54 protein-coding genes, 1 tRNA gene and 1 pseudogene (1 of these 56 only partly in view) are annotated in these 57671 nt (G+C 43.9%); 28 read left to right on the forward strand and 28 right to left on the reverse strand.

Going from position 1 to position 57671, the window contains the following annotated elements; all coding sequences use genetic code 11:
• The first annotated feature begins 236 nt into the window (after positions 1 to 236).
• Both AC3IT7_RS05125 and AC3IT7_RS05130 read left to right on the forward strand, forming a co-directional pair.
• Positions 237 to 362, forward strand: a complete 126-nt coding sequence (locus AC3IT7_RS05125) for a hypothetical protein (RefSeq protein ID WP_489249620.1) — start codon at positions 237 to 239, stop codon at positions 360 to 362.
• A 144-nt stretch (positions 363 to 506) separates the two neighbouring features.
• Complete coding sequence (locus AC3IT7_RS05130; protein WP_489249621.1) at positions 507 to 1064, forward strand: M23 family metallopeptidase; 558 nt, start codon at positions 507 to 509, stop codon at positions 1062 to 1064.
• Positions 1065 to 1196: 132 nt separating this feature from the next.
• Here the strand turns inward: AC3IT7_RS05130 and AC3IT7_RS05135 are convergent, their stop codons facing one another.
• Together AC3IT7_RS05135 and AC3IT7_RS05140 are read right to left on the reverse strand one after the other, a co-directional pair.
• Positions 1197 to 2375, reverse strand: a complete 1179-nt coding sequence (locus AC3IT7_RS05135; protein WP_489249622.1) for a YbfB/YjiJ family MFS transporter — start codon at positions 2373 to 2375, stop codon at positions 1197 to 1199.
• A gap of 210 nt (positions 2376 to 2585) precedes the next feature.
• Positions 2586 to 4016, reverse strand: a complete 1431-nt coding sequence (locus AC3IT7_RS05140) for a pyridoxal phosphate-dependent aminotransferase (RefSeq protein ID WP_489249623.1) — start codon at positions 4014 to 4016, stop codon at positions 2586 to 2588.
• 227 nt (positions 4017 to 4243) lie between these two features.
• Here AC3IT7_RS05140 and msrB point away from each other — a divergent pair, with 227 nt between their 5' ends.
• A complete protein-coding gene (gene msrB / locus AC3IT7_RS05145) occupies positions 4244 to 4663 on the forward strand; it encodes a peptide-methionine (R)-S-oxide reductase MsrB (protein WP_475654755.1) in 420 nt (139 codons plus the stop codon).
• Positions 4660 to 5136, forward strand: a complete 477-nt coding sequence (locus AC3IT7_RS05150) for a glutathione peroxidase (RefSeq protein WP_489249624.1) — start codon at positions 4660 to 4662, stop codon at positions 5134 to 5136. Before msrB ends, AC3IT7_RS05150 begins: the two co-directional genes overlap by 4 nt.
• A 103-nt stretch (positions 5137 to 5239) precedes the next feature.
• Here AC3IT7_RS05150 and dapC read toward each other — a convergent pair whose 3' ends face one another.
• The 5 genes from dapC to AC3IT7_RS05175 all read right to left on the reverse strand — a co-directional run bounded on the left by dapC (position 5240) and on the right by AC3IT7_RS05175 (position 11840).
• Entirely contained in the window at positions 5240 to 6409 is a 1170-nt protein-coding gene (dapC, locus tag AC3IT7_RS05155; protein WP_489249625.1) for a succinyldiaminopimelate transaminase, read from the reverse strand.
• A 22-nt stretch (positions 6410 to 6431) separates the two neighbouring features.
• A complete protein-coding gene (gene glnD, locus AC3IT7_RS05160) occupies positions 6432 to 9098 on the reverse strand; it encodes a [protein-PII] uridylyltransferase (RefSeq protein WP_489249626.1) in 2667 nt (888 codons plus the stop codon).
• Between the two features lie 26 nt (positions 9099 to 9124).
• Entirely contained in the window at positions 9125 to 10339 is a 1215-nt protein-coding gene (purT, locus tag AC3IT7_RS05165; RefSeq protein ID WP_475654759.1) for a formate-dependent phosphoribosylglycinamide formyltransferase, read from the reverse strand.
• A gap of 404 nt (positions 10340 to 10743) precedes the next feature.
• Positions 10744 to 11091, reverse strand: a complete 348-nt coding sequence (ygaH, locus tag AC3IT7_RS05170; protein WP_475654760.1) for an L-valine transporter subunit YgaH — start codon at positions 11089 to 11091, stop codon at positions 10744 to 10746.
• Positions 11088 to 11840 carry an AzlC family ABC transporter permease gene (locus tag AC3IT7_RS05175; protein ID WP_475654761.1) on the reverse strand — a complete coding sequence of 251 codons (753 nt, stop codon included), beginning with the start codon at positions 11838 to 11840 and terminating at the stop codon, positions 11088 to 11090. The genes ygaH and AC3IT7_RS05175 overlap by 4 nt, the downstream gene beginning before the upstream one ends.
• A gap of 103 nt (positions 11841 to 11943) precedes the next feature.
• Here AC3IT7_RS05175 and AC3IT7_RS05180 point away from each other — a divergent pair, with 103 nt between their 5' ends.
• Positions 11944 to 12441 carry a hypothetical protein gene (locus AC3IT7_RS05180; RefSeq protein ID WP_475654762.1) on the forward strand — a complete coding sequence of 166 codons (498 nt, stop codon included), beginning with the start codon at positions 11944 to 11946 and terminating at the stop codon, positions 12439 to 12441.
• 237 nt (positions 12442 to 12678) lie between these two features.
• Here the strand turns inward: AC3IT7_RS05180 and AC3IT7_RS05185 are convergent, their stop codons facing one another.
• The 3 genes from AC3IT7_RS05185 to AC3IT7_RS05195 form a co-directional block, all read right to left on the reverse strand.
• Complete coding sequence (locus AC3IT7_RS05185; RefSeq protein WP_489249627.1) at positions 12679 to 13296, reverse strand: superoxide dismutase; 618 nt, start codon at positions 13294 to 13296, stop codon at positions 12679 to 12681.
• 209 nt (positions 13297 to 13505) lie between these two features.
• Positions 13506 to 14597, reverse strand: a complete 1092-nt coding sequence (gene ychF, locus AC3IT7_RS05190) for a redox-regulated ATPase YchF (protein WP_489249628.1) — start codon at positions 14595 to 14597, stop codon at positions 13506 to 13508.
• Positions 14598 to 14660: 63 nt separating this feature from the next.
• Positions 14661 to 14813 carry a hypothetical protein gene (locus tag AC3IT7_RS05195; protein WP_475654764.1) on the reverse strand — a complete coding sequence of 51 codons (153 nt, stop codon included), beginning with the start codon at positions 14811 to 14813 and terminating at the stop codon, positions 14661 to 14663.
• 215 nt (positions 14814 to 15028) lie between these two features.
• Between AC3IT7_RS05195 and AC3IT7_RS05200 the strand changes: the two genes are divergently transcribed.
• On the forward strand, positions 15029 to 15793 hold the full coding sequence (locus AC3IT7_RS05200) for a glutathione S-transferase family protein (RefSeq protein WP_489249629.1): 765 nt from the start codon (positions 15029 to 15031) through the stop codon (positions 15791 to 15793).
• Between the two features lie 61 nt (positions 15794 to 15854).
• On the opposite strand, the gene AC3IT7_RS05205 is transcribed toward AC3IT7_RS05200, so the two are convergent.
• Positions 15855 to 17750 carry a beta strand repeat-containing protein gene (locus tag AC3IT7_RS05205; RefSeq protein WP_489249630.1) on the reverse strand — a complete coding sequence of 632 codons (1896 nt, stop codon included), beginning with the start codon at positions 17748 to 17750 and terminating at the stop codon, positions 15855 to 15857.
• 380 nt (positions 17751 to 18130) lie between these two features.
• On the opposite strand from AC3IT7_RS05205, the gene AC3IT7_RS05210 reads away from it, so the two are divergent.
• On the forward strand, positions 18131 to 18601 hold the full coding sequence (locus AC3IT7_RS05210) for an Lrp/AsnC family transcriptional regulator (RefSeq protein WP_180072993.1): 471 nt from the start codon (positions 18131 to 18133) through the stop codon (positions 18599 to 18601).
• Positions 18602 to 18671: 70 nt separating this feature from the next.
• Here the strand turns inward: AC3IT7_RS05210 and AC3IT7_RS05215 are convergent, their stop codons facing one another.
• Both AC3IT7_RS05215 and AC3IT7_RS05220 read right to left on the reverse strand, forming a co-directional pair.
• Positions 18672 to 19421 carry a YebC/PmpR family DNA-binding transcriptional regulator gene (locus AC3IT7_RS05215; RefSeq protein ID WP_180072995.1) on the reverse strand — a complete coding sequence of 250 codons (750 nt, stop codon included), beginning with the start codon at positions 19419 to 19421 and terminating at the stop codon, positions 18672 to 18674.
• A 241-nt stretch (positions 19422 to 19662) separates the two neighbouring features.
• Positions 19663 to 20217, reverse strand: a complete 555-nt coding sequence (locus AC3IT7_RS05220; protein WP_489249631.1) for a 1-acyl-sn-glycerol-3-phosphate acyltransferase — start codon at positions 20215 to 20217, stop codon at positions 19663 to 19665.
• A gap of 768 nt (positions 20218 to 20985) precedes the next feature.
• On the opposite strand from AC3IT7_RS05220, the gene AC3IT7_RS05225 reads away from it, so the two are divergent.
• The 4 genes and pseudogenes from AC3IT7_RS05225 (at position 20986) to AC3IT7_RS05240 (ending at position 24248) form a co-directional block, all read left to right on the forward strand.
• Positions 20986 to 21062 (forward strand) — tRNA-Ile (locus tag AC3IT7_RS05225).
• Positions 21063 to 21321: 259 nt separating this feature from the next.
• Positions 21322 to 22423: pseudogene (locus tag AC3IT7_RS05230) on the forward strand (amino acid permease); the annotation flags it as partial.
• A gap of 713 nt (positions 22424 to 23136) precedes the next feature.
• On the forward strand, positions 23137 to 23517 hold the full coding sequence (locus AC3IT7_RS05235) for a hypothetical protein (RefSeq protein WP_489249632.1): 381 nt from the start codon (positions 23137 to 23139) through the stop codon (positions 23515 to 23517).
• 503 nt (positions 23518 to 24020) lie between these two features.
• The gene (locus tag AC3IT7_RS05240) at positions 24021 to 24248 is read left to right on the forward strand and encodes a hypothetical protein (RefSeq protein WP_475654247.1); all 228 of its coding nucleotides are present in this window, start codon (positions 24021 to 24023) and stop codon (positions 24246 to 24248) included.
• A 1-nt stretch (position 24249) separates the two neighbouring features.
• Here AC3IT7_RS05240 and bioB read toward each other — a convergent pair whose 3' ends face one another.
• The 3 genes from bioB to queG all read right to left on the reverse strand — a co-directional run bounded on the left by bioB (position 24250) and on the right by queG (position 26799).
• Complete coding sequence (bioB, locus tag AC3IT7_RS05245; RefSeq protein WP_489249633.1) at positions 24250 to 25251, reverse strand: biotin synthase BioB; 1002 nt, start codon at positions 25249 to 25251, stop codon at positions 24250 to 24252.
• Positions 25252 to 25394: 143 nt separating this feature from the next.
• Positions 25395 to 25595 (reverse strand): hypothetical protein, encoded by a 201-nt coding sequence (locus AC3IT7_RS05250; protein WP_489249634.1) that lies wholly within the window; start codon positions 25593 to 25595, stop codon positions 25395 to 25397.
• Between the two features lie 109 nt (positions 25596 to 25704).
• Entirely contained in the window at positions 25705 to 26799 is a 1095-nt protein-coding gene (gene queG, locus AC3IT7_RS05255; protein ID WP_489249975.1) for a tRNA epoxyqueuosine(34) reductase QueG, read from the reverse strand.
• A 23-nt stretch (positions 26800 to 26822) separates the two neighbouring features.
• On the opposite strand from queG, the gene AC3IT7_RS05260 reads away from it, so the two are divergent.
• Together AC3IT7_RS05260 and AC3IT7_RS05265 are read left to right on the forward strand one after the other, a co-directional pair.
• A complete protein-coding gene (locus AC3IT7_RS05260; RefSeq protein WP_489249635.1) occupies positions 26823 to 28289 on the forward strand; it encodes an NAD(P)H-hydrate dehydratase in 1467 nt (488 codons plus the stop codon).
• Position 28290: 1 nt separating this feature from the next.
• Positions 28291 to 28563, forward strand: a complete 273-nt coding sequence (locus tag AC3IT7_RS05265) for an acylphosphatase (protein WP_489249636.1) — start codon at positions 28291 to 28293, stop codon at positions 28561 to 28563.
• 3 nt (positions 28564 to 28566) lie between these two features.
• Here AC3IT7_RS05265 and ruvC read toward each other — a convergent pair whose 3' ends face one another.
• Entirely contained in the window at positions 28567 to 29112 is a 546-nt protein-coding gene (gene ruvC / locus AC3IT7_RS05270; protein WP_004278925.1) for a crossover junction endodeoxyribonuclease RuvC, read from the reverse strand.
• Positions 29113 to 29237: 125 nt separating this feature from the next.
• On the opposite strand from ruvC, the gene AC3IT7_RS05275 reads away from it, so the two are divergent.
• Both AC3IT7_RS05275 and AC3IT7_RS05280 read left to right on the forward strand, forming a co-directional pair.
• Entirely contained in the window at positions 29238 to 29804 is a 567-nt protein-coding gene (locus tag AC3IT7_RS05275; RefSeq protein WP_489249637.1) for an FxsA family protein, read from the forward strand.
• Positions 29805 to 29930: 126 nt separating this feature from the next.
• Positions 29931 to 30569, forward strand: coding sequence for a LysE family transporter (locus AC3IT7_RS05280; RefSeq protein ID WP_489249638.1), 639 nt, complete (start codon positions 29931 to 29933; stop codon positions 30567 to 30569).
• Here AC3IT7_RS05280 and AC3IT7_RS05285 read toward each other — a convergent pair.
• The 3 genes from AC3IT7_RS05285 to ahpF all read right to left on the reverse strand — a co-directional run bounded on the left by AC3IT7_RS05285 (position 30553) and on the right by ahpF (position 32995).
• Entirely contained in the window at positions 30553 to 30756 is a 204-nt protein-coding gene (locus tag AC3IT7_RS05285) for a hypothetical protein (protein ID WP_489249639.1), read from the reverse strand. The genes AC3IT7_RS05280 and AC3IT7_RS05285 overlap by 17 nt on opposite strands.
• A gap of 145 nt (positions 30757 to 30901) precedes the next feature.
• Entirely contained in the window at positions 30902 to 31150 is a 249-nt protein-coding gene (locus AC3IT7_RS05290) for a hypothetical protein (RefSeq protein WP_475654238.1), read from the reverse strand.
• Positions 31151 to 31429: 279 nt separating this feature from the next.
• The gene (gene ahpF / locus AC3IT7_RS05295; RefSeq protein ID WP_489249640.1) at positions 31430 to 32995 is read right to left on the reverse strand and encodes an alkyl hydroperoxide reductase subunit F; all 1566 of its coding nucleotides are present in this window, start codon (positions 32993 to 32995) and stop codon (positions 31430 to 31432) included.
• Positions 32996 to 33227: 232 nt separating this feature from the next.
• On the opposite strand from ahpF, the gene AC3IT7_RS05300 reads away from it, so the two are divergent.
• Both AC3IT7_RS05300 and AC3IT7_RS05305 read left to right on the forward strand, forming a co-directional pair.
• Positions 33228 to 33446: a DUF1653 domain-containing protein gene (locus AC3IT7_RS05300; protein ID WP_489249641.1), complete on the forward strand. Its 219-nt coding sequence runs from the start codon at positions 33228 to 33230 to the stop codon at positions 33444 to 33446.
• A 47-nt stretch (positions 33447 to 33493) separates the two neighbouring features.
• Positions 33494 to 34084 (forward strand): O-methyltransferase, encoded by a 591-nt coding sequence (locus tag AC3IT7_RS05305; RefSeq protein ID WP_489249642.1) that lies wholly within the window; start codon positions 33494 to 33496, stop codon positions 34082 to 34084.
• Between the two features lie 18 nt (positions 34085 to 34102).
• Here AC3IT7_RS05305 and AC3IT7_RS05310 read toward each other — a convergent pair whose 3' ends face one another.
• Together AC3IT7_RS05310 and ahpC are read right to left on the reverse strand one after the other, a co-directional pair.
• Positions 34103 to 34309: a KTSC domain-containing protein gene (locus AC3IT7_RS05310; protein WP_489249643.1), complete on the reverse strand. Its 207-nt coding sequence runs from the start codon at positions 34307 to 34309 to the stop codon at positions 34103 to 34105.
• 293 nt (positions 34310 to 34602) lie between these two features.
• On the reverse strand, positions 34603 to 35166 hold the full coding sequence (gene ahpC, locus AC3IT7_RS05315; protein WP_004278916.1) for an alkyl hydroperoxide reductase subunit C: 564 nt from the start codon (positions 35164 to 35166) through the stop codon (positions 34603 to 34605).
• 488 nt (positions 35167 to 35654) lie between these two features.
• Between ahpC and hrpA the strand changes: the two genes are divergently transcribed.
• From hrpA to AC3IT7_RS05340, 5 genes are all read left to right on the forward strand, one after another.
• A complete protein-coding gene (gene hrpA, locus AC3IT7_RS05320; protein ID WP_489249644.1) occupies positions 35655 to 39602 on the forward strand; it encodes an ATP-dependent RNA helicase HrpA in 3948 nt (1315 codons plus the stop codon).
• Between the two features lie 30 nt (positions 39603 to 39632).
• The gene (locus AC3IT7_RS05325) at positions 39633 to 40742 is read left to right on the forward strand and encodes a beta-ketoacyl-ACP synthase III (protein ID WP_489249645.1); all 1110 of its coding nucleotides are present in this window, start codon (positions 39633 to 39635) and stop codon (positions 40740 to 40742) included.
• Positions 40743 to 40768: 26 nt separating this feature from the next.
• Positions 40769 to 41506 carry a 1-acyl-sn-glycerol-3-phosphate acyltransferase gene (locus tag AC3IT7_RS05330; protein WP_489249646.1) on the forward strand — a complete coding sequence of 246 codons (738 nt, stop codon included), beginning with the start codon at positions 40769 to 40771 and terminating at the stop codon, positions 41504 to 41506.
• Between the two features lie 200 nt (positions 41507 to 41706).
• Positions 41707 to 43713, forward strand: coding sequence for a hypothetical protein (locus AC3IT7_RS05335; RefSeq protein WP_489249647.1), 2007 nt, complete (start codon positions 41707 to 41709; stop codon positions 43711 to 43713).
• An 89-nt stretch (positions 43714 to 43802) separates the two neighbouring features.
• On the forward strand, positions 43803 to 45518 hold the full coding sequence (locus AC3IT7_RS05340) for an AAA family ATPase (protein ID WP_489249648.1): 1716 nt from the start codon (positions 43803 to 43805) through the stop codon (positions 45516 to 45518).
• A gap of 199 nt (positions 45519 to 45717) precedes the next feature.
• Here AC3IT7_RS05340 and AC3IT7_RS05345 read toward each other — a convergent pair whose 3' ends face one another.
• The gene (locus AC3IT7_RS05345) at positions 45718 to 46170 is read right to left on the reverse strand and encodes a DUF441 domain-containing protein (protein WP_489249649.1); all 453 of its coding nucleotides are present in this window, start codon (positions 46168 to 46170) and stop codon (positions 45718 to 45720) included.
• 139 nt (positions 46171 to 46309) lie between these two features.
• Here AC3IT7_RS05345 and AC3IT7_RS05350 point away from each other — a divergent pair, with 139 nt between their 5' ends.
• Positions 46310 to 47020, forward strand: coding sequence for a pseudouridine synthase (locus AC3IT7_RS05350; RefSeq protein ID WP_489249650.1), 711 nt, complete (start codon positions 46310 to 46312; stop codon positions 47018 to 47020).
• 39 nt (positions 47021 to 47059) lie between these two features.
• Here the strand turns inward: AC3IT7_RS05350 and AC3IT7_RS05355 are convergent, their stop codons facing one another.
• The 3 genes from AC3IT7_RS05355 to AC3IT7_RS05365 form a co-directional block, all read right to left on the reverse strand.
• Entirely contained in the window at positions 47060 to 47503 is a 444-nt protein-coding gene (locus AC3IT7_RS05355) for a GNAT family N-acetyltransferase (protein WP_475654528.1), read from the reverse strand.
• A gap of 97 nt (positions 47504 to 47600) precedes the next feature.
• Positions 47601 to 47948, reverse strand: a complete 348-nt coding sequence (locus AC3IT7_RS05360) for a type II toxin-antitoxin system RelB/DinJ family antitoxin (protein ID WP_475654527.1) — start codon at positions 47946 to 47948, stop codon at positions 47601 to 47603.
• A 114-nt stretch (positions 47949 to 48062) separates the two neighbouring features.
• Complete coding sequence (locus tag AC3IT7_RS05365; RefSeq protein WP_489249651.1) at positions 48063 to 48971, reverse strand: pseudouridine synthase; 909 nt, start codon at positions 48969 to 48971, stop codon at positions 48063 to 48065.
• Between the two features lie 125 nt (positions 48972 to 49096).
• Between AC3IT7_RS05365 and tsaE the strand changes: the two genes are divergently transcribed.
• The 4 genes from tsaE to hfq all read left to right on the forward strand — a co-directional run bounded on the left by tsaE (position 49097) and on the right by hfq (position 53116).
• Positions 49097 to 49576 (forward strand): tRNA (adenosine(37)-N6)-threonylcarbamoyltransferase complex ATPase subunit type 1 TsaE, encoded by a 480-nt coding sequence (gene tsaE, locus AC3IT7_RS05370; RefSeq protein ID WP_489249976.1) that lies wholly within the window; start codon positions 49097 to 49099, stop codon positions 49574 to 49576.
• Entirely contained in the window at positions 49566 to 51542 is a 1977-nt protein-coding gene (gene mutL, locus AC3IT7_RS05375; protein ID WP_489249652.1) for a DNA mismatch repair endonuclease MutL, read from the forward strand. Before tsaE ends, mutL begins: the two co-directional genes overlap by 11 nt.
• Positions 51543 to 51548: 6 nt before the next feature.
• The gene (gene miaA / locus AC3IT7_RS05380; protein WP_489249653.1) at positions 51549 to 52493 is read left to right on the forward strand and encodes a tRNA (adenosine(37)-N6)-dimethylallyltransferase MiaA; all 945 of its coding nucleotides are present in this window, start codon (positions 51549 to 51551) and stop codon (positions 52491 to 52493) included.
• Between the two features lie 92 nt (positions 52494 to 52585).
• Positions 52586 to 53116: an RNA chaperone Hfq gene (hfq, locus tag AC3IT7_RS05385; RefSeq protein ID WP_489249654.1), complete on the forward strand. Its 531-nt coding sequence runs from the start codon at positions 52586 to 52588 to the stop codon at positions 53114 to 53116.
• Positions 53117 to 53234: 118 nt separating this feature from the next.
• Here hfq and AC3IT7_RS05390 read toward each other — a convergent pair whose 3' ends face one another.
• Positions 53235 to 54542: a peptidylprolyl isomerase gene (locus tag AC3IT7_RS05390; RefSeq protein WP_489249655.1), complete on the reverse strand. Its 1308-nt coding sequence runs from the start codon at positions 54540 to 54542 to the stop codon at positions 53235 to 53237.
• The gene (locus tag AC3IT7_RS05395) at positions 54542 to 56995 is read right to left on the reverse strand and encodes an LPS-assembly protein LptD (protein ID WP_489249656.1); all 2454 of its coding nucleotides are present in this window, start codon (positions 56993 to 56995) and stop codon (positions 54542 to 54544) included. Before AC3IT7_RS05395 ends, AC3IT7_RS05390 begins: the two co-directional genes overlap by 1 nt.
• Positions 56996 to 57116: 121 nt before the next feature.
• Here AC3IT7_RS05395 and AC3IT7_RS05400 point away from each other — a divergent pair, with 121 nt between their 5' ends.
• Positions 57117 to 57671 carry the 5' portion of an aminoglycoside phosphotransferase family protein gene (locus AC3IT7_RS05400; RefSeq protein WP_489249657.1) on the forward strand. Its footprint extends 459 nt past the window's final position, so 555 of the gene's 1014 nt are visible here — the first part of the coding sequence; its start codon is at positions 57117 to 57119; its stop codon lies beyond the right edge, outside the window.

Here is a 57671-nt window from a genome sequence, read left to right on the forward strand (position 1 = left end):
TTCAGGCTAAAATATTTTTTAGAAAAAACTAAAAAGTTAAAATAAGTATCACGCTGAAATTTTTTGTAAAAAATGTAATGAGCCGAAGTTGATCTTTTATTGGACTGAATGGCTTAGAAAAAGCTTGATTACATTGACGTATTTGGATACAGCTCACCCATTGGCTTATTTTACAAAAACGTTAGAGTGATGAGTGGAACTTCCAGTGTAGAGACGTTTCTCCGAAGGAGCACACAATGGCTAAAGCTAAAGCGAAACATAAGCAGGTCCAACAGAAGGAGAAGAAGGACAGTGCTCAGAATGAAGAGCAGCAACAACAGCAACAACCAGCGAAACCCTCCCGAGCAAAAAGACGTAAATAATCCTGATCTACTTTACATAACAATGCCCTCAATTGAGGGCATTGTTATGTAATTGATTCGATAAAAATATCACTAAAAAAATACAGGATTACGACTTTAACTGGCCCTGTTCTGATTAAGATAAAAACCATCTATCTAGCATTAGTGCGAATATTGGTGAAATTTCTGCGAATTTTAATTTTGATATTATCCGCAAGTTTTGTATTGACTGCCTGCCAGCCACCGCCTTCAGGTGAAGCTGCGGGATGGAAAAGTCCCTATCTTTACTGGCAATTGCAAAGGACCGAGCTTGAAGTACCACTTCATATTCCAGTTGAAGGTGTAACAGTCCGTCAAATCAATGATACTTGGGGAGCCGCGCGCAGTGCTGGACGTAAACACGAAGGAACAGATATTTTTGCCCAGCGTGGTACACCTGTGCTCAGTGCTACCCCAGGTATTGTACGCAAGATTGGCACCAATAATTTGGGTGGCAAAATCATCTGGGTGACCGGCCCAAATATGAGTCAGCATTATTATGCACATCTGGATGATTATGCTGAGCATATTCAGGAAGGTGATTGGGTTGAAGCCGGAGAAGTGATTGCCTATGTCGGCAATACTGGAAATGCCAAAAATACTCCACCACATTTGCATTATGGGATTTATCTCAGCGGGCAGGGTGCGACCAATCCTTATCCTTATTTAAAAGTAGAAGAATAAAACTGAAAGCACTCAGATCAATCAAATGTACCACTCTAAAGTACCTGATTTCCCGCTGTTATTCTCTTTGCTATTTTCTTTATGCTGGCTGCTGAGTTGTTAATGAGCGGCATCTTTTTCAGCAGCAATTCGTTAAGCCTGTGCAACAGGTTTGCATCTATCTGAACGTGTATACCAGAACAATTGTAATGTACCTAATAACAAGATGAATGCGGCCAGTACAAACTGCTGATGATAGCTCAGGGCAAAATATTGTAGGGTACTAAAACTGAGTCCACCGATCAGCTGAACAGCGGCGAAACACAGTGTTGCAATGCTCCAGAGCTTTTTATAAGCCAGTCCATAAAGCTGCAAAATGGTATAAGATGTCAGAAATACCACTGCCGGATTCAGCATGCCTGTCAAAAAGGAAGAACTAAAAGTCAGCAGTGGACTGCTGTTTAAGGTAGCCAAAAAAATGGCCATGATGTAGAGCGTATAAAGAATTTTCAGCGCAGTAAAATTACCGAATTTTCTTGCCAATGTATAAGCACTCAAGGCACCTAAAGCACTGCCTAGACCATAAAGAATCCAGTTAAAGTTAATCCAGAACAGGCTTAATTGCAGTTGATGGCTTAAATAGTCAATCCAGAAAAGTGAATGCGGTATGTAGGCAAAGGCGCTACAGGCATAAACGGTCAGTAAACTGTAAAAGACGCTGTTCAGGGAGATTTTCGCAAGTTCTGTTGGCGCTTGTGCAGACAAATAAGGCGTGAATGTCTGAATCAGTAAACTTAAAACGATACAAATCAGCAGGGCAAAACCGCATAAGATCAGCCAGGCAGTCTGTATGGAAATTTGATCCAGATAAGGCAGAAACAGGGTTGCCATTAATACGCCTAAGCCGATCCCGCTAAACCCGATGAAATTGATTTTAAGCCGGTCTTGCAGCTCACAGCACTGTGCGACCACACTAGGCGACAAGATCATCAACAGTCCGCCACTGATCCCGGAAATCACCCGCCAGCCGATATACCAGATTTCCGAGAAACCTGAGAATGCACAGCACAGCAGGCTAAACATGCCGGCAATTGCCGCGATTTGGATATAGGTACTCATACTGCGGTCTTGGGGCAAGCGCATGGCAGTAAAGGCACCCATTAAATAACCCAGTAAATTGGCACTGCCTAAAAGACTGGCAAACTCTGTACTCCAGCCAAAGGCTTCGCGGGTACCCGGTAACAGCGCAGTATAAGAGAAACGAAAAATGCCAATACCCAGGCACATGCTAAGGCAGAGAAACAGACTGAGTTTAATTGTGTTTGAGGACATCCGTGTACTCATGGAATTTTATATTTGGTCAAAAAATAACATGAATTCTCATGATTGAGGAAAAATTGCCTGATAAGAAACCATAGCGTGCAGAAATTTGCTCAAGAAAGCCTGTATGCTTTTTAAAATATCATCAGTCCAACCGCTGAATTTTCAGAGTAAGAAAAAACCGCGTCAAAACGCGGTTCTTTATTTTATCTATTTTAACAATTAACGCATCTTGGCCAGGAAGCGGCCAACCCGGGTAATGGCTTCACGCAGTTCATTTTCGGCTGGCAGGAACACCACCCGGAAGTGATCTGGTGTCGGCCAGTTGAAGCCGGTACCTTGTACCAGAAGCACTTTCTCGGCACGTAACAAGTCCAGCATCAGCTTTTCATCGTCCTGAACCGGATAGACATTCGGATCCAGTTTCGGGAAGCAGTACATGGCACCTTCAGGCTTGACACAAGACACACCTGGAATCTCGTTCAGCATTTCCCAGGCAATGTTGCGCTGTTCATATAAACGGCCACCCGGACGAATCAGGTCATTGATAGACTGATAGCCGCCAAGTGCTGTCTGAATTGCATATTGTGCCTGATGATTGGCACACAGGCGCATAGAGGCCAGCATGTCCAGACCTTCGATATAATCTGCTGCACGTGCTTTGTCGCCGGTAATGGCCATCCAGCCGGAACGGAATCCAGCAATACGGTAAGCCTTTGATAAACCATTAAATGATACACAAAGCTGATCACCTGCAAAGGCCGCTACAGCAACATGCTCGATCCCATCATAGATAATCTTGTCATAGATTTCGTCAGCAAATAAAATCAGGTCATATTTCTTGGCTAAGTCAACAATCTGTTGCAAGACATGACGCGGATAAACCGAACCGGTCGGGTTGTTGGGATTGATAATCACAATACCACGGGTATTTGGCGTGATTTTGCTTTCCATGTCGGCAATGTCCGGATACCAGTGATTTTCCTCATCACATTTATAATGGATCGCAGTACCACCCGACAGATTCACTGCCGCAGTCCAAAGCGGATAGTCCGGCATCGGAATCAGCATTTCATCGCCATCATCCAGCAGGCCTTGCATGGCCATGACAATCAGTTCAGACACACCATTACCGATATAGACGTCATTGACGTGCATATCCAGAATGCCTTTTTGCTGGTAATACTGACAGATGGCCTTACGCGCCGGAAAAATCCCTTTAGAATCGGTATAGCCAATTGCGTTCGGCAGGTTTAAAGCCACATCATTGATAATTTCTTGTGGGGCTTCAAAACCGAAGGGAGCGGGATTGCCAATATTGAGTTTAATAATTTTATGACCAGCTTCTTCCATCTCGATGGCCGCTCGTAACACAGGCCCGCGAATGTCGTAGCATACATGCTCGAGCTTGGACGATTTCTTGATTTCGCGTGGGGATTGGAAAGTGTTCGGCATTTTGATGTTCTCGGAAGGAGTGGAGGTCACTTTTGCATAACGATATAAATAACTTTTAAATGTCTCAGTTGTGACTAGATCGAGATGATATTCATCTCTGAGTAAGGCAACAATTTTTTCATGCGTAAATCCTGCCTGTTGATACTGCCTAATGACAGGAAGCAGATTTTTAAAAATAACGCTCTTTTTTTGCGACATTTTTTAAGCCTGTGCAAGAATATCACTAAGCCTAACATTAAATTTGCTCACAAAAAAGCACTGAATGAAGAAAATGCTTACTATGTTTTTATTTTTGCTTACCTTTTGCTTTTTTAGGCATTATAGGTCTTTTGTAAAATGTTAAATAAACACTAGAAATTTTAAGAAGAATCACGTAGATATAGGATTATCCTATTTTAAATGGCAAGATTGAAAGGTGCGTAATCATGGGAAAACTCAATAAAACAGAGCGAGAATGGCAAAGAGAGTTATCACCTGAAGAGTTCCGTATTACACGTCAAAAAGGGACTGAACCCGCATTTACCGGTAAATACTGGAATACCAAGCAAGATGGTACTTATGTATGCCGCTGTTGTGGTGAGCCTTTGTTCACCTCGGAAACCAAATTTGACAGTGGTTGTGGTTGGCCAAGCTTCTACAAGGCGATCAATAGCGCTGCGATTGAAGAGCATGTAGACACATCTCATGGTATGGTCAGAACAGAAATTGTTTGTCACCACTGTGATGCACATTTAGGGCATGTGTTCCCTGATGGTCCACAGCCTACAGGTTTACGTTATTGTGTAAACTCGGCTTCTCTAGAATTAGAAACACAAGAAAAAAATGATGAGGAAACCTATCCATGACCAACATTTATCAGTTTGAAGCTGAATTGCTAGATGGTAAAAACAAGCCGCTTGCCGATTATGAAGGCAAGGTGCTTTTGATCGTCAATACAGCAAGTAAATGTGGTTTTACCCCACAATTTTCAGGATTAGAAAAATTATACGAAAAATACAAAGAACAGGGTCTGGAGATTCTAGGATTTCCATGCAACCAGTTTGGCGGTCAGGATCCGGGCTCGAATGAGCAGATTGGTGAGTTTTGCCAGAAAAATTACGGGGTATCTTTCCCGATGTTTTCCAAAGTGGATGTCAAAGGTCCTGAGGCACATGCCATCTTCCGTTACTTGACCAATAATTCCAAAGGGATTCTAGGTAATGGCATCAAGTGGAACTTTACCAAATTCCTGATTGGTCGTGATGGTAAGGTACTCAATCGTTTTGCACCTACCACCAAGCCTGAAGATCTTGAAGATGAAATTGCCAAAGTATTGTAATCATTAGCATCATTTTCTCAGTATGAGATAAAAATAGAGCTCATCTGATTTCAATTAAAAAACCCACTTTAAACCAGTGGGTTTTTTTAATTTTGATCAAAATTTAGAGGATGGCTTTCAGGCGTCGAATAACCTCTTCACATTGTGCCAGATCGGCCACCAGCGCCAGACGAACATGATTCTCGCCCGGATTGCCGTGTTCAGTATCACGGGATAGATAGCGACCTGGAAGAACCTTGATATGTGCTTCTTGCATCAGGCGTTTGGCAAAGGCTTCATCATTGTCCACTTTAAGCCAGTAGTAGAAACCGGCATCCGGTTTTTTCAATGCTAACAAGTGACCGAGTTCTTGCTGGAACAAATCGAACTTGGCACGGTATTGCACCCGGTTTTCTTCCACATGGGCTTCATCGTTCCAGGCAGCAATAGAAGCCAGTTGGTGCTGTACCGGCATGGCTGCGCCGTGGTAAGTCCGGTACTGCAAATAGGGTTTGAGCAAAGTCGCGTCACCGGCAACAAAACCTGAACGCATGCCCGGCAGATTTGAACGTTTAGACAGCGAGTGGAATACCACACAGTTTTTATAATCATCACGGCCGATTTCAGCACAGACTTCCAGTAAACCCACGGGTGCCTGATCAAACCATAATTCTGAATAGCATTCATCTGAAGCAATCACAAAGTTGTATTGATCCGACAGGGCAATCAGTTTTTTAAACTGTTCTTTAGACAGTACCGCACCAGTTGGATTGCCCGGAGTGCAGACAAATAATAATGCGGTTTTTTCCCAGACCTCTGCCGGAACGGCATCAAAGTCACCCAGGTAATTATTTTCTTCAGTACAATTGATGAAATAAGGTTTGGCACCTGCAAGCAGCGTTGCACCTTCATAAATCTGGTAAAACGGATTTGGCATCACCACATAAGGTGCCTCTTCACGATTTACCAGAGCCTGTACAAACGAGAAAATCGCTTCACGCGTACCGGAAACAGGCAGGATATTGCTGTCTGCACTGATGCTATTCAGCTTGAAGCGGCGGCTTAACCAGTTCGCAATACTTTCACGTAGCTCCGGCAGGCCCTTACTGTTGGGATAAGTCGATAAATGCTTGAAGTTGTCAATAATCGCCTGTTTCACAAACTCTGGCGCAGGATGCTTTGGTTCGCCAATTGACAGGGGAATTAACGGCATATTTGCAGGCTGGATATCCGCGAAAAGCTGGTTTAACTTTTCAAACGGATAAGGGTGCAATAAAGACAAGCTAGAGTTCATGAATATGTTACCGAGCAGAGTGTTAGTGTTGACCGCTGACCTGATGTGAAGCCTCATCCAGCGCAGCTTTGAGTGCGGCTGCAAATTCTTGAGACTCAGTTCGGGTCATTGGTATGCCATTTTTTTTGGTGACAAAGAATATATCTTCGGCACGTTCGCCAAGGGTGGCAATTTTGGCAGAGTGGATATCCAGGCCTTGCATCATAAATAAACCACCGATTTTGGCAAGTAAACCGGGATGATCTAGGGTCGCAATTTCAACCATATTTTGATTCAAGGCCGCATTCATGGTGATATCGACCGTATTTTCAATATCAAAATGACGGAGTTGACGCGGAATCCGGCGCTGCATCAGCCCCGGATATTCGTCTGAATGGCTCAAGGCATCTTTCAGGGCTTCAATCACGGTAGATTCGCGTTCAGGATCGGTGAGTAGCGTCCCGAATCGATCCAGCACCACATAGGTATCCAGACTGAATGCTTTGGTCGCGGTAATAATACGCGCATCCTGAACATCCAGATTCATGCGATCCAGAATGGCCACCGTAGTCGCAAACAGGTTGGGCTTGTCTTGAGTATAGATAAAGATCTGTACTGCATCCTGGGCATAGCTACGATGCGCGCGCATCAGGACCAGCGGGGCAGGATTGTCGCCGTGCTGTAAAATGGCGCGGGTGTGCCAGGCAATTTCATCTGCTGTTTCTTTGAGGAAATAGTCATCCCCAAGTTCTTGCCAGACTTTCTCTACTTCATCCAGAGAGAAATCCTGAACCAGCAGTTCGCTGGCTGAAAACTTGGTATCTTCGATCAGCATTTGATAATCGACCGGGCGGCCCAGACCAGAACGGATTACATCACGCGCCTGTGTATACAGTTGACGCATCAGCGATGCGCGCCAGGTATTCCACAGCTTGGGATTGGTGGCATTGATATCGGCAACTGTCAGGGTATACAGGTAGTCCAGATGTTCCATGTCGCCCATTTTTTCGGCGAATTCCTTGACCACATCCGGATCGGAAATATCTTTTTTCTGTGCAGTGACCGACATCACCAGATGATTCTGGATCAGCCAGGCCACCAGATTGCTTTCACGTTCGGTAAAGCCGTGGCTACGACAGAATTTAATCGCATCACTGGCGCCGAGTTCACTGTGATCACCGCCACGACCTTTGGCAATATCATGGAAAAGTGCCGCCAGATACACAATGTCCCGACGGGTCAGACGCTGGAATACCGAACTGACTACCGGAAATTCCTTGGCAAATTCAGGTTCTTTAAAGCGGTTCAGGTTACGCAGTAACAATAAGGTATGTGCATCGACCGTATAGATATGGAACAGGTCATATTGCATCAGACCCAGAATCTGTCCAAAGGCCGGAATATAATTGCCCAGTACGCCATAACGTTTCATCGCCACTAGCGTATCGTAAAGACGATGTGGTGAGCGGATAATCGCCATAAACAGCGCCTGATGCACCGGATTGTTACGAAAATCCTGATCAATGCGTTTTCCTGCCAGAGTCAGCAGCCGCAAGGTACGCGCACGAATCCCCTGAATTTCCGGGCGATTGGCCAGCAAATAGAAAATTTCCAGAATCGCGCTTGGATTTTCCGAGAAAATCTTATGATGCTGCACAGCCAGCTTGCCATCGACCAGTTTGAAATTTTCATTAATTTCTTCGATCTGGCGTTCATATTGTGGCAAACGTGGTGTGATCACTGACTCATTGAAATAGGCCAGCAGCATTTCGTTCAATGTAGACACTTGCTGGGCGCTACGGTAATAGCGCTTCATGAACTGTTCGATCGGATAGTTTTGATGATGGGCCTCATCACGCACATAGCCGAACTTGGCAGCAATATCACGCTGATAATCGAACAGTAAACGGTTTTCATCACGCTTGGTCAGGCGGTGCAGATGGTGACGGATTTCCCAGAGAAAACTCTCGGCTTCTTCGAGCACACCCAATTCAAATTCCGAAATAAAGCCCAGATGCACCAGATCATAAATCCGGTTGACACGGAAATGCCGTTTCGCAATCCAGCCGATCTGGTTGATGTCACGGATACCGCCCGGTGCATTTTTAATATCCGGTTCCAGATTGCTTTCGGTATTGTTGTGCTGGGCATAACGCTTCTGTTGCTCATCCATTTTGGCATCAAAAAAGGTTTTGTCAGTCCAGGTGCGGGATACGATACGACGTGGCCATTTGCACAGGTTTTCATTGCCAATGATCAGACGTGCTTCAATCAGCGTAGTCGCAACAGTGAGATCACTGCTGGCCTGACTGACACATTCATTGATGGTACGGACACTGATACCCGGTTTGAAATTGCCCACATCCCAAAGCGATGAAATGAATGTAGAAATCAGCTGTTCCTGTTCCTGGCTAATTTCATCTTCCGACAAGATCATGATGTCAACATCAGAATAGGGCAGCATTTCGCGGCGGCCATAACCCCCGACTGCAAACAGGGCCAGATCGGTTTGATCCAGTCCGGCATGCTGCCACAGAAATTGCAATGCTTCATCGATCAGGTTGGAGCGCGCCAGAATAATATCCCGGATCGACTGGCCATTTTCAAAACTTTCCTGAAACTGACATTCGACATCACTGCGCCATTGATTGATGGCTTTGATGTCATGGTTGCTCTTAGCATAATTCAGCAGTGGATGGGTGTTGATCATGTACAGTCGTCCGTTGGTATTTCAGCTTAGTTTTGGTTGACGCTAACTTGGTTTGCGACCTGCAGGGCCAGTTCACGTGCCTGTTCAATACTTTCTGCACGTGCAGTGGCAACGCCCATACGACGACGTTGGAAACCTTCAGGTTTGCCAAACAGGCGCAAATCGGTATTGCCATCTGCTAAAGCGAGATTCAGGCCAGAAAATGAAAGATTGCGATCATCTATCCCGGCATAAATCACCGCACTGGCAGCTACACTATGTCGTGCAGTATTGACTGGCAAGCCCAAAATGGCACGTGCATGCAGCTCGAATTCACTTTGAAATTGAGAAGCCAGCGTGACCAGTCCAGTATCATGTGGACGCGGCGAAACCTCACTAAACCACACCTGGTCGCCTTTGATAAACAGTTCTACACCAAAAATTCCGCAACCGCCGAGTGCCGTGGTGACCTTGTGGGCAATACGCTTGGATTCTTCCAGAGCGGCCGCAGTCATCGGCTGAGGTTGCCAGCTTTCTACATAGTCACCTGAATCCTGACGATGTCCGATCGGATCGCAATAAGAAGTTTCAATTTCGCCGGTGGCCGGATTTTTTGCACGAACCGTCAGTAAGGTAATTTCAAAATCAAAGTCAATTTGTGATTCGACAATCACTGTACCCTGATTGACCCGGCCACCGGTTTGCGCATATTCCCAGGCTGCATCCACTTCTGCAAAGCTTTTTACCCGAGACTGGCCTTTGCCAGAGGAGGACATTACCGGTTTGACAAAGTTTGGATAGCCGACATCATCACAGGCAGCACGGAAGGACTCTAAACTGTCGGCAAATCGGTACGCTGAGGTAGGCAGCCCCAGTTCTTCTGCGGCCAGACGGCGAATGCCTTCACGGTTCATGGTCAGATTAACCGCTTTGGCTGAGGGAATGACGGTGGCAATGTTCTGTTCTTCAACTTCAACCAGAACCTGTGTGGCAATCGCTTCAATTTCAGGAATGATTAAATGTGGCTGGATATCTAAAATGAGTTTTTTTAATGCTTCGGCATCGGCCATGTTTAAGGTATATGAATGATGGGCGACTTGCATGGCGGGTGCATGCTCATAACGATCAGCGGCATGAACTTCGACTCCAAGACGTTGTAATGAAATCACCACTTCCTTGCCCAGCTCACCAGAACCCAATAATAGAACTTTATAGGCAGAAGATTGAAGGGGAGTACCAATAGTCACGCTCATGTGTGTCATCCATGCTTGATTTTATGGATATTTAGCATAGCAGAACTGGAGGGGGAGTTAAGCCAAGATTCATACAAAATTATGATATTGTCCAACAATTTTATTTATAAAGTTTTTTAATATAATCGCTGCTTAAAATTGAAATACTGGTGAGTGACTGAACTGGTCTTGCCAGCAATAATTTTATTGTCGTCTTGCTGTCTGTAAAAATGAGAGAAACAAGATCGGTCAGCTTATGATGCTTCGGAAAAATGGCCAATAAAATATATCATATTTCTGATAAATAAAGATTTTTTATATAACCACCTGGTTTGGTTCAAACTTGCCTATATTACTGCTTAGTCTGATATAAAAAAGACCTAGGCGGTGAATTTAGCCTAAGTCTTCGTCTTGATGGATGAAAAATTTAAAGCTTATAAGGGCATGGGAAAATAAGTATAAACCAGACCATAAGTCAGTGCCGCGGTCAGGGTCGCCATCACGATCCGTTTAAACTTAAAATAAAGTGCTGTCAGTACGATAAATCCGACCAGCATCGCAACACTTTTATTTGGTGTTTCCAGTAGTGGCGGCAAGGTAGCCACCACCAGCATGGAACTGATCGCGGCAATACCAATTGAGCCCAAGGCAATTTTTAGCCACAATGCGCCACGTTTTTGCGAGCCTTGCTGGAGTTTCTGAATCACAAAAAATGGGCCAAAACGTGAGGCAAAATTGGCAATTCCGACTACAATGCCGACCAGAATAATTTCCAGATTCATGCCTGATCTCCTGCATGTTCAGGATCTGGCTGTTTCATAATATAGTGCTTGAACAGGCCGGCAAATATACCGGAACTGATGCCGATAAAAATCGCAGCAGACAGATCGATAAAATAACAGGCCACTGCAGAAACCAGAATGGTCACAGCCACCACAAAAGTATGTTTCTTCTCAAAAGCAGCCAGCAGGAAACTCAGGAACAGTGCTGGTAACAAGAAATCCAGCGCGGCTTGCAAAAACTGCGGCAGGTTGCTGACCTGATCGGCAAACAGACCACCGAGGAAAGATCCGAGTGCCCAGGACATCCAGCTAAACAGGCTCAAACCGAGCATCCAGGATTCCGACCATTCCTGACGCCGTTGCGAGAGCTTGATCATGCCGGAGGCAAAGACTTCATCGGTGAGACCCCAAGACCAGATCGCAGTTTTCTTTAAATTGAGCCGCTCTTGAATCAGGTTTTGCAACGCCGGACCATACAGTAAATGACGAATGTCCAAGGCAATCACCGTCAATGCCGTCATCCAGATCGAGGTTCCGCTGCCTAAGAGCGCAACCACCAGAAACTGACTGGCACCCGCATACATCGAGCAGGAGAGGAATAATGCTTCCCAGGCGGTAAAGCCAAATTGAGTGGCCGAAACACCAAAAGCAAACGACACTGGTAGGTAAGTGAAGATAATCGCTTGGCTATCTTTTGCACCTTGCCAGAAGCCAGCAGGTTGCGTAGCGAGTTGATTCTGTTCAGACACGACACACCTTGAAGGAGAGTTGAACGATGGGTCAAATGAAGATTGTGTATTCTACGTGAATTTAATAGCATAGTGCCGAAATGTTTAAATTGGCGAGCCTGATATGTGGATGTTCAAGACACGTACGATGCTGACAGCTGCTTTAATGAGCACTGCATTGTTGTTACAAGCGTGTGGGAATGATAGTCAATCGACTGATAAGCCAGAAATTAAACCGGCACCTAAGCTGACGAATGATGCGACCACCTATGCCAATGCGGCGTGGCAACTGATCAATGAAGTCGATCCCCTGGTTTATAATAAAGAAGTGGATCAGCTGGAAACCCAGGTACGTCAACCAGCACGTAAACTGAGCACAGACTGGCGGATTAATGTCAAAATGACTGATTCGGTGACTGAAGGTAAATATGCTCTTTGTCGTAAGGCCTTGACCAGTCTGGAAATCTGGGCGCGTACCGTGATCGAAAATGGCAGCAGTCTGGCACAAAAACAGGCAGATTATGAGCGGGATAAACTGCAATGTCAGAATGCGATTGCTAATCCTGAACTGGGTAATACCGATCCGAAGCAAAAAGGCACGGCGATTGCCAATATGCAATAAACCTTTATTTGATTGGATCACTTTCATAAATCAAAAAGTGCTTTATGCAGCAACCCTATTCAAACCTCGCAATACAAAGCCAGTCATTCAGACTGGCTTTTTTAGCAAAATAAGTTCTAAAAAGAAGGTATCCACACATGTTGCAATAAAATTACCAATACCCCAAAGATCAGCAGCGCACTGCCAATCATGCGTTTAATCAGGATACCTGTAGACATGGCCGATCTCCTTCACGATTTAAAGCGTATTTAACGCTTCCAGATAACGACGATTCACTTCTTTCCAGTTCACAACATTAAAAAAAGCCGAGATATATTCCGGACGACGGTTTTGATATTGTAAATAATAAGCATGTTCCCAAACGTCCAATCCTAAAATGGGAATATTGCCATGCATCAGTGGAGAATCCTGATTGGCGCTGCTTTCTACAATCAGGGTTTGATCTGGCGCAACACTCAGCCAGGCCCAGCCACTCCCAAAACGGCTCAGTGCTGCCTTGCTAAAAGCCTCTTTAAAGGCCTCAAATCCGCCCAATTCATGTTCAATGGCCTTTGCAATTTCAGTTTCTGGATGGCCGCCACCGTCTGGACTCATCACTGTCCAGAACAGGGAGTGATTGGCATGTCCACCGGCATTATTGATTACATTCTGTTTTAATTGTTCGGGTACTTCATTAAATTTGCTGATCAAGGCTTCGACCGATAAATCTTCCCATTCGGTTCCTGCGATCCCTGCATTAATATTATTAATATAGGCTTGATGATGCTTGCTATGATGGATTTCCATAGTTTTGCTATCGATATGAGGTTCTAGGGCATCATAGGCATACGGTAGTGCAGGCAGGGTATAACTCATGGTCAGGATTCCTTTACTAGAATGAGGTCATGTTATTTTTCATTAAATTCAAGATACGCTCTAAATAAACATTTTTATATGATAATGGTTATCATTATTGTTAATATGTGTTGATTTTATGCGCTACCCCTAGGTTTGCTAAGCAGGGTTGATTTATTTTCTAGACAATAAAAAAAGCCCCAAAAGGGGCTTTTTCACACAACCAAGATTTAAACGTTAAAACGGAAGTGTAGAACGTCACCATCCTGAACGATGTAGGTTTTACCTTCTAGACGCCATTTACCAGCTTCTTTGGCACCGGCTTCGCCGTTGTACTGTACGAAATCATCATAAGCAATACATTCTGCGCGGATAAAGCCTTTTTCGAAGTCGGTATGAATCACGCCAGCGGCTTGTGGGGCAGTTACACCTACTTTTACAGTCCAGGCGCGAACTTCTTGTACACCCGCAGTGAAGTAAGTCTGTAAACCAAGTAATGAATAACCTGCGCGAATTACCACGTTTAAGCCAGGTTCTTCCATGCCCATTGCTTCCAGGAATTCAGCACGGTCTTCATCTTCAAGCAATGAAATTTCAGCTTCAATCTGGTTGCAAAGTGGTACTACAATCGCATTTTCTTCAGCAGCTAATTTTCTCACTGCATCCAGATGCGGGTTATTTTCAAAACCATCTTCAGCAACGTTGGCAATATACATGGTCGGTTTCAGCGTCATTAAGCCAAAGCCACGTACCAGTTTACGCTCGTCATCATCAAGATCGGCTGCGCGTGCCGGTTTGCCTTCATCGAGTAAGGGCTGGATTTTTTCAAGAACGGCTTTGGTCGCTAAAGCTTCTTTGTCGCCACCTTTGGCAGATTTGGCCAAACGGGTAATCGCTTTTGCTACTGCATCGAGGTCAGCAAGCGCAAGTTCGGTATTAATCGTGGCAATATCATCTAATGGGTCAATACGACCATTCACATGAATAACGTTTTCATCTTCAAAACAACGTACCACATGAGCGATTGCATCTGTTTCACGGATGTTGGCAAGGAACTGGTTACCGAGGCCTTCACCTTTAGATGCACCTGCGACTAAGCCTGCAATATCCACAAATTCCATAGAGGTCGGAATAACACGTTGTGGTTTAACAATTGCAGTTAATTTGTCTAAACGTGGATCAGGAACAGGCACAATACCGGTGTTTGGTTCAATGGTACAGAACGGGAAGTTTTCTGCAGCAATAGCAGCTTTGGTTAAGGCATTGAAAAGTGTAGATTTACCAACGTTCGGCAAGCCGACAATACCGCAATTAAAACCCATAAAAGGACTCACAAGGTGTTATTTAAAAATTGCCGATGATTTTACATGAAAGCCATGACAAAGTCAGGTCATGCTCCGGTGCTTTGATGAAAACTCCTCAAATGCAAGCAGTTTAAGTTTCAGGTTTATCTGGCCAATTGCAGAGGTCATGCCGGCGGCCTGTAGCAGCATCACCAGAATGACCAGCACAATAATGAGGGCAGACATGATTTGCATGTCGGGTCGGAACGCCCCCTGTTAAAAATAGTCGCCATCTTGGAGGATTAAAATCGGGGCAAGGGTTTGGGTAGCTGTAGCAAAGGCAACTTGATTTGGAAATCTAAGTTTTTAAATAAAAATCACATTGTTTTTCTAAAAGTGAGTGTCTAAAGTATCTCAAGAGAACCATGGCTTGAAAACCATCATCCAATAACCATAAACATGGAGCATGCATGCGAACTTTATACCAGTTTCCTTTATCTCACTTTTGTGAAAAAGCACGTTGGATGCTGGACCATAAAGAGCTCTACTATGTTGCTCATAATCTGATCCCCGGAGTACATCGGGCCTTTGCCCGACTGAAAACAGGACAGAATCGTCTGCCTATTTTGCGCGATCAGGATAAATGGATTGCAGATTCAACCCAGATTGCACTTTATCTGGATGAGACTTATCCGGAACATCGTTTACTCTATACCGAAGAATATTTAAGAAAAAAAGCACTTGAAATTAATGAAATCACATTGGAACTGGGTCGCCATGTACGGCGCTGGATGTTATCTCAGGCGTTGACTTCCGATCATGAATCCCTGGATATTTTAATTGGTGAGCAAGGTTATCTGCGCCAGTTTGAAAAGTTTTCCAAGCCTTTGTTGAAAGCGATGGTGGCCAAGGGTTATGCCTTAAATGAGGAAACTGTGGCTGAATCAAAACAGCATATCGATGTCGTGGTACAGCAACTCAATCAGATCCTGGTCAGCCAAGGCGGGCACTATTTTGTCGGCAACCGTTTAGGTCTGGCGGATATTGCGGTCTGCTCCATGCTTGCACCATTATTGGCGATTCCGGGTACGCCGTGGGAAAAAGAAAATTTTGAAACCTTGTCCGAAGAATATCGCGACTATCAGCAGTATTTGAATGAATTACCATTAGGTGAATATATTTGCCGCATTTACCAGACTGAGCGTAATGCACGGGTAGACTGGCGGGGTGTATAAGCTTCAATACGATTCTCAGAATTAAAAATGCGCTTTAAGCGCGTTTTTAATGAGATTGTGATTAGCCCCAAGGATTATTGAGGTCGATATCAATATTTTTAGTGAAGTTATTGAAGAGTGACCCAAAATCAAAGCCCGTTGCAGAACCAGCACTGCCGATATTCTGAATCGTATCTTGAATACCAGGCAGAATTGCAGACAGGTCAATATTGGAATCAGGGGTGCCAACACCTTGAACCAGATCACCTAGATCAGGCAATTTAATCAAAGAGCTATCGCCAATCAATTGACCAATGCCTTCGGCAATGCTTCCGGGGTCAAAACCATTGGAGCCAGATGAAATACCTGGGATCATAGCGCCCAGATCTAAATCACTAGCTAGATTGAGATTACCCAACAACCCACCCAAGTCTAGGCCATTTGAGCCATTCGCGATCAGGCCGCTGAGTAAGTCGGTGAAGCCGCCGAGATCAAAATTACCCGTTGCCTCTTCAGCTATAAAGCCGCTAATTAAATCGCTAATAGCACCAAGATCAAAATCATTGCCCGCATTGCCACCGATTAATCCACCGACCAATTCAGCAATCGCACCAATATCGATATCGCCTAATGCATTAGAACCTCCGATCAGGCCGTCAACCAGTTGCGCAATTTGAGCGATATCAATATCACCATTACCGCCGATTAAATTACCCACCAGACCTGCAATCGCGCCAATATCAATATCGCCTAATGCATTAGAACCACCCATCAGGCCGCCAACCAGTTGTGCAATTTGAGCGATGTCGATATCACCATTACCGCCAATTAAATTACTCACCAAACCTGAGATCGCGCCAATGTCGATATCGCCTAATCCATTAGAGCCACCAATCAATCCTCCAACTAGTTGCGCAATTTGAGCGATATCAATGTAGCCATTACCGCCAATTAGATTACTTACCAGACCTGAGATCGCTCCAATGTCGATATCGCCTAATGTATTAGAACCACCAATCAGGCCGCCAACCAGCTGTGCAATTTGTGTGATATCAATATCACCATTACCACCAATTAAATTACTCACTAGACCTGCGATTGCGCCAATATCGATATCGCCTAATGCGTTAGAACCACCAATCAGGCCGCCAACTAGTTGCGCAATTTGAGCGATATCAATGTCACCATTACCGCCAATTAAATTACTCACCAGACCTGAGATCGCGCCAATATCGATATCGCCTAATGCATTAGAACCACCAATCAATCCGCCAACCAGTTGCGCAATTTGAGCAATATCAATATCACCATTACTGCCAATTAAATTACCCACCAGACCTGCAATCGCGCCAATGTCGATATTACCTAATCCATTAGAACCACCAATCAGGCCACCAACCAGCTGCGCAATTTGAGCGATATCAATGTCGCCATTACCGCCAATTAAATTACCTACCAGACCTGCGATCGCGCCAATATCGATATCGACTAATGCGTTAGAACCACCAATCAATCCGCCAACCAGTTGTGCAATTTGAACGATATCAATATCGCCATTGCCACCGATAAGACCGCCGACCAGTTGGGAAATAGCTCCAATATCCAGATTGCTGCTATCGTTGCTCATCAGGCCATTTAACAGCTTAGTAATCTGGCTAATATTAAAACTGCCGCCATTGGATTGGGTTAAGCTGCTAATCAGACTCTGAATATCTAAGTTCGAAGCATTTGAACCAGAGAGCTGGGTTAATAAATTGCTGAGGTTGGTGCTGCTCAGACTGTTGCCAGAGAGAAGACTGTTTAATAATGAGCTTACGGAAGGCTGTGAATTAGAGCCAGCGAGATTGCCAATCAGATTGCTAAGATTAGCGCTAGGGGTTCCACCGAACAAACCATCTAATAAGCTTTTGCTTTGGGTTTCAGCTGTTAGAACAGGACTCACCTTGGTTTTAATCAAACTTAAAATTTTAGAAGCCATGAGCATTCCTTTTATAATACTTTTTGAAATATGCTTTTTTATTTTTAATGCGGCTTTGTTTTAATCTATTTCTATACACTTGTAAAAGATAAGTGGTTGAGCTGTTCAAGGACTTAAGGCGGGAGGGTATATTTTCCTGTATGAGTTAAACTTAAATAATTAAAAAATAAATAGTTAACCGAAATTGCCATTGGTCATTTTTTAAAATTAAATGATAAACGGCGGGCTGGCTCAGAATTAAAATTTTCTTTAGAAAATATTAGAGAGCTTGGAAAATATTTTCAAGTTATGAAAATTTTGTGAAAAATAAATAAATATTGTATAACTGGGAGAGAGCAATATTTTGCGACTTCTATTGATTGTTGAGAAAGAGTATAAAAATGGAACTGGATCGTTTCGATAAACATATTCTAGAAATATTGACCCATGAAGATGTCAATCTGAATGAACTGTCAGAGCGGGTGAATTTATCTGTAAGTTCGGTTCATCGCAGGATCAAACACTTAATCGATCAGAATATTATCAGTGGTTTAAAACGTGAAATTAATTACCAAAAATTGGGCTTTAGTCTGCATGTGCTATTACAGGTGTCGCTGAGTAAGCATGATAGTGATACTTTTGCCAAATTTCTGGAAGAACTGGAAAGTATTCCCGAAGTGATTAATGCTTTTTTGGTCACCGGTCAGTCTGCAGACTTCATTGTCGAAGTGGTGGCGCGGGATATGGAAAATTATAGTGAAATTCTGCTCAAGCGTATCGGGAAAATTGAGCATGTAGTTGCACTGCATTCGAGTTTTGTCATTAAAGAATATAATGTCTTTAACTGTAGCGGATTACTCAATAAAGTTTAATCCAGTGCGAGAGTAGCAGACCGTCATAAAAAAACGCACCCTCAGGTGCGTTTTTTGTCTAGAGCCAAGATTAAGCGTCTAATTGCGCCATCACTTCATCGGTGAACTCTACGTTGGTATACACGTTTTGAACATCATCTAAATCTTCAAACATATCGATCATTTTCAGAATCATTTTGGCTTGATCAACATCTGTAATTTCAGCTTTGGTTGAAGGGCTCATGACTACTTCAGCATTATCAGACTTCAGACCTGCTGCAGTGAGTGCATCCTGTACATCACCAAAGCTTTCAGGTGTAGTAATGACCAGAATTTCATCTTCAGCAACTTCAATATCTTCAGCACCTGCTTCCAAAGCCACTTCCATGATTTGATCTTCTAAAGAAACATCTTCAAAAGTGATCTCGCCACGTTTGGTAAACAGATAGGCCACCGAACCAGCAGTACCTAAATTACCATTGGTTTTCGAGAAGCAATGACGCACATCAGGCACAGTACGGTTCAAGTTATCTGTCATGGTTTCAACCAGTACAGCAACACCGCCTACGCCATAACCTTCATAGGTTACTTCTTTCAGGTCATCATTATCTTCGCCGCCAGCACCACGTTGAATGGCGCGGTTGATCACATCACGTGTCATATTTACAGACAATGCTTTTTCAACAACCGCACGCAAACGAGGATTGCTGCCTGCATCTGCACCACCGAGTTTTGCAGCAGTGGTTAATTCACGAATATATTTGGTAAAAAGCTTACCACGACTCGCATCTTGTTTTGCTTTGCGATGCTTAATATTGGCCCACTTGGAATGACCCGCCATGCGAACTTTGCTCCTTGTAGATTGGCTGTATGCCTATCAGAATGCCGAAATTCTACCATAAGCTTTTTTTTAAAAAAAAGTGCCTGGATTTGAGATTTCAGGATAAAACAAAAAAATTGCCTTAAATTGATAAAAAAACAAAGTGCGATAGGGCAGTTTGGATTTTATTTTCTAAGTTTAGATATAGTTTTTAAGACATGAACAGCGATGGATCTGTTCATGTCGAATACCTATGCCCAGCTTATTCTGGAATGACAATATCCAGATCTACTTTATCTTTATAAAGCTGTTTGATTAAGGCCAGGTCTTGAGCAAGGTCGGTTGGATAAATTTTGCCTAAAATGCCACCTTGTTTGGTCCTGGAATTGGCATATAACAATACAATCGGCACATTGGCAGCTTTGGCAATATGCCAGAAACCGGTACGGATCGGTTTACGGGCTTCACCTTGCTTGGCACGTGTCGCTTCTGGTGCAATTACCAGATTAAACTTTTCATTCTGCTGAAAATGCTCAACCATTTGGGTCACGATATCTTTATTGGCCTTGCGGTCAACCGGAATACCGCCGACAGCTTTTAACAGCGGTTTGAAAGGACCTTTAAATAATTCTTTTTTGATTAGGGTATGAACCTTGAGGTCATAAATCTGGAACAGGGCAATTGACAGCACTGCATCCATCATTGAAGTATGTTCAAATCCGATAATGACCTGTTTATCTTCGAGTACATCTGGTTCGACATGATATTGCCAACCCGCAAGTTTGAATGCAGATTTGCCAATGAATTTATTTAGCATAAGCACAGATTAAATAAAAGCGATAGGTGGAGAACTGCATAATTTCTTCCTGTTCAGCGATACAGTCAATAGGCTTGCCAATAAAACGTGGTAAATAATGTAAAAAATCTATGCTCTATTGTGTTTTTCAGGCTGACCTATTAAGAGGAAAAATATATAACTAAAAAATTAATAATATTTTATAAATATCAGTAGATACAAAAAAAGTCTTAAAATGATGAAAAAATGACTATCCAGAGCAAACTTTAGTTATTAGACTTTTGTCGAAGAAGAGAGCCGATGCGGATCTTTTCTATTTTGTTATTCTTCCTAGTCTGAGATAGAAAACTATGACATACATTACAGCCTTTATGGTCTCTTTACTGATTCTAGCGCTTATAATTGTATGGTCTTTAATCGAAATCAAGCAGGATTTACGTAAAGAAAAAGAAATGGAGTCTCAATTCTAATTTCTGTTTATTACACGACTCATATATTTTTTGATACTTTATAAATATATTGAGACGTGAAATCTATTAAATTTCTATTTTATTCTATGCCCGTGAATCAAATTTTTCAGTCTAAGTCATCTTGAATTATTCAGTATGTCGTCGATTTCTTGTATATCTTTAGACTGAAGTCTTAAAGAATGATAATTTCTGTCGAATGAAGCCATGATGATTGCTGTCTAAGTGTTCAAGTGGGTGCGAAAGTACTTGTCTTTCAAAAAAATCTTAGCTAGTATTCATGACGCTTGAACTTATTGATAAATAAAGTTTTCAGCATATAGGGCCTATAGCTCAGTTGGTTAGAGCAGCGGACTCATAATCCGTTGGTCGACAGTTCAAGTCTGTCTGGGCCCACCATATAAAACAACCACTTAGGTGTACTAATCCTAAGTGGTTTTTTTGTTTTTAGAATCCATGTAAGCATTATGTAAGCAATAAAAATAAATAGTTAGTATTTAAAAGAGGGATTAAAAGTGGGAGAAGTGTTCAAGATTTCGTGGTTGGGCATAAGCGGAATATCTATTCTTACTTTTTTAATTGGGCTGATTGCAGGTCATCGTTTGAATATTTATCGCGATAAAAGAAACAGGCTTTTCGAACTATCAAAAGAATTAAGATTGTTGATGTGATTGTCATCGGGGGGGTATACTCAATTTTGGTACCCTGACATACCGGTCTGGATTCCGGCTTTTGACTCCTTGGTCATCTTAACCTTACTGAATTTTGTTGCAGTAAGAATCTTTGGTGAAATGGAGTTCTGGTTTGCCTTAATTAAGATTATTGCGATTGTTTTATTCTTATGCGTTGGTTTATACCTGATTTTGATTAGCTTTGTATCACCAAGTGGTGTTCAGGCATCATTAAGCCATGCAATTGAAAAGGGTTCGATGTTTCCTTATGGCATCATGGGATTTTTAGCCGGTTTCCAAATCGCAGTCTTTGCCTTTGTCGGGATTGAGTTGGTGGGAACCACAGCAGCAGAGACCAAAGATCCCCATAAATCTTTACCACGTGCGATTAATTCTATTCCTGTCCGAATTTTATTGTTCTATATTGGTGCCTTACTATGCATTATTGCAGTTACTTCATGGTCACAGGTTTCACCGGATAAAAGTCCATTTGTTGAAATGTTTACGTTAGTGGGTTTGCCAGTTGCCGCAGGTGTAGTGAATTTTGTGGTAGCAACCTCAGCATTGTCTTCTGCTAATAGTGGTATTTTTGCAACCAGCCGTATGCTGTATGGTTTGTCAGTCGACAAGGATGCGCCAAAAAGTTTCAGTAAATTGTTTAAAAGCAAAGTACCACTGAATAGTTTGTTCTTTTCAATGTTTTGCGTTGTGATTGGGACATCTATTTTATTTATTGTTCCAGATGTGATGACGGCATTTACCATTGTTTCCGCACTCACGTCCATTTTATATATTTTCACTTTTGCACTCATTATATTGTCTTATATCGCTTACCGTAAACAAGCACCTGAAGTACATGCTGTGTCTGCCTATAAAATGCCAGGTGGTGTACCGATGGCCTGGATTACATTTGCTTTCTTGTTATTTACTGTGGTGATTCTCGCATTGGATCATGACACCTTGATTGCACTTCTGGTTTCTCCAATCTGGTTTGGAGGATTATTTATAGCGTATCGTTATAAGCGTCGTAAAATTTTAATTCATACAGCGTTGGTGCAGAGTCAGATCGAAGCTAAAAAAATAAGCTAAATATTTTTTGAGTTAAGCTTGATTGATATTTACTGTTCAAAACTGAATGGTAAATATCAATGAAAATTATTATAAAAAAGATTGTAAGTTCTTATTCTCACAGATGGTGATTAATTCTAAAAACAATAGGATTCAAAAGTGGAATTTTCTGTTAAAGATATAAACCCTTAATTCTAATAAATTTAATATTCTTATTTAAATCAAAAAGGATTTATCTAGAATCCAGTTGCTTCAATTTGATAATTTTCTATTGGTTGCTTATAAAAATAATATGTCAGTCTGCCTTCGCTTCATATACGAATAAATTTGAAAAGAAAATAAACGATACTCCGGTTGAGTTTTATCCTGTGTCTTTTACTCTTAAATAAGAGGTTCAGATAAGGAGAAAGGAAAAAGATGAATTTATCCTTCCACAGATTTTATTTCTGATTTAACTCACTGCGAGAACATCTAGTTTTGCACTTATAGTTAATCGGAATTACTGGGTAAGTATAGTAATTAAAGATCAACTAAAACCAGACTAAAAATTTAGCTTCCTTTTTACGCAAGGAGAAGTCTTGTAAATATTAAATAACCAATAAACGATTTACCTATTCCTTGGTATCGGCCAGATCCAAGCAGATCAGTTCTAAAACTCCTATTGCACTGAGCTCCAGACGCCCTAAAGGTCATTGAATTCGAATATGAGTTTCTATCTCTTGTTGGAGTAAGCTATGTTGAACTATTTTGTTTCTATAATTATTGCATCGCTGCTTTTTTCTAATGCATGGGCAGCGGAAAAATTTGTTTGTAAGACCTCAACGCATACTGTGCTGATTAATCCACTTTCATCCGGCCAGTACAAGTATACCGCCTGGAACAAACCTAAAAATATGACGGATAAACCCGACCTGGTGATCATGCGAGGAAAACAGCTCATTGAAGGGACGGGAGCATGCCGCTATACCCGCTGGGAGTTTAATCATGGCAATACCCAATACGTCCTAAGTACACCAGTGACCTGCACTGAAAGCATACCTCCAGCCAACGCAATTGGTGAACTTTCTATCTTTATCAATGATGCGCTTAGAAAATCGTCGTGGTGTCTTAAATAACGATCAGCTCATATCTAGCCCCTCATTAACAAAAACTGGCTGAGCTGCTTGTGGAGATTTTTTATCAACAAGCGTCTTCATTTACAAAAAAAGTTTATATTTATGAATGAACTGTGATGGACTCCGATAAATTTCAGCAAATAAGATGAAAAGTAGATGAAATGCATTTTACAACTGAGAAAATTATGCTAATAAATAGGAGGTGATTTTTTAATCAAGAATCATGATGTTTCAGGAAGGAATGTCTTAAGAAGCCTATTAAAAAAAATGATTAAACAGGAGTTTCAATGATGCTTCAGCTATTAAGAAAATTATTTTGTCTGCATATCTATGAGTACGAGCAAATGCAGGAAATCGGGGAACACAGGGAGTGTCGTAAGTGTGGTACCAATAAAGACTGAGGTTTTGCAAAAAAAAGTGAGCGAGGGCTCACTTTTTTTATGCTTGTATATTGCGAATTTCCGTTAAAATTAGCATGAAATTCCAACCTGATGATCGGGCATATGAGCAAAAATTTTCAAGCAGATACCTATATCGTAGATGGCAGTCTGGCAGATACTTTGCATTGGCTTAGTCTGCATCAGGACAGCTATGATTCCTTTCGCTATGATGCAATCACCCAAGAACTGGTGGTGCATCATGCCAATGGAATGGATCAAATCCGGGTTGGAGATTATTTGAATGCCCGCTACGGGATCTTAATTACTGCCCATAACTTTTCAGCGAATTAAACTAACTTGTCATTGCATCGGTCGCCAATGCACGTACATTCGGCTTAGCTTGCTCTGCAACCAGACCTAATTTCTCAAACAGCTGCTGGTCACGACCTTGGGCTGTATTGGGGGTAGTCAAAAGTTTCTCACCCGAAAAAATGGAGTTGGCACCAGCCATAAATGCCAGTGCCTGATCTGAATCGCTTAAAGATTCACGACCTGCGGAAAGGCGGATATAGCTTTTTGGCATGAGCAGACGTGCGACCGCAATGGTACGAATCCATTCAATTACATCCAGTTTTTCTACATCTGCCATTGGGGTACCTTCAATCGGAACCAGCATATTGATCGGTACAGATTCTGGATGAATGGCCAAGGTCGCAAGTTCATACAATAAACCAATCCGGTCATTACGGCTTTCGCCCAGCCCCACGATACCACCACTACATACTTTTAGCCCGGCTTGACGCACGTGATCCAACGTATCCAGTCGGTCATCAAAGCTTCGGGTGCTGATGATATGTGAATAGTATTCACGAGAAGTATCCAGATTATGGTTGTAATAATCCAGACCAGCATCTTTCAGGCGCTGTGCCTGAGATTCATTTAACATGCCGAGCGTCATACAGGTTTCCAGACCAAGTGCTTTAACTTCCTGCACCATTTCCAGAACATAAGGCATATCGCGCTCATGCGGATTACGCCATGCCGCACCCATACAGAAACGCGAGCTGCCTGAAGCCAGTGCCTGTTTGGCTTCCTGAATGACCTTATCGACAGCGATACGTTTTTCAGCTTCCAGCTTGGAATCATAATGGGCAGATTGGGAACAGTATTTGCAGTCTTCCGGGCATTTGCCTGTTTTGATCGAGAGCAGGGTGCTGACCTGAATCGTATTTGCAGTGAAATGTTCACGATGAACCTGTTGTGCCTGAAATAGTAAATCCATTAAAGGCTGTTGATACAGCTCTTGTATTTCTGTACGTGACCAATCATTTCGTACTGCATTGTTCGTATTCATCTGTCTGTCCCTGTGTGTGCTGATTTAGCATTCGCATCATCTTAATAAAAATGAGTGCCTGCTTCACTAGCAAAATATGACCTTCTATACACAACAAAGTCCACACCAGGTGGACTTTGTCTTTGTATTAATTCTGCAAAAATTTACTCACGATGACCACCGTGAATATTCTGGTTTTGCATATCGTCACGATGCTGCTTGTTCAGCACACGATCATCCTGTTCATGCTGGTTGTTTTTCGGTGAGTCAATTGGCCCATGTTGCGGTTGCTGCTGTTGTTGCTTCTGCTGTTTAAGCTGATCCAGTTCTTCGTGCTGTTGCTGCTTTTTATCTTGCTCTTGCATTTTTAATCCCTCTCGTCATTTGCTTTTCTCTTTCTTTATGCCACAAAGCCAGCAAATGCTGTGTAAGGCTTTGAAGAGATATAGTGAACCGAGGTAATAAATTGAAAATTTATGCTGTTTTGCTTAACTGTTCCTGAATAGCCCAATCAATATGCACCTGCACAATCTGGTCATGTAATGCCCGTTGTTGCTGTAAAGCAGCAACAATCTGGGTATCAAAAGGGGCATTTCCCAGCCCAATGGCGATATTACGCATAAAGCTCTGGTAACCGGTACGGCGCATTGGGCTGCCTTCAGTCGCACTTAAGAAGGTGGTTTCATCCCATTGCCATAAATCCAGCAAGCTGACCTGATCCAGACCATGCCGTGGATGAAAATCCTCTACCGAGGTGACTTGGGCAAAACTGTTCCACGGACAAATTAGCTGGCAATCGTCACAACCAAAAACCCGGTTACCAATTCCGCGACGCAAATCTTCTGGAATAATACCTTTATATTCAATGGTCAAATAAGCAATACAACGCCGTGCATCCAGCATATAAGGCTCGACAATGGCCTGCGTTGGACAAATGTCGATACAGGCGCTACAGGAGCCGCAATGCTTGCTGGCAGGTGCATCAAAAGCTAAGTCCAGAGATGTAAATAGTTCGCCCAGTACAAAGAAAGACCCGGAATTTTTATGAATCAGCAGGGTGTGTTTACCCGTCCAGCCCATGCCAGCACTTTCCGCCAGTGATTTTTCAAAAATCGGTGCAGAATCGGCAAAAGGACGTGATTCAAAATCACCAACTTTTTCCCGGATTTTTGTCGCCAATGTTTTTAGGCGACCGCGCATAGTTTTATGATAATCCCGACCACGGGCATAGCGCGCAATAATCGCGGAATTAGGCGCATAAGGGACATAACGCGGTTTTGGAGCCTCGACCAGATAATCCATACGTACACAGATAATGCTACGCGTGCCGGGAACGAGCAAGGCCGGATTGGCGCGTTTCTCCAGATTCTCTTCCAGAAATTTCATCTCACCATGATAACCACGATCCAGATATTCTTGTAAGCGCGCTAATTCTGCTTGAGCATCCGGTTTGGCAATGACACAATCGGAAAAACCCAATTCTAAGGCCTGTGCTTTAATCCAGGCTTTTAGCTCGACTGGATCTGGTTGATAAATCTGAATTTGTGCTGGAGAATCGGGAGTTGTCATAAACCAAAGACAGGGAATAATAAATGCAGCAACAAGTTTACCATAGCCAAAGTATTCAGGCATGGGAGCAGCGCTGGTTTCAGCAGCAAAATAGTTCTTATGGTTTGATGCAGCAGGTGGCATGGTCCATCACACAGCATTTGGGCAGGTTATTTAAAGATAAAAATATACAAAAAATAGCCGTGTGTTGTGGTCAGGGCAATAATGCCGGTGATGGTTATCTGATTGCAAAATATTTAAAACATGCAGGTTTCGATGTAGGTATTTATGCTGCTGAAAAAGGCCAATCAGCTGATCTGGCCAAAGCTCAGCAAGAAGCGCTGGATGCCGGATTGCAAATAGAGCCGCATTTTCAGTTTAAGCATACATACGATGCTTATATTGATGCCTTATTTGGTATTGGTTTAAATCGTGCGCTGGATGCAAACTGGCAATCTATCATCCATTGGATCAATGAGCAGAAAGGTCTGAAAATAGCGGTTGATATACCGAGTGGACTGCATGCCAATACCGGCCAGCCTTTACCTATTGCGATTACAGCAGATTTTACCTATACGGTTTTAGGCTTAAAGGCAGGCCTGTTTAGCGGCCAAGGCAAGGAATATGTCGGAAAACTGGAGCTGATATCTGCCATACCTACCGATGCCGAACTGAGACCAACTGCACAACTTTCATCCCATGAAATTAGCTTGCCCAAACGTGAAGCATTTGGTCATAAAGGCAGTTATGGTCATGTTCTGGTGATTGGCGGGCATGCCGATATGGGGGGTGCAGTAATTATGGCAGCAGAAGCAGCATTTGCTGCCGGGGCAGGAAAAGTCACCATTGTCTGTGATGCAAAACACCATACTGCCATTTTATCCCGTGCGCCGAATATTATGCTGTGTGATATCAACCTTTTGACTCAGGCGCAACGTCAGACCTTAATTCAACAGGTCGATGCCCTCTGTTTCGGGATGGGTCTGGGACGTGATCAATGGGCACAAGAACAATATCGAGCATGGTTTGATCTGATTCAAAACTCAGACTTGGAAACTGTTTTGGATGCAGATGCGCTGTGGTTTTTAGCCAAACAGCCGCAGCAGTTAAACTCTAAAACTTACTCAACTCCACATCCGGGTGAAGCAGCAACTTTGCTTGATTGTAAAACTTCAGACATTGAAGCAGATCGGATTCAAGCGATTCATGCTTTAGGGCAGAAGTATGGCGGGCAATGGATATTGAAAGGTTCAGGTAGCCTGATTCTGGAAGATCAGTTGTATATTTGCACAGCCGGAAATGCGGGCATGGGGACAGGAGGCATGGGAGATGTGCTGGCCGGCATGATTGCCAGTCTAAAAGCCCAGTTCCATGAATCTGTTCATTTACATGAAATCGTGACGCTACATGCATTGGCGGGGGATGAACTGGCCAAAAACGGCGAACGCGGTTTGCAGGCGCAAGACATGAAGCAGGCAATTTATCAGGTGGTTAATCGTGAAGGGCGCTAATATGTCTACAATCAAACTGAACATTTCAGGTCAAGTACAAGGTGTGGGTTACCGCTACTGGTTTGCCGAACAGGCTCAAGCACTGGAACTGAAAGGCTATGTGAAAAATTTAAGCAGTGGTGACGTTGAGGCAGTTATTGTTGGTACAGATTCACAGCTTCAGGAAATGATTGCAAGAAGCTGGCAAGGATCTGCTGCTGCAAGCGTACAGTCAATTATTCAAGAGCATCTGCAATCCATTGTAGATGCTCAAGATTTTAAAATACTGCGTTGATCTTTAACGGCGACGGCTGCTGACCCGGCTACGGCCACGTGCCATGCCACCCAGCGCATTCAAGACTGCCATTTTACTCATACTGCCGGAGGCATGTGCATGACAAATGGCAGCTGCCAAGGCATCGGCAGCATCCTGTTGCGGTTTGATGCTGAGTTTTAAAATATTCATCACCATCATCTGTACCTGCTCTTTGTCGGCAGCGCCATAACCGACAACAGATTGCTTGATCTGGCGCGCGGTATATTCAGCAACCTTTAAATCCAGATTGACCAGCGCGGCAACTGCAGCACCACGGGCCTGACCCAGTTTTAAGGCAGAGTCCGGGTTTTGTGCCATAAAGACCTGTTCTACCGCGGCTTCGGTCGGGCCATAAAATTTTACAATCCGCTCTACGCCGGCAAAGATCCGTTTTAAACGTTCAGGCATTTCCGTGGTTTCGGTGCGGATCGTCCCGGCATCGACAAAAGTCAGTTTGGAGCCGTCTTTTTCGATAATCCCGTAACCGGTTAAACGAGAACCGGGGTCAATCCCAATAATTAATGACATGCCTGCACTTTAAAAATAGAATAATGCCCATATTGTTACATAAGCGTATCAAAAAAGCTTGATCCTGATGAAGCAGTTGATTACATCATCCTATTATTTATTTTACTGAGATTAGATTAATTTTCATGAAATTATTTCTTATTATCCTTGCAGGCGTAATCCTGGAAGTACTGGTCTGGATTGGCGTGGGTGACCTCGTCGGGAGCATGTGGTACGTATTTTTCTGGTTTGTGGCTGCATTTTTTATTGGTATGAACCTGATCCGTAAATATTCGGCCGGGGTGATGCCACAGATGCAGCAAATGCAGATGGGGCAGATGAGTGCAGACCCGGCATTAACAGGTAATTTACCTAAAATTCTGGCAGGCTTCTTCCTTTTGATTCCCGGATTGATTACCGATGTACTTGCGGTATTGATGTTGATTCCAGCCGTGCAGCGGGTCTTCAAGGCAGCAATGATGAAGGCTATGATGAAACGCCAGCAGGCCATGATGGAAAAAATGATGGGTGGCATGATGGGCGATATGGGCGGCGCACAAGGCCAGAACCCTTTTGCCGAGATGATGCGCCAAATGCAGGATATGCAAAATCAGCAATCCGGCCGCGGTGACTCGACCATTATTGATGGCGAAGCACGTGAAGTGAAGCCTGAAGCGAAAAAAATTGAAATGAAAGATATCAATTCAAAATAAGATATCGATCTTAAATGTTCAAAAGTTTTCTATAAGCCGGATCTGATGATTCGGTTTTTTTATTGGAATGTTCTCATCACTTTGCACAAGCGCTATAATAAGTTTTTATAATTTAACCTTATTTTAATGTCTCTGCTTTTTACCATTTGTCTTTTGCATTTTGTTGCTCAACTGAGCCCGGGTCCCGATATCTTACTCATCGCCAAAAGTGCTGCATCTACCACACGCCAAAATGCCCTGAAGGTTATTGCTGGTATTTCGGCCGGGATTGTGCTGTGGGTCGTACTGACACTGGCCGGATTTACCGTTTTAATTGACCAGTTTCCGTGGATCCAGCAAGTGTTGATGCTTTTGGGGGGAATGTTCCTGGCAAAAATGGGCTGGGCGATGTTCAAGGGCGGGATGCACAGTTTCAAGAATAGACATCAGCCTGAAGAAGACACAAATGGACTCGCTCAGCCTGAAAATTACTTTATGTTGGGTCTGTGGACCAATCTCTCTAATCCTAAAACGCTGATCTATTTTAGCAGCGTTTTTTCGCTGGCCTTGAGTTCATCCGCCTCGGAATATCTGAAAGCCCAGCTTGCGGTGATAATTCCCTTGCAGACTTTCATTACCTTTACCTTGCTCATGCTACTGATTTCACAGCCGAAAATTAAACTCTTATACCAGCGCTCAGGAAGCTATATTGATCTGGTTTCAGGCGGGCTATTTCTGCTATTTGCGCTATGGTTATGGTATGACGCACTTATTTTGATGAATTAAGCTCTGCATCTGCTAAGGCAGCAGAGTTCTGTGGTGCCGGATCAGAAGAAAGGCAATGGTTCTGCGGTTTAAGCGCGGTTGGATAGCGGTTAGGTATTAACGTCGTTTCCGTATTTTCAGAACCCTGATAGCTGCGGCTACGGTTAGCACGTTCGCGTAATCCACCTTTTTTAATTAATTGCACCATGGCACATCTCCCATTTCAATAAGCACCATTGTAAATCAGATCCGGGAGTTATAAGTGTGTTTTTACGCATGCCTGTTTGAGTATGAGTACGTCATGAAACAGACCTGTTGCAAGTAACAGGTCTTTTGCCAAGAGCTGAGTAAAATTAGCGCAGGCCTTTATTTTCTTCCTGCAAGACATCAAGTATAGAGTGGGGTACGGGCATTTCTTGTTGTTGTGATTGCACATATACATGTACGACTTTAAAGATTATTGCTGTAGCGAGACAGGCCACCAGACATAAAACCCAAAAACCAAACGGACTGCGAATATGATGCGAACCGCAATCCGGGCATGATTTTTCTGTAGAGTCGACGACTTTCTCACAACAGGCACATTGATATTGATAATGCATTGTTCTTCTCCCAGGATGTTATCCTTTTTATTCTTCGATCATGAAAGATGATTTATCACCCTATCATAGGAGAGCTTGTACAGGCTTGCAATATGCGATTGTCAGTAGTTACATACGATCTATATAGAATTAAAATTAATTACATGCTTAAAGAAAGATCAAGCAGAAGAGGCAAGGACTCAATGCTCACAACATGTGCTGTCTCTACACAGCTAAACATGGACAAGCATAAACAATAAAGCCCGCTTGAAGCGGGCTTTATGTGAAACTAATGAACTATTACTGACCTGAACGGATGATGTAATCAAAGGCAGACAGTGATGCTTTCGCGCCTTCACCGGTGGCAATGATGATCTGCTTGTATGGCACTGTGGTACAGTCACCCGCCGCAAATACACCTTTGACATTGGTTTCATTGCGATCATTAATCACGATCTCACCACGGTTGCTCAGTGCAACTGGTGTTTCTTTCAAAAAGTCGGTGTTTGGCAACAAGCCGATCTGTACAAAGATACCCGCCAGTTCAACGGTATGCTCTTCATCTGTAGCACGGTCTTTGTATTTCAGCGCCGTCACCTGTGCACCGTCACCGACCACTTCAGTCGACAAGGCATTTTTAATCACTGTGGTGTTCGGCAAGCTGTTCAATTTGTCTTGCAGTACCTGATCGGCACGTAACTTGGTATCAAACTCCACCAGAGTAACGTGCTCCACAATACCTGCCAGGTCAATCGCTGCTTCTACACCCGAGTTACCACCACCAATTACTGCAACACGTTTGCCTTTGAATAAAGGACCGTCACAGTGTGGGCAGTAGGCTACACCACGGGTTTTGTATTCCTGCTCACCCGGAACATTCATCTCTCTCCAGCGCGCACCGGTCGACAGGATCACGGTTTTTGATTCAAGTTTGGCACCATTATCTAAAGTGACTTCAACCAGACCATTGGCTGTTTCATCCGCACCTTTGATGTCAGATACACGTTGCAGGTTCATGATGTCTACGCCATATTCACGTACATGTGCTTCCATCTCGGCTGCAAACTTCGGCCCCTGGGTCTTTTGTACTGAGGTGAAGTTTTCAATGTCCATGGTATCCATGACCTGACCGCCCATGCGCTCAGCCACGATCCCTGTACGGATACCTTTACGCGCTGCATAGATCGCAGAAGTATTCCCGGCAGGGCCACCACCAATCACCAGTACATCAAAGGCTTCTTTGGCATTGAGCTTTTCCGCATCTTTGGCAGCAGAGTTGGTATCCAGTTTCGCTACGATTTCTTCCAGCGTCATACGGCCTTGACCGATATGTTCATTGTCCTGGAATACCATCGGTACGGCCATGATTTTGCGTTCTTCCACTTCATCCTGGAAGAAGGCACCATCGATCATGGTGGCTGTGGTGCCCGGGTTGTAGATTGCGATCAGGTTTAATGCCTGAACCACGTCCGGACAGTTATGACAGCTCAAGGATACGAATACATCAAAGTTTGATTGCACGCCTAGGCCTTTAATCGACTCCAGAACTTCATCTGATACTTTTGGTGCATAACCAGAGGTTTGCAGCAAGGCCAGAATCAGTGAGGTGAACTCGTGTCCCATTGGCAGGCCTGCGAAGTAGACGCGTGGTTCTTCACCTGCTTTGGCAATACCGAAGCTTGGGGCACGTTGGTTTTTGCCATCAAAACGTGCAGTGACCAGATCGGATAATGCAGCGATTTCCTCAACCAGTTCTTTGATTTTTGCAGATTTGTCGGAATCGTTTAAGGTTGCAACCAGTTCGATTGGGCCTTCAAGGCGTTCCAGAAGTGTTTTTAATTGAGCTGAAGTATTTTGGTCTAACATTGCTAACGTCTCCAGAGGAGTAAATGTTTATTCGATGAAAGAATATTAATAGAATCCAATAAATAGATAAAACGGTTAGTTTTTATAAATACAATCGGAAAAGTAGATATTAGTAAGGTTTCATCAATAATTTCAGTTCTGTATATGAGGCAATTGCTTTAAATTTCAAGTAAGTCTGCCTGTTTGGAGTTGTTTTCGTTACTATAGATGTATCTTAAATAGGGTAGACCATATGTCATTACAGCGCGGTATTTATCAGCATTATAAAGGGCAGCTTTATCAGGTTTTGCATGTGGCAACACATAGTGAAACGGAGGAAAAACTGGTGGTTTATCAATGTCTTTATGGTGATTATTCGATTTGGGTACGACCACTGTCCATGTTTACTGAAACCATCACCCCCAGCGATGATCGTGAAGTAGAGCGTTTTAAATTGATTCAGCCAGTTTAATTTATTTTTATAAATATTTTCTTTAAAAAAAAACAGAGGGCTCTATTATGCGGCGAGTACCCGATTTTGAAAGCTATGTCGCAGATTTATATCAAGAGTTTACAGTACACGATGCCGGGCAGACAGACCGTTTAAAACGCTTTCGCAACATAGAACCCGAGTCAGCACAGTTTCTCTCCATGCTGATCCGTGCCCAGCAATCCAAACGGGTACTTGAAATTGGTACTTCAACCGGTTACTCAACTTTATGGCTGGCACAGGCCTTATCGAAGACCCACGGTCGGATGATTACAGTTGAAATTAATGCTGAACGATCAATACAAGCTCAGCAGCATGCACGCCAGTTACAACTTGATCATTGGGTTGAGTATCGAGTCGGTGATGCACTACAGTTTTTGCAACAAAGTCAGGGTGTTTTCGACTTGATATTATTGGATGCAGAACGTGATGCTTATATTGACTATTGGGCACATTTGGCTCGATTACTCAAGCCGGAAGGAGGACTATTGCTGGTGGATAATGTCATTTCTCATGCTGCAGAAGTGCAAGAATTTATTCAGCTGATTCAGCAAGATTCGCGTTTTATTATGAGTACGCTGCCGCTTGGTGCAGGTTTGCTGATGGTCGCTTATCGCTAGGTCAATTATAGTTTGATTTTAATGTAAACAAACCCGGTCAAAATGCAGATTGTATTCCAGATATTTTTGCACAAAAGCCATTTTATCTTGGCGTCTTAGCAGGTTGTCATAAACAAATTCGGGAACAGGATGATAAAGCTCTATATCGCCATTACTATAAATGATTTTCAGATGGCGGCTAGCAGGATTATAAGCCCATGAGATCACGGTTAGCAGTTTTTGCATCCCTGTTTCCTCCCCTGAATATCGATGATCTTATACTCTGAACTTATGCCATGTAGCTCTGTAGATGTATTGCTGAATTGTAAGAGTGGGTAAGGATTATTAGAAGACGCTGTAAAAGATCAGCCTGATTTTTTATATGGGGAATGAAGAAAAATCGACACTGCAATATTTTAAGTGAGAACACAAAAACTTTAAAAACAAGAAGTGCAATATTGCACTGTGATAAATCTTTAAAGAAAAAAAACCACGCTAAAAAGCGTGGTTTTTTTAAATCAGTTTAATCTAATGAAGAATTAGATTTTACCAACTAGGTCGATTGAAGGAGCAAGAGTTGCATCGCCTTCTTTCCATTTAGCTGGGCAAACTTCGCCTGGGTGAGCATGTACGTATTGAGCTGCTTTAACTTTACGAAGAAGTTCTTGAGCATCACGGCCGATACCACCAGCATTGATTTCAACGATTTGGATTTTACCTTCTGGATCGATAACGAAAGTACCACGATCAGCAAGGCCATCAGCTTCGATTAATACGTCAAAGTTTTTAGCAAGTGTCCAGTTTGCATCACCAACCATTACATACTGGATTTTTTTGATTTCTTCTGAAGAATCGTGCCAAGCTTTGTGAGTGAAATGCGTGTCAGTAGAAACTGAGTAGATTTCAACACCTAGTTTTTGGAATTCAGCATAGTTGTCAGCAAGGTCACCAAGTTCAGTTGGGCAAACGAAAGTGAAGTCAGCTGGGTAGAAGAATACAACAGACCATTTGCCTTTCAGGTCAGCTTCAGTAACTTCAATGAATTTGCCGTTTTGAAATGCAGTTGCTTTAAATGGTTTAACTTCAGTATTAATTAAGCTCATCATTGTCTCCATGATTGAGGTAGTCTTTGATTTTGAATAAGAGTATCGAAATTTCGGTTGATGCTAAAATGGTATTTTTACATTACAAACATCGGAAAAACCGAATTAAGTAAAAACATTGCACTTTTGCAAAATCGTTTTATTCATTCAGCCGCATCAAGATGCAGACCTGCTGACAAAACTATCTCTTTTTCCTCGTGCTAGCAAACATGATGTTGAAACCAAAAAATTCAAGGGTCAGGCAGGAAAAAATCATGCTTTGGGTAAAATAATTTAAATATCAATTCAAAATTTAGACCTATGATTCAAGCTCATCACAAGAACGCATATTGGCTTTGTATAATTTTTGAGCAACTTGTCGGGCTGAACTGAGGGAAATGAGTGACCAGAGCCAATTTGTCCGGCACTTAACAGAACTACGACTATCTGAAAGCCAATGAACCAAGTAAAATAAACTTTTCCGGTTTTTTGATGTGGGTGTTTTCTCTGTGCAGAGTCATTTAAATGTAGATCAATGGATAATGGCGCGTGACCGTCACCGTTTAAATCGACTGAAAAAGGGGAAAGACGCCAATGCCAAGCAGTATCAGGAATTATTTGAAAAATCCAATCTGAAAGTACGGCAACGGCTTGAGCGTATTCCGAACATCAAGCTCAATCAGGATCTCCCGGTTACCCAGTACACGGACAGGCTGATTGAAGCCATTCAAAAGCATCAAGTGATTATTGTGGCTGGCGAAACAGGTTCGGGTAAAACCACCCAGTTACCACAAATTGCCATGCTGGCTGGACGTGGTCTGACGGGAATGATTGGGCATACCCAGCCGCGTCGACTGGCGGCACGTAGCGTGTCACAGCGTATTGCGGAAGAAGTCGGTGAAAAACTTGGTGAATCGATTTCTTTTAAAGTCCGTTTTACTGAACAGGGATCACAAGATTCGATTGTACGTTTGATGACTGACGGTATTTTGCTGGCCGAATTGACGCATGAGCGCTACCTGACCAAATATGATACGATTATTATTGATGAAGCGCATGAACGTTCGCTGAATATCGACTTCATTATGGGCTATCTGAAGCAGCTGTTGCCACGACGCCCAGACATGAAAGTCATCATTACCTCTGCAACCCTGGATGTAAACCGTTTCAGTAATTACTTTAATGGGGCGCCTATTTTTGAAGTAGAGGGCCGCAGTTTCCCGGTCGAGTTGCGTTATCGCCCGATCTCGGAAATGAGTATTGGCGGTAGTGATGATGATGAGTTTGATGACTTTGAGGAAAACCTGCCACGCGCTGTGGTCAAAGCGGTCGAAGAATGCTTTCAGGATGCACAGGAAAAAGGGCATCCCGAACATGCCGATATCCTGATTTTTGCCAGCACGGAGCAGGAAATTCGCGAGCTGCAGGAAACCCTGATCAAGCATGGGCCACGCCATACCGAAGTCCTAACTTTATATGCGCGTCTGGCGCTAGCCGAACAGCAGAAAATCTTTAATCCTTCCGGTGGTGGGCGACGGATTATTATTGCCACCAACGTTGCAGAAACCGCTTTAACTGTACCGAATATCCGTTATGTGATTGATAGCGGTTTTGCACGTATTTCACGTTATAACTATCGTTCCCGGGTGCAACGCCTACCGATTGAGGCCGTTTCTCAGGCTGCCGCCAACCAGCGTAAAGGCCGTTGTGGCCGTATTGCGCCGGGTGTCTGTATCCGGTTGTATAGTGAAGATGATTTTCTCAGCCGCCCTGAATTTACCGAACCTGAGATTAAGCGGACCAACCTGGCATCGGTGATTTTGCAGATGCAAAGTCTGGGCCTGGGTTCACTCGAAGACTTCGATTTCATTGAACCACCAGATCATCGTCTGGTAAATGATGGTCGCAAGCTGTTGATTGAACTGGGGGCGATGACAGAAAAGAAAGCATCTCATTTTAAAGATAATCCCCCTGAAGTTACAGATGAAAAGCAATCTGCAACTTCTGCCCCCTTTAAAAAAGGGGGGAATGCTAAGGTGGGAGATACTCTAACCAAAATCGGCCAGCAAATGGCAAAAATGCCGATTGATCCGCGTCTGGCACGGATGATTTTGGGTGGGGCACATTTTGGTGCATTGAATGAAGTGCTGGTGATTGTTGCTGCTCTGGCCGTACAGGATCCGCGTGAACGTCCGGCAGACAAGCAGATGCAGGCCGACCAGAAGCATGCCTTATTCCGTGAAGCTGATTCTGATTTTCTGTTCTATATCAAGTTATGGGACACGCTGGTTTCTAACCGGGAAATGAGCGAGAACAAACGTCGTACCTTTGCCCGGAATCATTTCTTGAGCTGGTTACGTCTGCGCGAATGGAAGAAGACTCATGAGCAACTGGTGGATCTGGCGCAAGGCTTAAAATTATCATTTAATGACAAGCCCGCCAGTTATGAGAATCTGCATCGTGCTTTATTAACCGGCTTGTTGTCTTTCATTGCCAACAAGACAGATGAACGCAATTTGTTTATGGCCGTGCGCCAGCAGAAAGCCCGTATTTTCCCGGCATCGACTTTGCACAAGACCAATACCCCGTGGGTCATGGCCTTTGAGATGGTGGAAACTTCTCAGGTATATTTACGTACCCTGGCCAAGATTGAACCGGAATGGATTCTGCTGGCGGCACGTGATTTGCTCAAGCATCATTATTTTGAACCGCACTGGTCGAAAAAAGCCGGTGTGGTAAATGCTTATGATCAGATTTCCCTGTTTGGTCTGATTATTGAGCCAAAACGCCCGATTAATTATGAAAAAGTGGATCAGGAAGCCGCACATGAAATTTTCTTACGCGATGCTTTAACCACTGGGCATTTAGGTATTACTCCACCATTTTTAAAGCATAACCTGCTCAAACTGGAAGAAGTGGAGCGGGTTGAAGATAAATTGCGCCGTCGTGATCTGGTGGTGGATGAAGAAACCATTTACCAGTTCTATGCCTCTAAAGTACCGCCTGAAATTGCCAGTCGTCGTAGCTTTGAAGACTGGCGTGCGACGGTTGAACCGCAGCAACCACGTTATTTATTTGTCGATGATGATGCGCTGTGGCTGAATGACCGTCCGACCACACAGCAATTTCCAGACTATTTACAGAATGGACAGCTACGTCTGGCGGCAAGCTACCGTTTCGATCCAAGCCATGATGAAGATGGCGCGACGGTCAAAATTCCATTGCAGGCCCTGGCACAAGTCGATGAAGGCATCTGGTCTTGGGGCATCCCGGGTTGGCGTCTGGACTTGATCGAAGCCTTGCTAAAAAGCCTGCCTAAAGATAAGCGCCGCGGACTGGTACCGATTCCGGATACTGCAAGAAAGCTGGTCGCGCGTATGGATGCCGTTCATCTGCGTGAACATATTTTTAGTTTTCTGGCCTTTCAGCTCCGCGGTGAACAGATCTCGGAAAAAGATTTCAGTTTCGACCGGGTAGAGCAATATCTGCTGCCATTGATCAAAGTCACTGATGAAAAAGGTCGGGTGATTGAACAGGGACGTGATTTGGCAGAGCTGAAAGCACGTTGCCGAGCAGAAACACATAGTCCAGTGAAACAGCTGAAAGGTGAATTTAAAACCTTCCCGGAAAGTTTTGTATTTGAAGCCTCACAAAAAGTCACCGGTGTGGTGGTCAAACAGTATCAGGCGCTGGTTCCGAGTAAAAGCTTTGCTGCACTGGAGCAAAAAGACGAATCTGGTGTGGTGATCCAGACCTTTAATGATCAGACCGAAGCGATTAAAAAACATCGTGAAGGGGTGATTCGGCTGGTGCATATGCAGCTGGGTGATCTGGTAAGACAGTTGAAAAAACAGATTTCCAAGCCCTTGGCACTGGCTTATTCACCACTCGGTGACAAAGCCCAACTGGAGCAAATGCTGGTTTATGCGACGCTGCATATGGCCATAAATGAGCTGCCTGTCAATGCGCAAGAATTTCAAAAACTGGTTGAAGATGTAAAAAAATCTTTCCTCAGTCATGGCCAGATTGCACTGAAAGAGATCACGGAAATTTATATCCAGTGGCAGGAAATTCGCCGGAAATTATTGGTTTTGGATCATGCCATATTTGAAAAAAATATCAATGATATTGAGGATCAGCTTGATTTAATGAGTCTTTCTGACTTTGTTTATCGTAAACCTTCCGACGTATGGCTAGAATTTCCACGTTATTTGAAAGCCTTGATCTTGCGTTTAGACCGCTTGCCCAATAATCTACAAAGGGACGATTCTGCTATTGATCAAATTGATCAATGGATGGATAAATTATTTAAGTTTAAAGATGACACTCGCCTCAAAGAATTGTATTTCATGGTCGAGGAGTTAAGGATCTCATTGTTTTCACAACCGATGAAAACGAAAGCACCCGTTTCTCCAACTCGTTTGCAAAAAGTATGGGATCGTCTTGGAATCAGTTAAGATATAGGTAATTCAGAGAAGGAGTTTTACATGGGCATCCGCATTACGGGTACTGGCTTGTTCCACCCGGAAAATGTCATTACCAATGAAGAATTAGTTGAAAGTTTAAATGCTTATGTGGAACTATTTAATCACGAAAATGCCGACAAGATCGCTGCAGGCGAAATTGAAGCGCGTCGTGGTTCTAGCGCAGACTTTATTGAAAAGGCATCTGGTGTACAACGCCGTTATGTCGTAGAAAAATCAGGTATTCTAGATCCGAAACGTCTACGTCCAAATTTGCGTGAACGTGCAGATGACGAAATTTCACTGCAAGCAGAGTGGGGTGTCATCGCAGCCAAGCAGGCGATGGAAAATGCCGGTGTGACTGCCGAAGACATTGATATCGTGATTCTGTCATGCTCGAATCTGCAACGTGCATATCCTGCCGTCGCCATTGAGATTCAAACTGCGTTAGGGATCAAAGGTTATGCCTATGACATGAACGTGGCCTGCTCTGCAGCAACCTTTGGTTTGAAACAGGCCTATGATGCGATCAAAGCAGGCGCACGCCGTGTGTTGTTGGTCAATGTAGAAATTACTTCTGCGCATACCGACTTCCGTTCCCGTGACTGTCACTTTATTTTCGGTGATGTGGCGACTGCTTCAATCATTGAAAATACTGAAACCAAAACCGGTTTTGAAATTCTGGATTCCGAGTTGTTTACCCAGTTCTCGAATAATATCCGCAATAACTTTGGTTTCCTGAATACCTCTGAAAATGCCGACATTGATGACAAGCGTTTCCGTCAGGATGGCCGCAAGGTGTTTAAAGAAGTCTGCCCATTGGTGGCGAAAATGATTACCGCACAATTGCAGAAGAATCAGATCGCACCGACTGGCATCAAGCGTTTCTGGCTACACCAAGCCAATGCCAGCATGAATGAGCTGATTTTAAAACTGGTGGTGGGTAAGGAAAATGCCAAAGCTGATCTGGTGCCGATCATTCTGAATGAATTTGCCAATACTTCTTCTGCCGGCGTGATCATTGCCTTACACCGTACTGCGCATGAAGTTGAAGATGGTGAATATGGCATCTTGTGCTCTTTTGGTGCGGGCTATTCAGTCGGCTCAATTCTGGTGCAAAAGCGCGTGGCATAATCCGGAGTCAATAGGGAGCAGACAGATTGCAGGTCAAACATGATGGGCAGTGGATCAAGCGCTTGAGTGCCTTATCCAAATTATATTTTACGCCGACATTTTTAGGGGCTGAATATATTGATGCCAGTCGGCCTGCAATGTATGTCGGTAATCATTCCATGTACGGCATCTTTGATGCGCCGATGCTGATTGATTATCTCTATAACGAACACAAGGTGGCTGTGGTCAGTATTGCCGATCATAGCCATTTTTATGTGCCGCTATGGCGGGAAGCCGTAAAAAAGTTTGGCGCCATTGATGGTATGCAACACTATGTACGTGCTGCAATGCAGCAGGGCTATTCGATTCTGGTTTTTCCGGGTGGCGGTCGTGAAGTATTAAAACGTCCAGGTGAGCAATATCAATTGATCTGGAAGCAGCGTTACGGTTTTCTAAAGCTGGCGCAGGAGTTTAATTACGATATTGTGCCATTTGCAGCACTGGGTGGCGATGAAGTGTATGAGATTGGCTTTGATGCCAATAAGATCATTCAGCATAAATATTTCCAGAAATTACTCAAAGTGCCGCAGATCGGTAAATTGCTGAGACAGGGCGATGTCATTCCTTCTTTGCCGAAACACCTGTTTCCAAAATGCTTGCCCTTTTATTTTCAGTTCATGCCGCGCCAATCGATTACCCAAATTCAGAGCCAAGAAGAGCTGATTGAATTTCGGCATAGCTTGCAACAGCATATTTATAGCGCTTTGGCAGCGCTCACGGTGTAGCGTCAGCAAGACCAGCAGGCAACCGAATCTTCATTGTAAATCAAGGTTATGAGATATTGAGATGCGCTATATCTAGCAGTCATCTTGCAGTGCTGTTTTATTGTGCAAGCAATGCCATAATGTATGTTCAAATAGTCACTGATCGATGGTCAAGGACTTCACATGATTCAATATAAAAATAAAATAATATAGGTGCGTGTATGGAACAGGATGGTTTGGTACCGCGGTTAAAGTTGCTGGCACAACAGTGTTTGCGTATTTCTGCTGATCTGAATCAGCTTTATCTGGATCAGATGGCATTGATCGGTCATCTCACTGCACAAAATCTTTTAAAAATCCAGCAGGATCAGCATCGGATTGCATTGCTGGATGGGCTGTTCTATATCCAGTTTCATCGACCAGAGGCACTTGATTCAGGGACTGCAACAGCTTTGGCCGAAAGTCATTTTTATTTACAGCAGTTCAAGGCAGAAGCACTAGAAGAATTCTTTTTTCAGGATATCTATTTTCTGACTGGAGATTTGAAACCGCAGCATTCGCTATATTTACGTGATAAAGCCAGGCAGTTGCGCAAGCTTATTTTGACTCAGGTCTATGAGGCGGTAAATGGCCCAGAGCGGGTCGGCAGTTTTTTGCAACAGATGTCGGTGCTTCAGGCCGAGATTATCGATCAGCAGCTGATCAAAGCCGGGCTATGTACCACACCCATCATGCAAAATTTTGTTCAAGATGGGCAAGATATTCCGCAGCAGATACTTGAAGGTCTGCAACAGGTATTTTCATTAGCGTTTCTACAACAGGATGAGTTCCTATCGATTCAGTCGTTAATGGACAGTCTGGATGAATTCTGTTTTAGCGCCGAACAATTTCTGCATCCGGCGAAATTTCGGATTATGTCGTTGTCGTTTGAAGAGCGCTTTAATCTGCATGAGCTGAATGATCATGCTGATGATATTCGGCTGCTGTATCGACATGCCGAGGAGCAGCGCAATCTGCTCGGTTTTGTGCGTTTGATGAACCGTGAGGTCTGGCATCGCGATGACTTATTATCGAAACGGCATTTTCTGGAAAATCATCCTTATTTATGGCAAAAAAAGGTGGCCCGGCTGCCCTTATTTGACTGTAATCGTGCAGTAAACTGGCTGTTCAAGCAATCGGCCGAGGTGCTGGACTGGATCAGTAGCAATATCCAGCACAGCAGTGTAAGGGTGGCGGTGACTGCCTTAAGTTATATCGATAGTCATCATGTTCACCCGCAGATTATTCTGGCGACCTTGCAATACTTTCAGTATGTTTCGGCCCGGCTTTTTATTCATAGCATGCATGAGTATGCCATCCAGTATGGCTGGTTCCAGCATGAACATAATCAGGCAGTGGTGCTGAAAGGCACGCGTCAATCAATGGATGATCAACGCATTGCCATCAGTCCTTCAATTTTATATCTGGATGAATGGATTGGCCTGCTGCGGGATGTGGTGAAAATGGATGATCAGATCACCAAAAAGGTGTATCTGAGACTAAGCCGGGTAATGCAGGCTTATATGCAGTATCTGTATAAGATTACGCTAGATTTTCCGGAAGAGGTTTTGGCCTATATCCAGCCTCAAAGCCAGCAGAACCGCGATTTCTACAATGTTTTGCAGCGCTACCGGATTCCCTTTGTCGAGTTTAGACAGCGGTTTTATTTGCGTGCTGCTCATGTGCGTGAGTCGGTATTTGACAGTTATGTCCGTGATTATCTGGTGGAGTATTTTTCCAGCTCGAAGGAGATTCCAAAAAACCTCAGCTGGACGGGGTTATTTCATCAGGCAGTGACCTGGCATGACCAGATTCAAAAGCAGGAAATTATCGGCAAGCTGAAAAAGGAGTTTGCGCTTGCAAGGTGGTCACCTCGTACCCAGGCTTCATTTTTACTGTATTTCAACTGGCGCTTTGAGGAACTTAAAAATTTGGATCGTATTCTGGAAGAATCCAAGGTTTTCAGGAATTGTCTGGCGGCAAGTTATGCCCAGCAGATTATTGAAGGGCAATATGTGGCCTTTCGTATGTCTCATCCAGCAGTGCGTTTACCGTTGATTTTGGGCTGTCGGATGGTCAACGCACAGGTAGTATTCGATCAGCTGGAATATCCCAATAATCAAAAGGCCGAAGCTGAATATCATAATATTGCGATGCATTTTATTAACTGGCTCAACTTGCAGGCTTAAGCGCAAGATTAGGTGGTTTTCCACCATGACGCTTAACTTTTCTGCCAAAAATCGTTAGGCTATAGCCGTTCTTTTACGGTATTGCTCTTATGAAACAGGAAACTGCCCTTAAGTTACTCAAAGCAGGAGAAAATGTCTTTTTAACCGGTTCTGCGGGTGCCGGCAAAACTTATACGCTGAATCAATATATCACTTATCTCAAGGCGCGTAAGGTCGCGGTTGCGATTACTGCATCGACCGGTATTGCAGCTACGCATATGAATGGCATGACCATTCACACCTGGGCAGGCATTGGCATTAAAGACTTTTTGTCTGAAGAAGACTTAAAGCGCATGAAAGAGCGCAAATACTTAAAAGAACATCTGGAAAATGCCCAAGTCCTGATTATTGATGAAATTTCCATGTTGCATGTCAAGCAGCTGAATCTGGTCAATCAGGTGCTGAAATATTTTAAAGACAGCGATGAGGCCTTTGGCGGAATTCAGGTCATTGTTGCCGGAGACTTTTTCCAGCTACCGCCAGTGGGTAAAAATGACGAACGTAACCGCGATAAATTCTGCTTTATGTCGGATGCCTGGGTAGAAGCCAAGTTTCGGGTCTGTTATCTGACCGAGCAGCATCGTCAGGGCAATGATTATCTGAATGATATTCTAAATGCGATCCGTGCGCAGGCAATTAGCCATGAGCATCGCACAGCCTTGCAGGCCACCCGGCAGCAGGACATTGGCGATACCTATACGCGTCTGTATACCCATAATATGGATGTGGACAATATTAACTTTAAGCATCTGAATGAAATCGACAATGATCCGCGCCAGTTTGATGCGCAGTGCGATGGCAATGAAAAGCTGATCGAAACCTTGAAATCTTCGGTACGTGCGCCTGAATCACTAAGCCTGAAAAAGCATGCCAAAGTGATGTTTGTGAAAAATAACTTTGATATGGGGTATATCAATGGCAGTTTAGGCGAAGTCATCAGTTTTGAAGAAGATGATGAATATGGCGTGCTGCCCAAAGTGAAACTGACGGATGGCACCACACTGATTGTTGAGCCGGAAACCTGGTCGGTGGACAATGAAGCCGGGAAAACCATTGCCAGTTTCCAGCAGATTCCATTACGTCTGGCCTGGGCGATTACCATTCATAAATCTCAGGGCATGACCCTGGAAGCCGCAGAAATTGACCTGAGTCATACTTTTGAAAAAGGTCAGGGTTATGTCGCTTTATCACGCTTGAAAAGCTTAAATGGCTTACGTCTAAAAGGTTTTAATGAGCAGGCTTTGGAACTCGATAGTCTGGCAATTAAAGCCGATCGCCGTTTTCAGGAACTGTCTGCCGAAGCTGAAAATAATTTTGAAGCGGTTGATTTGACTGCGCAACATAAAGCCTTTATCCGGCATTGTGGTGGTACGCTGAATGAAGCTGAAATCCAGCGCAATGAGAAGAAAATTTCCAAAAATGCGGGCAAGCAGAGCTATGCCACTGCCACCCTGGATGAAACACGTGAACTGTTTGAAGAAGGTTATGAGATTGCCGATATCGCCACTGAACGTGGTCTGACCCCGGCAACCATCATTAATCATCTGGGGCGCTTGCAAAAAGAGCAGGGACTGGATATTTCACTGGCACATCCGGGTGATGAGGTGGTGGAGCAGGTACGCAAGATTTATAAACGGCTAACCAAGCGTCAACACTCGGAACATTTTAATGATGATGGATCCATTAAACTGCGACCAATTGTTGAGCTCACCACACCTAAAATGGCTTATGATCAGGTCCGTCTGGCCCTGTTATTTGTAGAATAATCGGCGTTTTGTCCACTTTAATATGCGTTGGCATCTGAATATATTTAGGTGCTGGGCAATTAGAATATTGCCTGATGAATTAAGCTGAGAAACTTGTGACATCCATGTCGCAGGTAGTGTAATTTGATGCCGATATATTCTTGTGGATCGCTTGTTTTAGTTTGCTGGATGTTATCCAGTAAGCATGCTTGAAGCATGACTATCGCGTTCCAATCAGCAAGGATAGAATCCCGGCCGCAATTAAAGGGCCTACCGGCACACCACGTAATACCGCCACACCTGCAATTGTTCCGAGTAATAAGCCGGCCACTACATCCGGCTGATTTGACATTAGCTTTACCCCACGGCCCCCGAGCCAGGCCACAAAAACACCAATTACAATTGCCAGCAAAGATTTCCAGCTCAGGAAAGATTTCAGAATACTTTCACCTGCAATTTTGCCGCTGGCAATCGGCGTCAGTACACCGATGGTCAGAATAATAATGCCGATATTTAAACCATGAGTTTGTACATAGGGCAGCAGGCTACTGAGTGGGGTAATTTTCAAAACGATCAATACTGCCACAGCAATGGTGACAGCACTATTATGACTAAAGATACCGCAAGCCAGTAACACCAAAAGAACAATCAGATTCAGATCAAGTTGCGACATGAGGGGAGAAGATACGTGAAAAATGCAGCTATTGTAGAGCTTTTCGGTCAGTGATACGAAGAAAATAGCTGAAGCAGCCAAATTGATGCTTATTTCAGGCTAAAATGCACAGCTCCTCACGCGATACAGGTTTAAGCAGATGCTATTGGAAAAAATGTTGCAGTCACAAGGTTTCGGTTCACGCAAGCATTGTCAGCAACTGATTAAAAATGGTGCTGTTTCAATCCAGGATGAAGTGATTGACAACCCCAAACACAAACTGGATTTGGCTGATTTAAACTTTGAGGTCTATGCCAAGCGCTATGCATATCGGGAAAAGGTCTATATTGCCTTGAACAAGCCACAAGGGTATGAATGTTCGCATCAGGCGACACATCACTTTAGTGTCTTTGATCTGTTTGATGACATTTTGCTGAATCGTGGCATTCAGTGTGTAGGTCGTCTGGATCAGGACACCACCGGACTGTTATTGCTAACTGATGATGGCCAGTTTCTGCAAGCTTCAACTCATCCCAAAAAACATGTGGCCAAGGTCTATCAGATGCACACTGCCGATCCGGTGACTGATCTGCAAATGCAGCAACTGGAACAGGGGGTAGAGCTGCGCAATGAAAAAGGTATTTTTGCTGCTACTGACGTCATACGTCTAGCAGAGCATCATCTGCAAATGACCATTCATCAGGGCGTGTATCACCAGGTAAAACGTATGCTGGCCGCTGTGGGCAATAAAGTTGAACAGCTACATCGTGCACAAATTGGTGCTTTGGCTCTGCCGGAACTGGCGCAAGGTGAATGGATATATTTAAATGCCGAGCAGGTCGCTTTGGCAAAATTTCGTTCAGAAGAATGATGGCATTATGCTTTTCAGCTTGATTTGAATCACCGGACTTTATCTCAGGAAACAGTGATAGGTCTGAAATTCGTCATCCTTGATAAATCCCATCGATTCGTACAATTCATGCGATTGATAATTGTTTTTTTGGGTTTCCAGCGTGATTCTTAAGGCCTGTTCATGTTTGGCAAATAAAATTGCGGTATCAATCAGTTGTCTGGCTGCACCCTGACGCCGGAAAATCGGGGAAATATACACATCATCCAGAATGTAATAGGTAGAACAGGCTACCGAAGAAAAACCCAGATACAGGATAATAAAGCCGGTAAAGGTGTCATCTTTGGTGTTGATGAAGATTACCGTCTGGCCATCTTCGAAACGTTGTTTTAAAAACTGGTAGGAGAGTTCAGGGTTAGAGGACGTACCATAAAACTGTCGATATTCATCGAATAATACCGCAAGCTGATTCAGGTCTGCTGACTGGGCGCGTCGTACAAGCATTGCTTACTCCATGCTAATTTATTCTTCATTATCAGCATAAAGCATAGCGAAATTTGTCAGTGGCAGGCTTTAGAAATTGTTCGGAAATGCGACAATGTTAAATTTTGTCGCTTTCGCCCAGAATGGCATTCAGTTCTTCAAATAAATCCAGATGATCATCATCGAGCTGGATTTCCTGATCATCCAGTCCATTCAGCGCCGGACTTGCACCAACTGCGTGCTCGTTTTTAGCTTCATTCTGTTTAAGTTTGCGCAGGCGGATCAGCTGTTCCAGATTGATATTCTGGTTTTCAATCGAGAAGGGAATCGATTTGGTCAGTACCACCTGTTTGAAAAAAAGACGTACGGCCTGAGCCGGCGTAATCCCCAATTGCTTAAATACTGCAAAGGCTTGCTTCTTTTCTTGCGAGTCCAAGCGAACCTGATAAACCTCAGTTTTTCTCATAATATTTTCAAAGCTTTAAATTACTTAACTTTTCGCATTTATTCTAATCAATTACTTTTGAAATTCAATCCTAAAGCGACCGATTTTAGAAAATAATCTGTAATGACAAGCGATTTACAGTGTCAATTCAAGTCTGGAGCTAAAATCCATCGTCTGTTGCGTGATGGGATCGATGAATTGAATGTGTTTGGCCAGCAAACTCAAAGGTGTGGAAAAGTCATCATCGGGTTTGTGCGCGACCTGCGGATAAAACGGATCATGCCGAATCGGAATGCCCAGATGATTCAGATGTACCCGTAATTGGTGCTGTTTGCCGCTATGCGGTTTCAGCTCGTATTTGGCCCATTCGGTATTATGTTCCAGCAGGTCAATCGCCGTTTCGCTATTTGGCTCGCCTTCGACCACTTGCATGGTATAGAAGGGCTGGCCTTTTTGCATTCTTAGTCGTGTGATGAGTGGCAAGCTCAGATCAGCCTTGTATGCTGCAATGGCGTGATAGGTTTTCTGAACCTGACGTGTGGCGAACATCTGCTGATACAGGCCACGTGATTCTACACATTTTGAAATCAGCACCACGCCGGCTGTTTCACGGTCCAGCCGGTGGATTGGCGTTAAATGTTCATTGCCGGTTTGCTTTTTAAGCCGAACCAGCAAGGTTTCCTGCACATATTGTCCGGTCGGGCTCATGGTCAGAAAGTGCGGTTTATCGATCACCATGAAATGCTCATTTTCAAATAAAATCTGATGTTGAAAAGGAACATGCACTTCATGTGCCAGGAAGCGATAATAGAAACAATGACTGTTGGCCTGAAATGGGCTTTCTATAGTTAATGGATTGCCCTGTGCATCATAAACCAGTCCATCGGCAAAACGCGTTTGCCATTCTTCGGCCGAGATATGCTGGAACTGGGCAGATAAGTAAGCAAAAACTGTCGAGGGAGCATCTGGACTGGCCTGCAGGAACACTTTACTGGCACTGACCCCGTTCAGCATGGGCGGATTAAACTCAACAGTCGGATGCATGGCAGTCAGATCAACCTCTCAGGAACAGATATGGTGAAAAAATACAGTTTCTCACACAGGTGAATAGGCTTTTAAAGCGTGGCGATGCTATCATATTTATTCTTTTGCATCATGTCGTGAGTAATATGCCTTATTCATTTAATGTCACTTTAAATCATGAAGACGATACCCAGAAACTGGCCCAGGTTCTGGCCGAAAATTTTCCTGCGGGAGTCGTGTATCTGATCGGTGATTTGGGGGCAGGAAAAACGACCTTAACGCGCTATTACTTGCAACAGCTGGGTCATACAGGTTCGGTGAAAAGCCCGACTTATACCCTGGTTGAACCGTATCAGATCAATGGTCAGGAGATTTTTCATTTCGACCTGTATCGTCTAAATGATCCTTATGAGCTGGAATTGATGGGTATCCGGGATTATCTGGAAACACCGAATGCGCTATTTTTATTTGAATGGCCATCCAAGGGTGGCGATGAAATTCCGCAAGCTGACCTGATTATTGAAATTTTAAAATCTGAAGATGAACTGACCCGTACCGCAAGCCTGATTTCCTCTAATCTTGCTTTGCAACAGGCTTTGGAGCGTCAATTTTCACATGTCGAATGATTTAAGCCTACGCCGTATCCGTGCCCTTGATCCTGCACTGGCCAACCAGATTGCCGCAGGTGAGGTGATTGAACGTCCGGCATCCGTGGTCAAGGAATTACTGGAAAACTCGATTGATGCGGGCGCGACCGAACTGATCATTCGGGTGGAACAGGGCGGCAGTACCTTAATTGAAATCATGGATAATGGGCGTGGCATTCATGCTGAAGATCTGGCCTTGGCGGTGATGCGTCACGCGACCAGCAAGATTCAATCGGCAGACGAGCTGTATGCAATTAACAGTCTGGGCTTTCGTGGCGAAGCTTTGGCCTCGATTGCAGCAGTCTCGCGCCTGACCATGATCAGCAGTCAAAATGAGGATGGCATCGGTTATCAGGTCGAAGTGAATGGTACGGCTTTTGATCATCAGGAAATTCAGCCAGTCGCAGCTTCAAAAGGGACGCACATCCGGGTTCAGGATTTATTTTTTAATGTACCGGCACGGCGTAAATTCTTAAAGAAAGCCGGGACTGAATTTGGTCATATTGAAGAAATTGTGCGCCGTATGGCACTGACACATTTTGATATCCGTTTTGTGCTGGAGCATAACGAAAGCATCAAACTGAATTTGCCTGTTGCGGATAGCGGTGCTTTGCGTTTCCAGCGGGTGCAGCAGTTATTGGGTCGCCAGTTTACTGAAAATGCCTACTGGATCGATGCAGACAGCATTAACATGCGTTTGTCTGGCTGGCTGGGGCATCCTTCAGATGCACGTGCACAGGCTGATTTGCAATATGTCTATGTAAATGGCCGGATCGTCAAAGACAAAACCATTTCCCATGCCTTGCGCATGGCTTATGACGGTATTTTGCATGGGCATCAGCATGCAGCTTATTTGCTGTTTCTGGAGGTTGATCCTGAAAATGTGGACGTCAATGTCCATCCGACCAAACACGAGATCCGCTTTCTGAATCAACGTGAAGTACACGAGTTTGTGCGTCATTATGCCAAAGAGACCCTGGCACAATTTCAGACTGCGACTGCGGATTTAGCAACTGCGATGAAAGCTGACGATGAAGCTGCTGCACTTGTAGCGCAGCCGCGTTATCAGGAACAGTTTAGCCTGCATCAGGCTGCGCACTTGCAGCAGCCATTGTCCTCTGGCCTGCCTGTAGCCGCTGAGGGTGACAATGCGGCATCGGATGTGCTGAACGACTTTGAATCTTCGCGTCCGCAAACAGTACATTATGCACGAGATTACAATCCTGCTTATGCGGGTTCACAGCAGCTCAACAATGCCCTGCAAAGCTATCTGGCGCCGTTGCGTGATCATACGGCTACCTATGAGCCACAAGCTGCCGAACAGGCCTTGCAAAATCATATACAGGCCAAGGTCGATGAACATCCACTCGGTATCGCGATTGCCCAGTTACATGGAATTTATATTCTGGCGCAAAATACCGAAGGTCTGATCATTGTCGATATGCATGCTGCCCATGAACGTATTGTATTGCAGCAAATGAAAATGGCCTGGGACAAGCCTGAATTCTGGACTTCACAACAATTACTGATCCCTAAAGTGGTGACGATTACCCGAATGCAGGCGATGCGGGTCGAAGAGCTTAAGGAGCAGTTAATGCGACTGGGTCTTGAGCTTGACCAGTATGGTGATGAACAGGTCATTGTGCGCGGCGTGCCTGCCATTTTGCATAAGGCCGATTTTGATGCACTCATTCCTGAATTATTGAATGATTTAGATCCTAATGATCAGGTGCAGGGGCTATTACAGAAGCGTGACCAGATTCTGGCCGGTATGGCCTGTCATGGTGCAGTACGTGCGCACCGGATTTTAAGCCTGTCCGAGATGAATGCTTTACTGCGTCAGATGGAACAGACTGAATTTGCCAGTCAATGTAATCATGGCCGTCCGACTTGGCGTGCCTTTCCATTGGCTCAACTAGATAAACTTTTTGCTCGAGGAGAGTAGTTTTACATGTCCAATCAATTGCCGGTCATCAATTTAATGGGGCCAACTGCAAGTGGTAAAACCGCTTTGGCATGTGAACTGTATGAGCAAGGAAATTTTGAGCTGATTTCGGTCGATTCTGCGCTGGTTTATCGGGAAATGGACATTGGTACAGCCAAACCGTCTAAAGAGGAACTGGCACGCTATCCGCACCATCTGATTGATATTATCAGTCCACTCGAAGTGTATTCTGCTGCAAACTTTGTCGAAGATGCGAGCCGCTTAATTAATGATATTCACATGCGTGGCAAAACACCCATTCTGGTGGGCGGAACCATGCTGTACTTTAAGGCCTTACTAGAAGGTTTGTCGGACAATTTACCAAGCGCAGACTATGCCGTCCGTGCTGAAATCGAGGCCAAAGCTGAGCAAGAAGGCTGGGATGCGGTGTATGCCGAATTAAGAGCAGTCGATCCAGTTGCAGGTGAGAAATTTAAGATCAGTGACAAGCAGCGTATTATCCGTGCTCTGGAAGTTTTTAAACTGACCGGCGAGCCGATTACAAAACTACAAGCAGAACAACCTAAAAACTTACCTTATCGTTACAGTTTCTATAATTATGCCCTCATGCCAGATCGGTTAGAATTACACGGGCGTATTGAACAACGTCTACAAATTATGTGGAAGAACGGTTTTTTAAATGAAGTTGTAAATTTGATTGAAAAATACGATTTTAATGAAAATTTGCCTTCCATGCGTTCAGTCGGTTATCGTCAAGCTATAGAATTCTTAAAAAATGCGGACAAAAGTAGGGAAAAGCAACAAGAAATGGAGGATAAGGCTTTATTTGCGACACGACAACTTGCAAAACGTCAATATACGTGGCTGAGGTCTTTGCAAGAAAAGCATAAATTTACAACATATTTTACGCTACAGCAGGCTCAACAAGACTTGCGAAACTGTCACGGATAAAGCAAAATTTAGGGACTATCTTTTTTATAATTTTTAATTGAAAAATAGAGATAGTTTTTGCGCTGATTTTTAATTTTTTTTGGAGTTATAACATGTCTAAAGGTCAAACTTTACAAGATCCATTCTTGAATTCTCTCCGCAAGGAACGTATCCCAGTATCTATTTTCCTGGTAAACGGTATTAAATTACAAGGTCATATCGAATCTTTCGACCAATATGTTGTTTTATTAAAAAATACAGTAAGCCAAATGGTTTATAAGCATGCAATTTCAACTGTAGTGCCTGCACGTAATCCTCGTCCTGCTGGCGCACCTGCTGGTCCACAAGGTGCTGGCTTTGGTGGTCAAGGCGCTGCTGGCGGCTTCGGCGGCGGTCAAGGCGCTGGCTTTGGCGGTCAAGGTGGCTTCGGCGGTCAAGGCGCTGCTGGCGGCTTCGGTGGCGGTCAAGGCGCAGGCTTCGGCGGTCAAGGTGGCTTCGGCGGTCAAGGCGGCTTTGGTGGTCAAGGCGCTGGCTTTGGTGGTCAAGGTGGCTTCGGTGGTCAAGGCGGCTTCGGCGGTCAAGGCGCTGGCTTCGACAACGACACTAAATTTGAAGACTCTTCAGATGATGAAAACAATCGTTAATCGAGTTTAAAAATTAAAAAACCTCTCAATGAGAGGTTTTTTTATATCTGCTGGTTTTGAAAGGGCGAAAATTAAAAAGCCAGCGCTATAGCGCTGGCTTGTTTGAGTTGTGTTCGGTTTAACGGCTACGTTTAGGATCCAGTTGTGGATCTTTGATTTCTACATAGGCATTGCTACGTGTTTCACGTAACCAGCTGTCCAGCTCGGCATCAAACTGACGTTCACCAAGTAGCTGACGTGCCATCCGCTCTTGATATTCCTGGGTCATATCCTGCTGACGTGTTTCTCTCACTTGCAGAATGTGCCAGCCAAACTGGGACTGGAATGGCTCACTGAACTGACCCACTGGGGTGCTTTTCATACGTTGTTCAAACTCAGGAACCATCACGCCGGGACTTACCCAGCCCAAGCTGCCACCATCACGTGCTGAACCGGTATCATTTGAAAATGTCGAAGCCAAGACAGTAAAATCTTCACCCTGTTTAAGACGATTATACAAACTGTCGATCATCTGCTTGGCATTTTCCGGACTCACTACCTCAGAAGGCTGAATCAGGATATGACGGGTCAGGTATTGAGGCACCAAGGCTTTTTGTTCTCCACCTTTGCGCTCTAATAGCTTCAGGACATGCACTCCATCTGCAACCGGAATCAGTTCAGAAGTCTGACCGGCTTGCAGGGTGGTAACACGTGCAGCCAGTTCCGCAGGAATTTCTGACAGACTTCTTACGCCCATGTCAGCAGCTTCAACCTGAATGCCACCTGTACTGTATTTTTTGCTGATCGCCTGAATATCATTGCTGTTATTCAGCTCTTGTTTTACCTGGCTGGTAATCTGTTCGGCATTTTCACCACTTACACGTAAATGTAGTACATGGACCTGACTGCCGAGTAGAGCCTGACCTTGTGGCGTATTCAGAAAATTCTTGACATCCTGATCTGTGATTTGAATCCGTGAAGTTACCACTTGTTGGCGTAAGCGGTTCAACGCTAGATCTTCCGCGATCCGGTTACGTAAAGAAGCATAGGTATTGGGTGCCATGGCATCCAGTTTTTGCTGGAAAGCTTCCAGACTTGGCGAGCCGGAATCACGGGCAACTTTCAAAACGGCTTCATTCAGGGATTTTTCATCTGGACGGATATTGTAGCGTTTGACCTGTTCAAGCTGTGCCTGACGAATAATCAGTTGCTCCAGGGCTTGTTGCTCAAGAAACTGTTGTGGCGGAACGGTCTTATTTTGCTTTTGCAGCTGGTGAGAAATTTCGGCCACACCTTGGGCCAGATCACTACGCAGAATGACACTATTGTCGACCACAGCTACAACTTCATCTTTAGGTTGGGCAACAGCAAACGTCGTCATCGCTGAAGAAAGGCATAGCGCAAGTGCAGTCGCTTTAAAAATTTGTTTTAACTGTTTTGTCTTCATTAACGTTCTGTCCAAGTTTGATTGATATTGTTAAAACCTAGAATACGATTTTCTAGTAAAGAGGTGAGTTTGCTGCTTAACCCACCTAAGCCTTTCAGGCTGACCTCGGCCATAATGGCACGTTTGGCTTTGACGTTTGAATCATTAACGTCGTCTAAGTCATTGTAATATGAGCGACCATACACAGAAACTCCCCAACAGCATGACTCATAGTTGACCCCAAGTAAATATTCTCGTGCGACACTATTGTCGAGGTCAAACTGCGCATGCCCAACCAGACGCCAGTTGTTGGCAATCGGCTGGATAAAGGAACCGACCACATGATCATAACGGTCTTGGCGGTTCGGAATATCTTTACGATAGAAATAGCCTAAGTTGTATAGATTGCCCTGATCACCGCTATAATAGACCTGTACATCGCGCTGGGCATTCTGGCCATTCGACATCCAGCTCGAATTCAGATTGACATGGACATTATTTGAAAGCTGGCTGGTTAGCTGAATCACAGGGCCTGTATGACTTTCACGGTCAAATTGATCTACATCAGGTTCTAGTGTTACACGACGATCTTCAAAGAAGAAACTTTGCCCGACACTTGCACGCAGGCGTTCCAGACCTTCTTCATTAAACAGGCTATAGCTTAGACCCAAAGAGGCAAAGTTATTGTCTTCCAGACGGTCATTGCCATAAAAGCGGCGTGCACTGAACAGTTGATCATAATTAATCGAAGCCACGACTGAGTCGAAATTTGGCTGATTCTGCTGGTTTTCATACGGTGAATAAGCATAGAACAGACGCGGTGTTAAGGTCTGTAAATACCTGCCTTCTTTTTCGAAAGTCAGGCCGGTATCCAGAGTGAATTGTGGCACCACAATCGACTGGCTTTCACTCGATGCACCGCGATCTTGGGTTTTTTCATCGTAAAACGTGTTGATATTGCGTACAGACGCCTGCGGTATAAAGAATGACCATGGCGTAAAGTGGTTATAACGCACTGAAAAATCATTATAAATTCGGGTGCCGCTTGGTTGGTAAACCTGCTCGTCATTTGGATCAATATCTGTAAAGTTTTTCAGGTCTTTCTGGAAATAAGCTGTATCGTTATTAAACTCAAACTGTAATCCGAGCGGATTGCCGGTTTTATAATTGACTAAAAGTTGTGGCAAGCGTGCATAAGGACGGTCTTCATCCAGTACAGTTGGATCGAGGGTCTGAAAATCTTCAACTTTGAATTGAGCCTTTAAGCCGGGAATGCCATTTCTATAATTAACTTCCCAGGCACGGCGCAGGTTCAGGTCAGTTTTTGAGTTCGGGTTATTGTCCAGATCGGCAAAGTAGTCTTTGTCCGAAGCGTAGTTATATTCAAGGTTGGTTGAAAACTGATCATTGATCTGCCAGTTATGCAAATAATGTAAGCTTTTACGGTCTTCATTAGCATAACTTTCATCTGAAGGCAGGTAGCCCCCCCAGATGCGGCCTTCACCATAATTTTCTGTCAGGTAGCGAAACTCGCCATCTAGCATCGCACCACGATCCCCAAGATAACGCGGGGTGATGGTTGCATCATACTGTGGTGCCAGATTCAGATAAACGGGAACACCCAGTTCCAGACCGCCATCGTTGGTAAAGCCAAAAGTCGGGGTCAGAATACCGGTAGTGCGGCGGTCATCAATCGGGAAGTTGAAATAGGGAACTGCCAGTACAGGTACATCTTTGACATACAGCTTGGTATTGCGGGTTTCACCGCGGCCAGTTTCCTGATTCAGCTTGATCTTTTCTGCCTGTATTTTCCAGGTCGGTTTTTGCTCTGGTGGACAGGTGGAATAGGTGGCATTTTCCAGTTCTATGGTGTCAGTTGATGTTTTGGCAATCTTTTCCGCACGACCGTGTGCATGTTGCTGCTCTGCAATATAGAAGCTGTTGTTTAAATCACCCTGTTGGGTTTTTAAATTATAGTTAATATCATCGCTTTGCGAAATCAGGCCGCCTTGGGCCAGTTGCACCTGACCTTCTGCTTTGGCATAGGTCTGGGTCTGGTCAATGGTTACCCGTTCGGCACGGATTTGACGACCTTCCTGATCAATGACCACATTTCCTTCCAGATAGGAATCGCCTGCCGGATTGTAATGTCCATAATCAGCGGTAATGGTCGAAGTGGCCTGGTCTGGCGCAACCGTTGGGGCATCTGGGGCAATCGGGGTGACCCAGGCACCGGCACAATAAGCCGAACTTAAATATTGTCCCTGACGTTGCTGTGCTTCAGCCGAGGACTTATCGACATAGTATTGTGAAAAGAATGCTTCACCTGGATAGGTCTCATTAATGCGCTGTTTGAGTTGTTCTGCATTTACATCGGATGAGACATTTGATGCAGCATAGCTTGAGGCTGAGCTGCCACATAAAAGGGTTAAGATCGCAGTCGCTAGAGGGTTGATTTTAAAGTGATGCTTCATTTGTCTCATTAACCAATCATGCTTTTATCGCAATTAATTATTGTCGCATCATAGAGAAAAAGTTGATAAGTAGCTACACTTAGCACTTTAAAAACTCAGCCTGTATTAGAATTAATTGCAAATGAATACACAACGCGAACAATTGATACAATCTTGGATTGCCTCTGTACTCGGTTCAGATCAATTTGAAACTCATTTTTTAGCAGGTGATGCCAGCTTCCGTCGTTATGCACGAATCAAACTGAATAATAAAACATTTATGCTGATGGATGCACCACCAGAAAAAGAAGATTGTGTGCCTTTTGTGACGATTGATGAATTTTTTGATGCACATGGCGTACGTGTGCCGCATATCGTGGCCAAAGATCTGGAAAATGGCTTTCTGTTGCTCGAAGATTTCGGCGATGTTCTGCTGTCTAATCTGCTGAATGAAGAAACAGTAGATACTTATTATGAACAAAGCTTTAAACAATTGATTCAACTGCAATCGATTGCTGGAGAAGGCCATTTCCCTGAGTATTCTTATGAAAAACTGATTTCGGAAATGCAGTTACTGACCGACTGGATGCTACCTGCTTTAAAGATTCAACCTACTGACTCAGAAAATGCCCTGATCAAGCGCACCTTTGCAATTTTGGCCAATGCTGCGCTTGCACAGCCACAAGTGATTGTGCAT

The sequence above is a fragment of the Acinetobacter sp. KH_038 genome (assembly GCF_057839405.1).

Bases quoted from the DNA above. Each gene is read 5' to 3' on its own strand.
- miaA (WP_489249653.1), top strand. From the start codon at position 51,549: ATGTCCAATCAATTGCCGGTCATCAATTTAATGGGGCCAACTGCAAGT.
- AC3IT7_RS05280 (WP_489249638.1), top strand. From the start codon at position 29,931: ATGTCTCTGCTTTTTACCATTTGTCTTTTGCATTTTGTTGCTCAACTG.
- hfq (WP_489249654.1), top strand. From the start codon at position 52,586: ATGTCTAAAGGTCAAACTTTACAAGATCCATTCTTGAATTCTCTCCGC.
- AC3IT7_RS05305 (WP_489249642.1), top strand. From the start codon at position 33,494: ATGCGGCGAGTACCCGATTTTGAAAGCTATGTCGCAGATTTATATCAA.
- AC3IT7_RS05325 (WP_489249645.1), top strand. From the start codon at position 39,633: ATGGGCATCCGCATTACGGGTACTGGCTTGTTCCACCCGGAAAATGTC.
- AC3IT7_RS05395 (WP_489249656.1), bottom strand. From the start codon at position 56,995: ATGAAGCATCACTTTAAAATCAACCCTCTAGCGACTGCGATCTTAACC.
- ahpC (WP_004278916.1), bottom strand. From the start codon at position 35,166: ATGAGCTTAATTAATACTGAAGTTAAACCATTTAAAGCAACTGCATTT.
- AC3IT7_RS05250 (WP_489249634.1), bottom strand. From the start codon at position 25,595: ATGCAAGAGCAAGATAAAAAGCAGCAACAGCACGAAGAACTGGATCAG.
- dapC (WP_489249625.1), bottom strand. From the start codon at position 6,409: ATGAACTCTAGCTTGTCTTTATTGCACCCTTATCCGTTTGAAAAGTTA.
- AC3IT7_RS05195 (WP_475654764.1), bottom strand. From the start codon at position 14,813: ATGCAAATCATGTCTGCCCTCATTATTGTGCTGGTCATTCTGGTGATG.
- AC3IT7_RS05185 (WP_489249627.1), bottom strand. From the start codon at position 13,296: ATGAGTTATACCCTGCCTGCACTACCGTATGCCTATGATGCCCTAGAA.
- AC3IT7_RS05210 (WP_180072993.1), top strand. From the start codon at position 18,131: ATGGAACTGGATCGTTTCGATAAACATATTCTAGAAATATTGACCCAT.
- ygaH (WP_475654760.1), bottom strand. From the start codon at position 11,091: ATGAATCTGGAAATTATTCTGGTCGGCATTGTAGTCGGAATTGCCAAT.
- AC3IT7_RS05205 (WP_489249630.1), bottom strand. From the start codon at position 17,750: ATGGCTTCTAAAATTTTAAGTTTGATTAAAACCAAGGTGAGTCCTGTT.
- ychF (WP_489249628.1), bottom strand. From the start codon at position 14,597: ATGGGTTTTAATTGCGGTATTGTCGGCTTGCCGAACGTTGGTAAATCT.
- queG (WP_489249975.1), bottom strand. From the start codon at position 26,799: ATGACAACTCCCGATTCTCCAGCACAAATTCAGATTTATCAACCAGAT.
- AC3IT7_RS05220 (WP_489249631.1), bottom strand. From the start codon at position 20,217: ATGCTAAATAAATTCATTGGCAAATCTGCATTCAAACTTGCGGGTTGG.
- AC3IT7_RS05365 (WP_489249651.1), bottom strand. From the start codon at position 48,971: ATGCATCCGACTGTTGAGTTTAATCCGCCCATGCTGAACGGGGTCAGT.
- purT (WP_475654759.1), bottom strand. From the start codon at position 10,339: ATGACACACATGAGCGTGACTATTGGTACTCCCCTTCAATCTTCTGCC.
- mutL (WP_489249652.1), top strand. From the start codon at position 49,566: ATGTCGAATGATTTAAGCCTACGCCGTATCCGTGCCCTTGATCCTGCA.
- bioB (WP_489249633.1), bottom strand. From the start codon at position 25,251: ATGAATACGAACAATGCAGTACGAAATGATTGGTCACGTACAGAAATA.
- AC3IT7_RS05285 (WP_489249639.1), bottom strand. From the start codon at position 30,756: ATGGTGCAATTAATTAAAAAAGGTGGATTACGCGAACGTGCTAACCGT.
- AC3IT7_RS05125 (WP_489249620.1), top strand. From the start codon at position 237: ATGGCTAAAGCTAAAGCGAAACATAAGCAGGTCCAACAGAAGGAGAAG.
- AC3IT7_RS05350 (WP_489249650.1), top strand. From the start codon at position 46,310: ATGCTATTGGAAAAAATGTTGCAGTCACAAGGTTTCGGTTCACGCAAG.
- AC3IT7_RS05310 (WP_489249643.1), bottom strand. From the start codon at position 34,309: ATGCAAAAACTGCTAACCGTGATCTCATGGGCTTATAATCCTGCTAGC.
- AC3IT7_RS05275 (WP_489249637.1), top strand. From the start codon at position 29,238: ATGAAATTATTTCTTATTATCCTTGCAGGCGTAATCCTGGAAGTACTG.
- AC3IT7_RS05200 (WP_489249629.1), top strand. From the start codon at position 15,029: ATGCGAACTTTATACCAGTTTCCTTTATCTCACTTTTGTGAAAAAGCA.
- glnD (WP_489249626.1), bottom strand. From the start codon at position 9,098: ATGATCAACACCCATCCACTGCTGAATTATGCTAAGAGCAACCATGAC.
- AC3IT7_RS05390 (WP_489249655.1), bottom strand. From the start codon at position 54,542: ATGAAGACAAAACAGTTAAAACAAATTTTTAAAGCGACTGCACTTGCG.
- AC3IT7_RS05335 (WP_489249647.1), top strand. From the start codon at position 41,707: ATGGAACAGGATGGTTTGGTACCGCGGTTAAAGTTGCTGGCACAACAG.
- AC3IT7_RS05150 (WP_489249624.1), top strand. From the start codon at position 4,660: ATGACCAACATTTATCAGTTTGAAGCTGAATTGCTAGATGGTAAAAAC.
- AC3IT7_RS05345 (WP_489249649.1), bottom strand. From the start codon at position 46,170: ATGTCGCAACTTGATCTGAATCTGATTGTTCTTTTGGTGTTACTGGCT.
- AC3IT7_RS05360 (WP_475654527.1), bottom strand. From the start codon at position 47,948: ATGAGAAAAACTGAGGTTTATCAGGTTCGCTTGGACTCGCAAGAAAAG.
- msrB (WP_475654755.1), top strand. From the start codon at position 4,244: ATGGGAAAACTCAATAAAACAGAGCGAGAATGGCAAAGAGAGTTATCA.
- AC3IT7_RS05140 (WP_489249623.1), bottom strand. From the start codon at position 4,016: ATGTCGCAAAAAAAGAGCGTTATTTTTAAAAATCTGCTTCCTGTCATT.
- AC3IT7_RS05235 (WP_489249632.1), top strand. From the start codon at position 23,137: ATGTTGAACTATTTTGTTTCTATAATTATTGCATCGCTGCTTTTTTCT.
- AC3IT7_RS05215 (WP_180072995.1), bottom strand. From the start codon at position 19,421: ATGGCGGGTCATTCCAAGTGGGCCAATATTAAGCATCGCAAAGCAAAA.
- AC3IT7_RS05340 (WP_489249648.1), top strand. From the start codon at position 43,803: ATGAAACAGGAAACTGCCCTTAAGTTACTCAAAGCAGGAGAAAATGTC.
- AC3IT7_RS05300 (WP_489249641.1), top strand. From the start codon at position 33,228: ATGTCATTACAGCGCGGTATTTATCAGCATTATAAAGGGCAGCTTTAT.
- ahpF (WP_489249640.1), bottom strand. From the start codon at position 32,995: ATGTTAGACCAAAATACTTCAGCTCAATTAAAAACACTTCTGGAACGC.
- AC3IT7_RS05240 (WP_475654247.1), top strand. From the start codon at position 24,021: ATGAGCAAAAATTTTCAAGCAGATACCTATATCGTAGATGGCAGTCTG.
- AC3IT7_RS05290 (WP_475654238.1), bottom strand. From the start codon at position 31,150: ATGCATTATCAATATCAATGTGCCTGTTGTGAGAAAGTCGTCGACTCT.
- ruvC (WP_004278925.1), bottom strand. From the start codon at position 29,112: ATGTCATTAATTATTGGGATTGACCCCGGTTCTCGTTTAACCGGTTAC.
- AC3IT7_RS05265 (WP_489249636.1), top strand. From the start codon at position 28,291: ATGTCTACAATCAAACTGAACATTTCAGGTCAAGTACAAGGTGTGGGT.
- tsaE (WP_489249976.1), top strand. From the start codon at position 49,097: ATGCCTTATTCATTTAATGTCACTTTAAATCATGAAGACGATACCCAG.
- AC3IT7_RS05355 (WP_475654528.1), bottom strand. From the start codon at position 47,503: ATGCTTGTACGACGCGCCCAGTCAGCAGACCTGAATCAGCTTGCGGTA.
- AC3IT7_RS05135 (WP_489249622.1), bottom strand. From the start codon at position 2,375: ATGTCCTCAAACACAATTAAACTCAGTCTGTTTCTCTGCCTTAGCATG.
- AC3IT7_RS05180 (WP_475654762.1), top strand. From the start codon at position 11,944: ATGTGGATGTTCAAGACACGTACGATGCTGACAGCTGCTTTAATGAGC.
- AC3IT7_RS05260 (WP_489249635.1), top strand. From the start codon at position 26,823: ATGCAGCAACAAGTTTACCATAGCCAAAGTATTCAGGCATGGGAGCAG.